The following is a 56720-nucleotide window of genomic DNA, read 5'->3' on the forward strand; positions in this document are numbered from 1 at the left end:
AAGGATGTTCAATATCTGCGTGATGATCAGCGGATCCACGACCTCTCCCCTAGAGCGTTTCCGTTTTCACAGAAACGCGGAAACACTCTAACTCTTTGTTTTTACGCAATTCCGGGCGGAAAACCGTTACACATTTTTCCTGGTATTGCGCTAGTCTATCCGCAGCTCACACCGGACAGGACTGGCCGCTGGCAATCTTCTCGAAGGTCTTGACCACCTCGAACTCGGTGGCCTTGCACAGCGCGAGATACATGTCCTTGTCGACATGGCGTCCTGTCATCGTCGCCGTGCCGCCGGCGGTGGCAAAGGAGAGCCCCTGCGAAGCTGCGGCGACAGCCGCCGCTTCCGTCGAGCCTGCCTTGTCGACCAGCGCCTTGGCGCAATGGACGCCGGCATAAGCGTCGGCGCCGAGCGTCGACAGCTGAGGCACCTTGTCGCCGAATTTCGCCTTCATCGCGGCCTTGAACTTCTGGTTGGCCTCCGAGCCGACATTGGCGAAGTAGGCCATGCAGGAATAAAGGTTGCCGCTGCTTTCGGCGCCGATGCCTTGCAGCGTGTTTTCCTCCAGTAGGAAGGCCAGGCGGGTGATGTCCTTGTCGAGGCCGAAGGAAGCGAAGGCACGATTGAAATTGACGTTGTCCGCCCCGATCACGGTGATCAGCACGACGTCGGGCTTGGCGCCCTTGATGCGCGTGACGATCTCCTCGAAGCGGTTCGGCGCGCCGAGCGGGACATATTCTTCCCCGGCAATCGTGCCGCCGCCGGCACTGATGTAAGATTTGGCGGCTTCGTTGGAATTGCGGGCCCAGACATAGTCGTTGCCGATCAGATAGAAGGACTTGGCGCCCTTCCCCTTCACCGTTGCCTCGACCGCCTGGCGCACGGCGCTGTCATGCGACCCGATCACGAGGTCGACTTTTTCTTCCAGCATCAGGCGCACGACCGATTTCGCCACCTCGGCGGGAGCGGCCCCGGCATCGGTCGGGATCAGCTTGATCTTGCGGCCAAGGACGCCGCCGGCGGCATTGACTTCGTCCGCCGCCAGTTCCGCGCAGCCCTGGTTCGACGGGCCGAACAATGCCGCAGGTCCGGACAACGGAATGAGCAATCCGATCTTGAATTCGCCGTCCGCCGCAACGGCACGGCGCAAAGCGCCCGGGACGATGCCGGCAGCCAGTGCACCAGCCGTGCCGGCCAGCATGGTGCGGCGATCGATGATCATGAATGGTGGCATGTTTTTCCCCTCTTCTTGTTGCTTGTCGTTAGGCGTGTTCGATGATTGCCGCCTTGAGCACCGGTGCAGGAAGCATTGGAAACAGCGCCTCCATCGACGCAGCGATCGACAGCAGCGCCCGGTCGGTTCCAGGCAGGCCGTCCAGAGCCAGCCCGATCGGCAGTCCTTGACCCGTCAGCCCGACAGGCAGGTTGATGCCCGGCAGGCCGGCGACGCTGCCCGGATCGGTGTTGCGGATGAAGGTTGAAAAGGTCGGCACCCGCCGACCGTTGAGTTCGACGTCAACATCCTCGCCGATCGGGCGAGCGGGCAGTGGCGTCGTCGGGAAGACCAGAGCGTCGATGCCATGGGCAGCGAAATGATCGCGATAGGCCCGGATCAGGCGCGGTCGATGAACATCCATCGCTTCTCGATAATGAGCTTCTGGAACCATGCTGGCCGGATCGCTGATCAGGCGCATGATTCCTTGCACATCCGGGCTGGCGGCTTTTTCGACGATGTCGGAGAAATGCGCCGAAGCGCCGCTTTCCCTCAGATAGGCTGCGATGTCCCGGCCAGGCTCGTAGAAGGCAATGATGCTGGCCGCCGCATTGAGCGCGGCAATATCGGGAACATCGCCTTCGATGATTGATACGCCGGCCGCCTTCAGCAAATCCAGCGCATCCTGGCAAATCCGTTCCGTTTCAGGGTCGAGATCTTCCCAGAAATAGCCGCGCGGCATGCCAAGCCTCAATCCAGCCAACGGTCGCTCGACAAATTCGCCTCTGCTGCCCGTGACCACGCGGTCCATCAGCTCGAGATCGGTGACGCAGCGTGCCATTGGTCCTGGCGTGTCGCGTGTCGATGAGATCGGTACGATGCGGCTTGCCGGCCAGCGACCGGCGGTGGGGCGCATCGAAGTAATACCACAGAGAGCCGCCGGCACGCGCACCGATCCACCGGTGTCGGTGCCGATGCCTCCTGGGGTTAGGCGTGCCGCACAGGAGGCACCGGCACCGCCCGATGACCCGCCAGGGATCATCAGGAGGTCATAGGGATTTCGGATCGCACCGGAGAAGGAGTTGTTGTTGGTGATACCGAAGGCCAGTTCATGCATGCCGGTTCGGCCGAGAAAAATAGCCCCGGCATGGCGCAGAGCCGCTGCCACCGGCGCATCCTTCTTTGGGCGATGGCCGGAAAGTCCGGGCGTGCCGGCGCTGCATTCCTGGCCGGCAACGTCGATATTGTCCTTCATGCCGAGCGGAACACCTGCAAGTGGACCCAGTGTCTGACCACCGGCACGCGCTTGGTCGATCGCGCGAGCGACACCCAGCGCAGCTTCCGCGTCGATCGACACGAAGGCGTTGAGGTACGTATAGGCTGTATTGCGATCGATGAACGTCTCGACGAGATGCTCGGCTGTCACCTCGCCCTCGCGAACGGCTTTTGCCGCAGCCGCAACGCCGAGCTCGTACAATTCGGCCATCCAGTCCTCCTCACCCTGATCGGGCGAAGTGGATGCTAGAGGCGCAAATCAGGCACGTGTATCAGCAGAAATGCGGATGTGCCCTGGAGCATGATCCCGAAAAGTTGCAGACTTTTCGGACAAAGGTCATGCGGCAAAACAAAAAGACAGAGCGGAATATCGACTCAGCTTGATCGCATTCCGCTCTGAATCAATTGTCGAAGCGGGAAACGGTGGCGGCCAGTTCCGCGCGGTTGGCGCAGCCGCGCTTTTCCATCGCGCGCGAGAGATGCGTGCGCACCGTGGCGAAACCGATGCCGAGCAGACGGGCAATGTCGCGGTCGGTACAGCCGCGCGCCACCAAAACGGCAACGTCGCGCTCGCGTGGCGTGAGATCATCGTCGATCAGCGTGGCGCGCAACAGTGCCCGCCGCAGGAACGGCTCGAGCATGTCGAGCAGCACGACATCGCGCTCTTCGAACTCCGGCCGTCCCTTGGCGCGCCAGATGCGCAGGTCGCCGAGATCCTTGCCGTTGTCGAAGACGAACAGGTTGATGCCGTGATGCATGCCGTCGCGGGAAAGGAAATCGTTGAAGAATTCGGTGTGTTCAAGCCTGCGGTGCGGGATGACGAGTTCGACCGGCGTTGCGCGTTTGCGCGCACGCAGCTGCTGCGTCATCGGATCGCGGAACTGGAACCAGTCGTCATAGGCCTTGAGATTGTTCTCACTCATGCGGTAGGCGCGCGAGCGCTCGAAAATCCCCTTGCTGTCGTTCCAGACATAGGAAGCGCCGAAATCCGAGCGCGCCAGCCGAATGATATCGGCCAGAACGTCGCCGCGCGCATCGGCACCTGGACCGACACGTTCGAGCCGCGCGACGATATCGCCATACAGGCGGATTTCGTCTGACGTGATGTCCCTCAGCACAACGCCCATGACCCGCTCCTCCCCAGCAACAGGCTCATGGAAGGCGACTATAATAAGCTATTGGATCCTGTCCACAGCACTGGGCTGACGAAAGCGCTTCTTCTGCGAGAAGCCATGACGCAGCCGCATCGAACCGGCAATCGCCACCAGCAAGTGGTCTTCACCCGGCATGTGGTAACGCGCGCTGCACGACATTCAGAAAATAACGCATGCCGATCGGCACGATGTCGTCGTCGAAGACGAAACGATCGCCGTGCAGACCCTCACCAGGGCCGACATCGCCTGCGCCGATCCATGCATAGGCACCGTCACCGACACCGCGCAGCAGGAAGGCGAAATCCTCGCAGCCCATGCTCGGCTGGAAGTCGGTGCTGACGCGCTCAGTTCCGACCGTATCCTGTCCGGCAAGGGCCGCCAGCGCAGCACCGGCGGCTGGATTGACCACCGGCGGATAACCACGCTTATAGCTGAGTTCGGCCGTCACGCCATGCATGGCCGCGACCGCTTGCGCAACCCGCTCGATCTCCGCGGCGCAGTGATCCGACAAGGCCGGATCGTAGAAACGGCAAGTGCCCTCTACCTTGGCTTCCGTCGGCACGAAATTGTTGAAACGCCCGCCATGGATCTGCGTGACCGAAAGCACGGCAGCCGCAAGCGGATCGATGCTGCGGCTGACCACCCGCTGCACCGCGGTGATGAAGCTGGCCGCTGCCAGCACCGGATCATCGCCCAGATGCGGCATCGCCGCATGGCAGCCGCTACCGTGGAAGCGGATCTCGAAATCGTCGACCGCTGCCATCTGCGGGCCGCTCAGCACGCCGATCTGGCCTTTGGGAAAGCCCGGCCAATTGTGGACGGCAAACACCTTGTCGACCGGGAATCGCTTCAGCAGCCCGTCCTCGATCATCTTCTTGCCGCCACCGACCACCTCTTCGGCCGGCTGGAAGATGAAGACGACCGTGCCATCGAAATCCCCGCTTTCGGCCAGAAGTTTCGCAGTGCCCAGCAGGATTGCAGTGTGGCCGTCATGGCCGCAGGCATGCATGACGCCTTTGTTCTTCGACGCATAGTCGATTTCGGCCATTTCCTCGATCGGCAACGCGTCGAGTTCGGCACGCAACGCAATGGCCCTTTTGCTGTTTCCCTTGGTGAGTGTAGCGACGACCGCGGTCTGGCTGACATCGGCGTGCACGGCGAGACCGAACTCGGATAGTTTTGCAGCGACGAACGCGGCGGTCTGATGTTCGGCAAAACCGAGTTCAGGGTTGGCATGGATGTGCTTGCGCCAGGCGATGACCTCGGGCGCGATTTCGGCGACTCTATCGTCGGTGGGCATGATGATCTCGCGGTTCGCTTTTCTCGGGATGGCAGCGACCCTAAATGGGGGCTCAGACCCCGTCTTGAACGGGATTGACCGCAGGGCCGGTTTCCGGAAGGCTGCCATTGATGGGCTATGCAAGCGAACAAACAGGGCTCGAGGAAGCGCGATTGACGCGGCATGCCGGGCTCGGCGATCTCGAATTGCTGACCGCACGCTACCGCGATCACGCTTATGCGCTGCACACGCATGACAGCTATGTATTCGGCGTCGTGGTCGCAGGCGCCGAGAAGCTGCGCATCAACCGCCAGGCCTATCTGGCCCCTGCCGGTTCGATCATCGTCGTCAATCCCGAGGACCCTCATGACGGCGAGAAAGGCTGCGATGCCGGCTGGGCTTACCGCACCTGCTATCCACGCGCCGAGCTGATGCGCGAGGTCGCGGAAGATCTCGAGCTTGGCCATCTGCCGATGTTCCGCCAAGGCATTCTCGATGCCCCAGACCTTGCCAGCGATTTCGTTCGCGCACATCGCCTTGCCGTTGCGGGCAGGACGATGGAGGCGGAAACCGCGATGCTGATGGCCTTGCGTGGATTGACCCGGCGCTTCGCAGACCTTGACGGCCGCAATCCTTCGGCCGACGATAGCGAAGCAGCCAGGCGCGTTGGACTTTACCGCGACCTCATCGAAGCTGACCTTGCTTCTGCCTTCGATCTCGGCGGTCTGGCCAACGCCGCGCATGTTACCCGCTTCCAGGTGATCCGCGACTTCAAGCGCGTGTCAGGCATGACGCCCGGCCAATATCTGCGCGACTGCCGTATCCATGCCGCCTCGGCCTTGATGCGCACCGACAAATCTCTGGCTGAAATCGCCTTCGAGACCGGCTTTGCCGACCAGAGCCATCTCACCCGGCTGTTCAAATCCATGCGCGGCCTCCCGCCCGGAGCGTTTCGCGAGGCGAAGTAGGATAGCCAGCATCCGCTGTCAGCTTGATTATGGCGGCATAACACCACCTGCGACGCGCATCTTCTCCACAAGTCAGCCGGGCAGTCATCCGCATCGATAGCCGCGCGGCGTCAGCCACACTCGGCTTCCCCGATTGAGACTATCTCAGCTTAGCTGCCTTGAATGGTTGCCGGCTCGGTCCAGCCTCGGAAAATCTGGCAGTGTCGCCCAATGATAACGAAATTGTCGACAAAATAGTTGACAATCATACCGGCATCCTGAATATCGGATGGCAGGACACAAACGACGGCAGCAAGATCGTCGCAGTGACACCGGGAGGATGCTTCATGATCGACCACCACACGTCGAGCAATCGGGGAAGAAGCCGATACTGCTGGGCAATGAGCCTCTGAAGCGCATCCCGTATCTCCCGCAAAGGTCGACCCGACGAGGTTCCCCATGCTGGTCTTCACGATAAGCCGTCTCGCCAACGCGATCATGGTCATGCTGGCCGTTGCCATGCTTGCCTTCCTGATCTTCCGTCTCGCCGGCGATCCGGTCGAGATGATGGCCGGCGAGACGATGACCCAGGAGGATCGCGACGCGCTCCGAGAGCGGCTCGGCCTCAACGACAGCACCGCCACGCAATTCGTACGCTTCGTCGCCAATGCCGCACGTGGCGATTTCGGCGTTTCCTACCGCAATGGCCAGGACGTGCTGACACTGATTGGGGAACGTTTCCCGGCAACGCTTGAACTCGTGCTGGTGGCGACGCTGATTTCCCTGCTCGTCGGCCTACCCCTGGGCGTCCTGACTGCCATCAAGCGAGGGCGATGGTACACGGAATCCCTGCAATTCCTGTCGATCATCGGCGTCTCATTGCCGAGCTTCGTGGTCGGCATCCTGCTCATCCTGGTCTTTTCGGTCATGCTCGGCTGGTCGCCGTCTTTCGGAAGGGGTGAAGTCGTGCAGATCGGCTGGTGGTCGACCGGCTTGCTGACGCCGTCAGGACGCGCGGCGCTCATTCTGCCGGCCATCGCGCTCTCGCTTTATCAGATCACGCTGATCATGCGGCTGGTGCGCGCCGAAATGCTGGAAGTGCTGCGCTCCGATTATGTGAAATTCGCCCGGGCCCGCGGCATCCCGCGCTGGCGCATCTATTTCCGCCACGCGCTGCGCAACTGTTTGATGCCGGTGGTGACGATGACCGCCATGAATGTGGGTTCGCTGATCGCCTTCGCGCTGATCACCGAAACCGTCTTCCAATGGCCGGGCATGGGCATGCTGTTCATCCAGGCCGTCACCTTCCTCGATATCCCGGTGATGGCGGCGTATCTGTGCATCATCTCCTTCATTTTCGTCGCGCTGAACACGCTGGTCGACATCACCTATGCCGTGATCGATCCGCGCCTGCGCGCCTCGCACTGAGGAGGCGGCCCGATGACGACCGACATCGCGAAAACAGCCCCGGCAAAACCTTCATCCGCGCTGCGACGTTGGCTTGACAGCGATATCTGGTGGTCGTTCACCCACTCGAAGGCCGCCATGCTGGCCGCAGCGATCTTCGCCATCCTGATCGTGACGGCGGTGTTCGCGCCATGGTTCGCACCGCAGAACCCGTATGATGCGGCGCAGCTCGACATGTGGAAGGCCGAGCTTCCGCCCGTATGGCAGGAAGGCGGCGAATGGCCCTATCTGCTCGGCACTGACACGCAAGGCCGCGACATGCTCTCGGCCATCCTTTACGGCACGCGCATCTCGATGATCATCGGTCTCGCTTCCGTCGCTCTCTCCCTGCTGATCGGCATGACCGCCGGCCTGGTTGCCGGCTTCTTCGGCGGTTTCATCGAGAACATCCTGATGCGCATCGGCGACATCACCCTGTCGATCCCGACGATCCTGATCGCCATCCTCGTCTCGACGGTGGTGCGCCAGCTCTTGCCCTCGGATCTGCGCGAAATCGGGGCATCCGCGGTTCTGGTGCTGGCGATCGCACTGTCATCCTGGGTGCAATATGCCCGCACGGTGCGCGCGCAGACCATCGTCGAACGCAGCAAGGAATATGTGCAGGCGGCCCGGTTGCTGAAGGTTCCGGCGCGCCGGATTCTGGCGCGTCACATCCTGCCCAACACGCTCACCCCGGTGCTGGTCGCCGCCACGCTGAATTTCGGCATGGCCATCCTGACCGAAGCCACGCTTTCGTTCCTGGGCATCGGCATGCCGCCCGGCCAGCCGTCGCTCGGCACGCTGATCCGTATCGGCAACCAGTTCCTGTTCTCCGGCTCTTGGTGGATCGTCCTGTTTCCGGTGATCCAGCTCTGCCTGCTCGTCGTCGTGGTCAATGTGCTGGGAGACTGGCTGCGCGACGTGCTCAATCCAAAACTGAGGTAAGTGCATGACCAATCTGCTGCTCCGCAACGTCCGGCCCCATGGAGGCACCGCCAGCGATCTGCTGATCCGCGACGGGCGCATTGCCGGGATCGGTCATTTCGAGCCGGATGCCGGCATGCCGGTCGAGGACGGCGGTGGCGCCATCGCCATCCCCGGCCTGATCGACGCGCACACCCATCTCGACAAGACGACCTGGGGCATGCCCTGGCACGAGAACAACCGGCGCGCCGTCCTGCGTGAACGTATCGACTTCGAACGCGAAAACCGTGTCGCCATCGGCATCGACCCGCATCGCCAGTCGATGCGCCACGCCATCGGTCTCGCCGCGCACGGCGCGACCCATATCCGCAGTCATGTCGACATCGATCCGACCCATCGGCTCTCGATCGTCGACGGCATCATGGAAACGCGAGAGAAGCTGAAAGGCATCATCGACATCGAGATCGTCGCCTTCCCGCAATCGGGCGTCATGGTGATGCCGGGCACCGTGGAACTGCTCGACGAAGCGCTGGCACAAGGCTGCGAAGTGCTGGGCGGCATCGATCCTTGCGGCATCGACCGTGACCCCAAGGGCCAGCTCGACGCTATCTTCGCACTGGCGGTGAAACATCAGAAACCGATCGACATCCATTTGCACGAGACCGGCGATCTCGGCGCCTTCACCATGGAGCTGATGTTCGAGCGCATCCGCGCCAACGGCATGCAGGGCAAGGTGGCGATCAGCCACGCCTTCGCGCTCGGCATGAACGACTACTTGCGCGTCGGCCAGCTCATCGACCAGATCGCCGAGCTCGACGTAGCCATCCTGACCACCGGCGCGCCCTCGGCGACCGTGCCTTCGATCATGCGGCTGAAGGAAGCCGGTATCCGGGTCGGCGCCGGCTGCGACGGCATCCGCGACACCTGGGGCCCGTGGGGTCAGCCCGACATGCTCGATCGCGCCAAGGTGGTCGGCATGAAGAACGGCCTGCGGTCCGACAACGACCTCGCGCATCTCCTGCACATCGTCTCGCAGGGCGGCGCCGACGTCATGCGCATCGAGGGCTACGGCCTGGCAGAGGGCTGCAATGCCGACCTGACGCTCCTGACCGGTGAGACGCTGGCGCACGCCGTGGTCGACGTGGCGCCGCGTCCCCTCGTCGTCAAGGGCGGACGCATCACCGCGCGCAACGGCCAGCCAGTGGTGGACATGCCATGACACGACAGGTTCTGGATATACTCGAACTCGGCAAGCGCCCCGAGGGCCGCACGCTGATCGCGGCAGCCTGGGTGCTTGGCCATCGTGATGGCGGCCACCGGCTGATCCCGAATGGCGAGGTCGTCATCGATGGCGGCGAAGTCGTGTTCGTCGGCACGAAGTTCCCGGGCGAAGTCGCAAGGCGGGTCGATTTCGGCAATGCGCTCGTCAGCCCGGGCTTCATCGACCTGGATGCACTCTCCGATCTCGATACCACCATCCTCGGCATCGACAACCAGCCGGGCTGGGCCAAGGGTCGCGTTTGGCCGCGCTCCTATGTCGAGGCCGGTCCCTATGAGATGTACAGCCAGGAAGAGCTGGCATTCCAGAAGCGCTTCGCCTTCGGGCAGCTGCTGCTCAACGGCATCACCACCGCGGCTCCCATCGCCTCGCTCTTCTACCGCGAATGGGGCGAAACGGTCGCCGAGTTCGATGCGGCCGCCGACGCCGCCGGCGACCTCGGCCTCAGGGTCTATCTCAGCCCCGCCTACCGCGCCGGCGGCATGGTGCTCGAGGGACCCGGCCAGATGGTGCCGGTCTTTGACGAACAGCGCGGCCTGGCCGGGCTTCGCGATGCCGTCGACTATATCGGCAGGCAGAACGGTCGCCACGGCGACCTGGTGCGCGGCCTGCTGGCACCGGACCGCGTCGAGACCTGCACCGAGGAACTGCTGCGCCAGACCCACGCGGCCGCTGCCGAACTCGACTGCAAGGTCCGTTTGCATATGGCGCAAGGGTCGATGGAGGTCGATACCGTCCGCAAACTGCACGGCACCACCGCTCCTGTCTGGCTGGCACGCGCCGGACTGCTGAACGATCGGCTGATCGCGCCGCATGCCACCAACGCCACCGAGGAAGATCTCGGCCTGTATGCAGAGCATGGCGTCTCGATCGTGCATTGCTCGCTCGTATCGGCGCGCAGCGGCAGCATCCTGAACTCGTTCTCCAAATGCCGCGAACGCGGCATCAACATCGCCATGGGAACCGACACAACCCCGGCCGATATGCTGATGAACCTGCTGATCAGCTTGATCACCTGCCGCATTGCCGACAAGGCATCGGACCGCGTGCGTTCCGCCGATCTGTTCGACGCAGCGACGCTAGGGGGCGCGAAGGCGCTCGGCCGCGACGACCTCGGCCGGCTTATGGCAGGGGGCCGCGCCGACATCGCCGTTTTCGGCCTCGACGATGCCGTGATGGCGCCGTCGGTGGACCCGATCACCACGCTGGTCACCGGCGGTTCGGGCAAGGTCACGCAGGCCGTGTTCGTCGACGGGCGGCTGTCCATGCGTTTCGGCGAAGTTGCCGGCATCGACATGAAGGCGGCACGCAAGCGTGCCCAACAACAGTATGAAGGTCTGATCGCCAAATATCCGGACCGCAGTTGGGGCCACCCACCGGTTTCGGACATTTTCCCGCCAAGCTATCCCATCGAGGTCGACGCCAATGGCTGAAGCCCAGCAGGCTGTGCTTGAGGTTCGTGGCCTCAAGGTCGAGTTCCCCGGTCGCCGTGGCGTCGCCACGGCTCTCTCGGATGTCAGCCTTTCAATCCGCCCCGGCGAAATCCTCGGCGTGGTCGGCGAATCCGGTGCTGGCAAGTCGATGACCGGCCTTGCCATCCAGGGGCTTCTGGAGCGTCCAGGGCACATTGCCGAAGGCGAGATCTGGCTGACGGATCGTCGCATCGACAATCTGGGCGACCGCGAGATGGAGAAGATCCGCGGCCGCGAGATCGGCGCGATCTTCCAGGATCCGCTGACCTCGCTCAACCCACTGTTCACGGTCGGCGCGCAACTGACCGAAACGATCCGGCAGCATCTCGGCATGGGCAAGGCCGAGGCCAAGGCGCGAGCGATTTCACTTCTGAAGGATGTCGGCATCCCCTCGCCTGAAGAACGTTTCAACCAGTACCCGCATCAGTTCTCCGGCGGCATGCGCCAGCGCGTCGTGATTGCACTGGCGCTCGCCGCTTCGCCGAAGCTGATCATCGCCGACGAGCCGACCACCGCGCTCGACGTTTCGATCCAGGCGCAGATCACCTCGCTCCTGCGTAAACTCTGCAAGGAGAAAGGAACGGCGGTGATGCTGGTGACCCACGATATGGGCGTCATTGCCGAAACGGCCGATCGTGTCGCTGTCCTCTATGCCGGCCGCCTCATAGAGATCGGCCCGGTCGACCAGGTGCTGCGCGCCCCGAAACACCCCTATACGCGCGGCTTGATGGCCTCGATCCCGGCACTCGGCGCACGCGTCGAACGGCTTAACCAGATCGACGGCTCGATGCCGCGTCTCGACGCCATCCCATCGGGTTGCGCCTTCAACCCGCGCTGCAAGGAAGCCGGCCCACGTTGCACGCGGGAGCGGCCAGGTCTGTTGCCGGCCGGCGCGGGCGCCAGTGCATGCTGGCTCAACGCAGGAGGAACCGCATGACCGCGATGACTTCACAAGAGACGTCGGCGCTCTCGGTCAGCCGGCTGGTCAAGACGTTCGACGTCTCGGCGCCTTGGCTCAACCGTGTTGTCGAGCGCAAGCCGCGACAGTTCCTGCAAGCCGTCAGCGATATCAGCTTTGACGTCCCGCTCGGCGGATGCCTGAGCCTTGTCGGCGAAAGCGGCTGCGGCAAGTCCACGGTCGCCCGCCTGGTGACAGGTCTCTACAGGCCGAACGGCGGCGAGATGCGTTTCGCACCGGGCCACGACGGCAAGCCATTGTCGGCACAGATGATCTTCCAGGACCCCTATGCTTCGCTCAATCCGCGCTGGCGCGTGAAGAACATCGTCGCCGAGCCGATCCGCGAATTGAAGCTGCGCAAGACAAGGGCCGAAATCGACGACCGCGTGGTGGAGCTGTTGAAGACTGTGGGTTTGTCTGCTTCCGACGGCGAGAAATTCCCGCATGAATTCTCGGGAGGCCAGCGCCAGCGCATCTCGATCGCGCGGGCACTTGCCGGCGAACCTGAATTCCTGGTCTGCGACGAACCGACCTCGGCGCTCGACGTTTCCGTGCAGGCGCAGGTGCTCAACCTGATGCGGCGCCTTCAGGATCAGTTCGGTCTGACCTACCTCTTCATCAGCCACGACATGAGTGTGGTGCGGCACATGTCGGACCGTATCGCGGTCATGTATCTCGGCCGCATCGTCGAGGAAGGCAAGACGGAAGCGCTGTTCGCCAGACCACGTCACCCCTACACGCAACTGCTGCTGCAGACGATCCCGAACATCGAGAAGCCGCATCGGGACCGCGTCGTCGCCGGCGGCGAAGTTCCAAGCCCGCTCAAGCCGCCGTCAGGCTGCCCGTTCCATCCAAGATGCCCGATCGCGACGGCGCGCTGTTCGGCGGAATTGCCCGAAGTGCGAACCCTTGCAAACGGCACGCGCGTTGCCTGCCATCTCGCGGAGGATGCGTAGAGGTCGTCAGTCTCGAGCATTTTGTAGCCAAGTGGAATCACTTGGCGTTACAAAAATGCGGCGAAACAAAACTTAGAGGGTTTCCGCGTTTCCGTGAAAAACGGAACGCTCTATGCCAGCGCGGCACGCAGATCATGGGACATATCCCGCACTTCCCTCAGGTCCAGCTCGGACTCCACATGCTCCAGATGATGTTCCATCAGTGCCGAAGCCTTTTTGAGATCGCCGGCGGCGATCGCATCGACGATCTCGGCGTGCTCGTCCGGTCCGCAGTTGAAACGTGCCGTGTTTCGGTAGACGGCCGTGATCAGCGAGGTGCGCGAGATCAAGTCGCGCATCATGCCGAACAGGAAATCGGAACCGGAAATCTCGGCAAGCAGAAGATGGAAACCGCCGGACAGTTTGATGATGTCGGTGGTTGCGTCGTTGGTGTTGGCGGTTCGCTCTTGGGCGACATGGCCGCGCAGGCGCGACAGATCCGCCTTCGTCACCGAAGCGCCGATGCGGGCGACGACACGGCTCTCCACGGAGCGGCGAATGGTAAAAACATCCCTCGCCTCGTCCACCGTTGGCTGGCACACGAACGCGCCGCGATTGGGGATGATCGTGACGAGGCCCTCGCGCTCGAGCGCCGCCAATGCCTGGCGGATGCGCGCGCGGCTGACGTCGAAAATCGCGGCCATCTGGCCTTCCTTGAGCTGCACGCCGGGGCGCAGCCGACGCTCAGCGATCGAGAGCCACACCTTTTCGACGATCTGCTGTATCGAAATGCCTGCCTGTTCGGTCATGACTCTCTTTCCCGCTGTCAGATCGACATCCGCCAAGGCTGACAAAAAGTCAATATTTGCATTGGTCCATGAGCTTTTTTTGTAGATAATACATTCAAAAATTGTCTACAATATTTTCGTATGCGGGAGACTCGAATGGAATTCGACTTCACACAGATCGAGGCGGACGGGCGCTATCGCCTGCTGACCAATTTTGTCGGCCCGCGGCCCATTGCGCTGGTGACCACGCGTTCGGCATCCGGGCGCAGCAATGCCGCGCCGATGAGTTTCTTCAACGTCTTCTCGCACGAGCCCCCCATCGTCGTTCTTGGCATACAGCCCCGCCTGTCCGGGGAAGACAAGGACACGGTCGCCAACATCCGCCGAACCGGCGAATTCGCGGTCAACATGGTCGATATGGCGTTATCGCAACAGATGCTGGTGTGCGGGCTGGCGTTCGAAACCGATGTCGATGAGCTGGAGATATCCGGGCTTCCCACAGCCCGCTGCAGGCAGATTGATGTCGATCTCGTCGCCAGCTCACCCTGCACCTTCGAATGCCGGGTGGAACGGCTGATCGAATATCCGCGCCGTATGCTGGTTCTGGGCCAGGTCGTCCATATGCATGTGCAGCGCGAGTGTCTCGACAAAGCAGGCCGCTACGTGAATCCGGAGACATATCAGCCGATCGCCCGGCTGCATGCCGACAACTACATCACTTCCGACCGTCAGTTCGTGCTCAAGGCGCCGGCGATCTCGGAGGTCCTCAACACAGCCAAACGTGCGGGCCAGTAAAGTGCATATTCGTCTCATTAATCCCAATTCGACAGCCTCCATGACCGGACAGGCGCTGGACAGTGCGCTGAAGGTCGCCAGCGCAGGGACACGCGTGACCGCGGTCAATCCTGCGGGAACCCCTGTGAGCATCGAAGGCTCCGTGGACGAGGCCCTGTCGGTGCCGGCCATGCTCTCCGAAATCCGCAAAGGCGAGGCGCAAGGCGTCGACGCCTATGTGATTGCCTGCTTCGACGATCCGGGCCTGCATGCAGCCAGAGAAATCGCGAGAGGCCCCGTGATCGGCATCTGCCAGGCTGCCGTGCAGGTTGCCATGACCATCAGCCGACGCTTTTCCGTCGTCACCACCCTGCCCCGCTCGGTTCCGATCATCGAGGACATCGTTCAGGCCTACGGCGCGGGCCATCATTGCCGTGCCGTCCACGCCATCGACCTGCCGGTGCTGGGGCTGGAGGAAGACCCTGAAACCGCTGAACGACTGTTGAGGGAGACGATCGAGCGCGCCAAGGCCGAGGACCGCGCGGAAGCGATCATCCTTGGCTGCGCGGGCATGTCGAGCCTGTGCGAGCGTCTGACGGCAGCAACCGGCGTGCCCGTGATCGATGGCGTCACCGCCGCTCTGAAGATCGCCGAGGCCCTGGTCGGTGCCGGTTATGCGACCTCGAAGGTCAGTGCCTATGACTATCCGCGCCCGAAGGGCCAGTTCGCCGAGCACATGGAAGGCATGGCGATACGGGCCAGCGTCTAAAGCGCTTCCAACGGAATTACCTCACGGCGTTGCATTTTGGAATTACGCAAAAACAAAGCGTTATGACACCTTCCCGATTCTGCTTCTGAAGTTCCCCATAATTGATCGGATCGCCACCCGGCGACCTTTATCGGCAAGCAGGGGCAAGTTAGGCACGAGCGAAGGCCGTGTTTAGGCGCCGGGATCGGGCAACGCGATGGGCTCGCAGAACGTCCGGCTGATCTGTCCCCAGCCCGGATCGTGCATATGCGCCTTGAGGCCTGCGCGATCCGCCATGGCCTGGGCTTCGCGTTCGCCGAAATCGATGGCTTGTTCGACATCTACGGTCAGGACACGCCCCTCTTCCATCAGGACCTTGCCGTCGACGATCACCGTGTCGACATCGCTTCCGACAACCTGATGGATCAGCCGGTGAACCACCATCCAATTGGGAGCGAGGTGCGGCTGTCGCATGTTGATGATGGCAACATCCGCCTTCTTGCCGACCTCCAGCGAGCCGATCTGGTGCTCCTTGCCCAACGCCTTCGCAGCATCGATGGTGATCATCTCGAAGATCTTGCCCGGCGGCAGCAGGTAGCGGTCGTTGTTGTTGAGCAGATGCTGCGTGAATTGTGCCAGGCGCGCGATCTGGAACATGTCGAAATGCCGGCTCGGCGAAACGCCATCCGAAGTGATCGCCACCGGCACGCCTTTCGACATCATGTCCAGGAGCGGCACGGCGCGGCCGGGCGGCGCATGCGTCACATGCGTTCCGGTCGCGGCCAGGATATCGACCTCTTCGTGCGAAATACCCCAGCAGTGCTGCAGATGCACATCCGGACCGAGAAGCGCGTTTTCCTTGTCCTGGAAGGCCATGCGGATCTGGCCTGCGAACGCGTCTGAATGGATGCGGACGCCCCATTTGCGTGCAGTTTCGCGCACGCGCCTCGCCTGCATACGATCGTTGTCGGTCAACTTGACCGCAAGATCCGGCGTCGTCGGGTTCGATGGATCGAGCGACGGTACGATCGTAAAGGGCGTGACGAACACGTCGATGCGCCCGTCGTCGCTGCCATTGAGCGCCTCGATGGTCGCTTCGGTTCCTTCGATCATCTCTTCGAAAGAAACGCGCCGTCCCTCGGGCTTGCCGTTTTCCCAGCGAGTAACCGGATGCGGCCAAGGCAATCCAGCCGGGCCAACGCAGATGACCTCCCTCAAGCCAATCTCGGCATAGGCCCTGGCGTGATTGATCGCGAAGACCGGATCGTCGCTTCGCGGCATCGACGAAATGATGCTGACCCCGGTTGTGACGCCGGCTCGCAAGCGCTCCAGGCCGCCGACCAGCCCGTCTGCGTACCAATAGTCACGGGTCGCGTAGTGGTAGTAGGTCGGCGTGACGATCCGCATCCACAAGGAATAGGTATCGGCGGCTACGGAACGGATCAGCGCGTGGCCGGCATGGCCATGCGCGTCGACAATACCCGGAATGATCAGCTTGCCTCGGCAGTCGACAATCTTCTTGTCCTGGTGCCGCGGCTTGAGTTCCTCGGCGGTTCCGATGTCGACAATCCTGTCGCCCAAGATAGCAACAGCACCATCGTCGATCACACGCCGATCGGCATCAACGGTGACAATGGTTCCGTGAAGCAACAGCAATCCGTTCACGTCTTCTCCTCCGAGGCGCTCCCAGCACCAGGTATTTTGCTATCCATTCACGCAATTTACGTCAACAATATTGTTGACAATCTTGTCGAGCGTGGTGATTGTGAAATTCGAGTGAGGAACCTGGGAGGTGAATATGTCCTGCTTGAAAAGCTTGCTGGTTGGTGCGGTGGCTGTGGTGGCGCTGACAGCATCGGCCAATGCGGAAACGCTGCGCTGGGGTAGCCGCGCCGATATCTATTCGCTGGATCCGGATTCTGTACCTTCGACCGCCAACCTGGCCTTCCTGAACCATATCTATGAAGGGCTGGTCCGCTACGACGCGGACTTCAAGATCGAGCCGGCGCTCGCGACGGAATGGAAACTGATCGACAACAAGAAATGGCGCTTCACCTTGCGCAAGGGCGTGAAGTTCCATGACGGTGCCGACTTCACCGCGGACGACGTCATCGCCTCGCTCAAGCGCGTCAGCGACCCGACGTCACCGCTGCGCGGCAACATCCCGCTTTATGTGAACAGCACCAAGGTCGACGATTACACGGTCGATGTCGAGGTTTCAGCGCCGACGTCCCTGTTCCTCAACGACATGACCAACATCTTCATGTTCAGCGCGAAGTGGTTGAAAGACAACAACACCGAAAAGCCGACCGACGTCGCAACCAAGACGGAAGGGTATGCCACCCACAACACCAACGGCACCGGCCCCTTCAAGCTGGAAAGCCGCACGCCGGACAGCAAGACCGTGATGGTCGTCAACGACAAGTGGTGGGACCAGAAAAAGCACAATATCGACCGCATCGAGTTCCTGCCGATCGCTTCGCCCGCGACCCGCGTGGCGGCACTGCTCTCCGGTGAAGTCGATCTGGTCGACTCCGCTCCAATCCAGGATCTTCCCCGGCTCGAGACCTCGCCGGGTATCACTGTGAAGAAGCGCACCGAACTGCGCACGGTCTTCATCGGCTTCAACCGCAAGGAAAAGCTGGAAGATGGCCGCGAGAACCCCTTCAACGACCTGCGGGTGCGACAAGCTGTTGAAGCCGCCATCGATCGCGACCTGATCAACAAGAAGGTGATGCGTGGCCTCGCCCGCCCGTCTGGCTCTTTGATCGCTCCAGAAATCTCCGGCTACGCCAAGTCGCTCGACACTTACAGCCCTGCCGATCCGGCCCGCGCCAAGAAACTTCTCGCAGAAGCCGGCAAGGAAGGCCTGAAATTCACCTACATGTGCACGAATGACGAGAGCATCAACGAGGAGGATTTCTGCGCCGGCGTCACCAACATGCTGAAGCGCGCCGGCTTCGATCCGACGATCGACATCGCGCCGCGCGCCGTCCAGTCGCCGAAGCGTTCGAACGGCAAGGCCGACGTCTTCAACCTGAGCTGGGCAAACGAGCCGACGCTTGACGCTTATTCCTTGCTCGCCCAGGTCCTGGAGACCAAAACCGGTAAGGTTGGCGTCTCCAACTATGGCGGCTGGTCCTATCCCGAACTCGACAAGCTGGTCGAACAGGCGGTTCAGGAGCCGGACAATGCCAAGCGGCTGCAGCTCGAGGAGGCCGCCCTCAAGATCGCCAAGGACGACACGATCCTGATCCCGCTGCATCAGCAGCCGATCGCCTGGGCAATGCAGGGCAAAGTCAAGAGCATCGACTTCCGGGCCGACAACAAGCCGCGCCACTGGCTGACGCAGATGGGCGAGTGATCCGGTCCGACAAGAGACCGTACCTCTCAACTCCTGGCGCTTCACCACCCGGTGAGGCGCCATTTCTTTTGAGTGCAGTAGGTCGCGTTCGATATCTCTGATGGCTCGACAGCATGCCGAACATTGACCGCAGTCCAATCTGGAGAGAACGCCAGATCAGCCCTGGATCACAGGCAGGGATTTGGGCGCCAGTTCGGCGATGGTGCGGCCGCGCGGATCGAAAAGTCCTGCCCGCGAACAGGCCCAATCCTGCAACGCCTGCATTTCGCGCAGTGCGCCATCATAGTCGATGCCGGTCGGCCGACCCTTGTCCACCGTCAATCGCCCGTCGACATAGACATGCTCCACCGCACGTTCGGCCGCGCAATGGAGCAGGCTGCGCAACGGGTCGTAGACCGGTCGCATCGTCGGCGCATCGAGATCGACCACGACCAGATCCGCCTTGGAGCCGACGCTCAACCTGCCGATATCGGAGCGGCCGAGCGCACGGGCGCCGGCCAGCGTCGCCGCCTCGAAGATATCACCGGTCGAGAGATCGAAAACACTCCTGCCGCCGAGCCGCGAACAGATCAGCGCCTGCCGCATCTCCTCCAGCATGTTGAACGGATAGCTGTCGGTGCCGATAGCGACATTGACGCCGGCGCGGCGGTAGGCCCCCAGCGTCTCCAGTGCCATGCCGCTGCGCGCGAAGGTGACCGGGCAATGCGCCACGCTGACGCGACGCTCTGCCAGGGTGACAAGGTCGTCGTGCGTGCGCTGGCGTGTCCAGGAATGATGGTCGGTGAAGATGCAGTGGCCGATAATGACGTCCGCTCCGAGCACGCCGAGCTGGTCGAGATATTGCACAGCAGTCAGGCCCGTGCGGCGCAGCAGCTCCTCGTGCTCGGCCATGGTCTGCGCGGCATGGACGGTGAGTCGCATACCACGCTTGCGCGCTTCGTCGGCGGCATCGGCCAGCAGATCCGGCCGGCAGGTCTCGACCTGCGACGGCGAAACGACGCCATCCAGCCGGACGCTTGGATGCGCCCTCGCCCGATCCACGAAATCCAGGGCTCGTGCAAACGCGTCGCGGCCGGCCTGGTCATCCCATTCGAAATCGAGGCGGTGGCTGTCATGGACCACCCAGTTCGCCTGGCGGAAGCCCGGAGCAAGATAGCCTCGCACGCCGCTTTGCGCCGCGATGTCGAGCCAGGCGTCATGGATGCCGGCGATGTCGAGCACCGTGGTCGCACCGGAACGCATCAGGTCGCCGAGCATGACGGTCAGGCAGGCGGCGCGGGCATCCGTGCCACCGTCGATCACCGAGGAGTATTCGTACATGGCCTGGCCCCAAAGGGCAGCGGTGCCGACATCCTCGAAAATGCCTTTGGCCATGGGCTCGTCATGCGAATGGCAATGAATATCGATCAGCCCCGGCATGACCATGCGTGCCTTGCCGGAGAGTTCGGTGGTCGCCTGTCCTTCAAAGCGGCCGCCGACGCAAAGCAGCCCGGTTTCGTCGAAGGCGACGTCGCCACCGTGGCGGTAGACCTGCCGGTCATTGTCCGCGTCATAGGCAATGATGGTATCGACGTCGCGGATGACCGTGATCTCAGTCATGACCTACCCTGAAACGTTTTTCGAGAAAGCGGCTGTAAGCGCCCATCAGGGCACTGAAGACGAAATAGACGACGGCGGCGAAGAGATAGCCTTCCAGCACCGCGATGCCCTGCCAGTTGGGATCGCGCAGCGCGGTGCGCACGGTGTTCAGGAAATCCAGCAGTCCGACGATGGTGACCAGCGTCGTGTCCTGAAAGAAGCCGATGAACAGCGAGACCAGCGGCGGAATGACGGTTTTCAGCGCCTGGGGAATGATCACCAGGAACGTGTATTGCCAGTAATGCAGTCCGAGCGCCTGGGCCGCCTCGGTCTGGCCGCGTGGCAGGGCCTGAAGCCCGGCGCGCACGATCTCGGCGATATAGGCTGCGGCAAACAGGATGATCGCGACCTGGGCCCGCAGCAGTTTGTCGATCGTCACGCCTTCCGGCATGAACAGAGGCAGCATCACCGACGCCATGAACAGGATGCTGATCAGCGGCACGCCGCGCACCAGTTCGATGAAGGTAATGGCGAGAATGCGGATGGCCGGCAGATTGGAGAGCCGCGCCAGCGCAAGCAGGATGCCGAGCGGCAGGGCCAGCACGAGCCCGACGAAGGTCAGCATGAAGGAGAGCGGCAGGCCACCCCATTGCGATGTCGGCACGGAGGTCAGGCCGAATACACCACCCGCCATCAGCACGAACAGCAGCGGCAAAAGTACGATCCAGCCGGCGATCAGCGCGCGGCCCCATAGCCGTGGGATGCCCGAGACCGCCATGGCAGCGATGAACAGCAGCGTCGCGGTCAGCGGCCGCCACTGCTCGTCGAACGGATAGATCCCGAAAAGCATGTAGCGCAGCTTATCGGCGAGATAAGGCCAGCAGGCGCCTGAAGCGACCTTGCAGTCTTCCGGCGTACCGGTGAACACCGCATTGACCAGCAACCAGGAGATCGCGGCCTTGGCGGCCAATGCAAAAACGGCCAGGCAGATCAAGGTCACCGCCGAGTTGCCTGCCGTGCCGAAATAGGCTTTCAGGCTACCACTCTGCCGGCGCGGAGAAGCCATATCGCTTGCCATTGCGGATTGTTCGCTCATGGCTGGCGTTCCCTGAGCGCGACATGCCCGTTGTACCAGTTCATCAAGGCGGAAGTGGCGAGCGAGAGGATCAGATAGGTCAGCATGAAAAGCGCAATCGGCTCGATCGCTTGCCCGGTCTGGTTCATGATGGTGTTGGACACCATCACCAGGTCGGGATAACCGATCGCGATCGCCAGCGAACTGTTCTTGAATGTCGTCACATAGACATTGGTCAGCGGCGGCACGATCACCCTGAGCGCCTGCGGCAGGATGACCAGCCGCATCGCCTGCCCGTCCGAGAGACCGAGCGACTTCGCCGCCTCGCGCTGCCCCTTGCGGATCGCAAGGATGCCACTGCGCACGATCTCGGCGACGCTGGCAGAGGCACTGAGCGTCAAGCCGACCAGCAACGCGACAAATTCGGGCTTCAGATGCGCCCCGCCGGTCAGGCGAAACTTGCCGAGTATCGGCCAGTCGACTTCGCCGCTGATATCGAAAAGCAGTGCAGCCACGACGACAGGCAGCACCAGCAGTGCAAGGGCCACCGGCCAGCCCGGCAGTGCTTTGCCCGTGGTGATGCGCCTGTGGCGCACGACCTTGAACCAGATCACGGCGGCGGCAATGCCGATGGCGACTGCGGCAACGGCCACCCAGAAGCCGGAATTCCAGATGATGGCCGGCACGACCAGGCCGCTGTTCGAGACATAGACGCCGGGCAGCAGCGTGATGGCCTGCCTCACCGGCGGCAGCGTGAAGATGATGACCGAGTACCAGAGGAAGAGGTAAAGCAGCAGCGGCACGTTGCGCAGCGCTTCGACGTAGAAAAGCATGAGCCGCGACAGAAGCGGATTGCTGGACAGGCGCGCGATGCCGACAAGCGTGCCTATGACGGTGCTGAACACGATGGCCAGCAGCGCCACCTTGATTGTGTTGAGCAGGCCGACTAGCAGCGCCCGCGCGTAGCTGTCCGAGGGCTCGTAGGCGATCGGCGTCTCGCTGATGACAAAACCGGCTTCCCGGCCGAGATAGCCGAAGCCGGTCGCTATGTCCTGCTTGGCGAGGTTGGCGAGCGCATTGCTGAGCAGATACCAGCCGACGGCGACGACCGCCGCAACGCAGATGACCTGATACGCCAGTTCACGGACGCGCCGGTTTCGCAGCAGAACAATGGGCGACACGCCGTGTCCCTTTTAGAAAGTCGGATTGAGAAGTATGGCGCATGTCGGCGGACATGCGCCATATCAGGCGATCGGCTTAGCGGAAGGGCGGCGGATAAAGCAGGCCGCCATTGTTCCACAGCGTGTTCGGGCCGCGGCTCAAGCCGAGTGCGGTCTTTTCACCGAGATTGCGGTCGAAGACTTCGGCATAATTGCCGACCTGCTTGACGATGTTGTAGCCCCACTTCTTGTCGAGGCCGAGCATCGGGCCGAGATCATCCGCCCCACCCAGCATACGCTGGATTTCCGGATCCGTACTTTTTGCCTGTTCGTCGACATTGGCTTGCGTGACGCCCTTTTCCTCCGCAGCCATCATCATCCAGACCGACCAGGAGACGATATCGCGCCAGTTGGAATCATTCTGGCGCACAGCCGGTGCAAGTGGCTCCTTCGAGATGGTCTCCGGCAGGATCACATAGTCGCCCGGGCTCTTCGAACCGGCACGAATGGAGGCAAGGTCAGAGCGGTCCGACGAGACCGCATCGCAGCGGCCCGAGAAGAAGGCGTTGTTGTTTTCGTCCGGGTTCTCGAACACCACCAGCTCGAACTTCTTGCCGGTCGTGCGGAAGAAGTCGGCGAGGTTCTGGGCCGTCGTGGTGCCGGGCAAGGTGCAGATCGCAGCGCCATCGAGTTCCTTGGCGCTGTTGATGCCGAGGCTCTTTGCCACCATCAGGCCCTGTCCGTCGTAAAACACCGCCGGGCCGAAATCGATACCGAGCGAGGCCTCGCGCGAATAGGTCAACGTCGTCTGGCGCGATAGAATGTCGATCTCACCCGACTGCAGGACCTGGAAGCGCGTGTTGATGTTGGTCATCACGAAGTCGACCTTGTTCGGATCCCCGAACACGGCACTCGCGACCGCGCGACACACATCGACGTCGAAACCCGCAAACTTGCCCTGCGCATCGGCGAGCGCAAAGCCTGTCGTCCCCATCGAAACGCCGCAGATCAGTTTGCCGCGTGCCTTCACCGTCTCCAGCGTCGACGCGGCTTCCGCCGCAACAACGGATGTGCCCAGAAGCAGCGCGGCAGCCGCGATGCGGCGTGCCGTCCGAAATAGTGCCATTTGTCCTCCCAAGCGGTTCTGACGGAATCTCCGCCGACCGTCACTTTTTTCAACACGGCAATCCAATCAAATTGCCGACAATTCTTCAACAAAATAATCGACAATAATTGTAATCAATCGCAGCAACCGTGATCCGAGCTTTTCGGGTTTGCGGCACCCGTTGTTCCCTTTAGCTAAAGCACGCAAACTGCCACAATGGTCCGATGACACGCAGTCGAAGCCCGATCCTGGCAAGGCCAGCCACCCTGATTGTCATCTGGTGCCTTCTGCTGCTGGTTTCGGTCAGCGCATTGGCGGCCTGGCAATACCGGGTGCTCAGCAACGAACTTGCCCAGGAGAGTTTTGTTCTGCACCGGCTGGCCTCGCAGCGGGCCGACCAGCACGATGCCCATATGACGGCGCTTTCGGCCATCGCGGTGGCTTCCGACGGCCGCAGTTTTGATCTGTTCCTTGACGTGGCGTCGACCATTGCCCGCTTCTATCCCCGCATCGACGAGATTCAGCTTGTTCCGCTGGACCCACAGGCGAAAATCGTCGGCACGACGTCACTCGATCCAGCTGCGGCGGGACTCGTACGCAAGGCGGCCCTGGCGTCTGATGGTCACATCGCGCTGCTGCCCCATCCTGGCCGTCCCGATCACTACATCATGGTCAAGCGCAGCCCCAACAGCGACGCCGCGCGATACGGGCTCATGCTGGGCATCGACGCTGGCAAGCTGATCAGCGACGAGACGCCGTTCTGGTCGCGGCCCGGCGTCACCACACGACTGTCCTTGCCCGATGGACAGCGTGTGGTCGGGCCGCCCGCCATGCCGACCGCAATCGGCTTTTCGAGGCCGCTCGGCAGTGCCTCCCAGCCTCTCATTCTCGAAACCGGCGTGGAAATTGGAATCACGGACGTCCTCCCTCCCCTCCAGACGCTTCTGACGCTGTTTGCCGTCAGCCTTGCCTACCTCGCCGCCGTGAGCGCATTACGCCAGCGGGCTCGCGCGCGCGCCGCCGTTCAACAGGCGCGGCTCAGCGCCCTGGAATCACGCCTTGCACATGCTTCCCGCGTCAATGCGCTCGGCGAAATGGCGAGCGGCATGGCACACGAGTTGACGCAACCGCTCACGGCCATCCTGGCGCAGGCACAAGCCGGACGCCGACTGGCCAGCAGAGGCGACGCGACCGCGCTTGCTCCGGTTCTCGACGATACCGTCACCCAGGCTAAACGAGCCTCCGCAATCCTGGAGCGCTTCCGCAACTGGTCGCGACCGCAACACGAGCCGGCATCCGCTTTCGACTTGCGCAGCGCCTTGATCAACGTACAGACGCTGCTTGGACCGGAAGCGGCAAGGCGCGGCATCCAATTGGATGTTCATCTTCCCGAGCGGCCAGTCGTGGTCGTCGCAGACCCGGTCGAAATGGAACAAGTCGCATTCAATCTGGTGCGCAACGCAATGGAGGCTCTGGATGGCAAACTGGACGGTCCTGGACGCGTGACAATGGGATTGATGGATGACGGCTCTCAAGCCATTTTCGAAGTCAGCGACAACGGTTCCGGCGTGTCGGAAAGCATACGACCGCAGCTGTTCACGCCCTTCGCCACAACCCGCGCAGACGGTACCGGATTGGGCCTCTCGCTCAGCCAACGCTTGGTGGAACGTGCTGGCGGCGAAATCGTGCTGGTCGACAATGGTCCCGGCGCGACCTTCCAGGTGATACTGCCGCGTGGACGGGAAAAATCGGAGGCAGCGCAATGAGCAGTCCTGTCTATCTCGTTGATGACGACGAGGCCGTGCGCAGCGCGCTCAGTCTCCTGCTTTCGACTGTCGATATGAAAGTCACCGGCTTCGCCGACCCGCAGGCCTTTCTGGCACAGGTCGCCCGGCTCGAGCCCGGTTGCCTCATCCTCGACATCCGCATGCCGGTCATTTCAGGGCTGAAGCTTCAGGAAAGACTGGCGGAACAGGGTGTGGACTGGCCCACCATCGTCATCTCCGGCCATGGTGACATCGAGGCCTGCCGGCGCGCCTTCCGCAACGGCGCCGTCGATTTCCTGTCAAAGCCCATCGACGAGCAGGATCTCATCGACGCGATCCAGAAAGGCCAGCAGGTTCTGGAACGCACCTTGCGCCAGCGAGCCGAAAAAGCGGAAACGGTCACGTTGCTGGCCGCGTTGACCGCGCGAGAGAGCGAAGTGCTCGACCGTATCGCCTCGGGCTTCACCACCCGACAGATCGCCGAAGGGCTGGGCCTGTCGCCACGCACAGTGGAGAGCCATCGTGCTGCGATCGGCGCCAAGCTCGGCACGACATCGCAGGCCGAGATGACGCGGCTCTGGCTGGAAGGGCGTGAAACTCCGTAGAACTACGGAGCAGGCCGCAAGCCCTACGAATACCGGCTGCACCGATCGAACGGTATCTTTTCCACATCAACTGGACAGGAGACCATGATGATCCGCACTCTCGTAATTGCAGCCACTGTCGTCGCCCCGCTTGCCGCAACCGCGCAGGAACTGCCGACGGCACCTTATCTTCCGCTCGACCTGGCGACCAAGGCCGCTGACGCCGCGCTCAAGGCCTGCGTCGCCGAAGGCCACAACGTCAGCGTCGCCATCGTGGCACGCGACGGCGCAACCAAGGTCCTTCTCAAGGGCGACAATTCCGGCCCACACACCGGCGCAAGCGCAGAGGGCAAGGCCTTCACTTCGGCAGCACTCGGCCGTGACACGGCAGGGCTTGCCGAATTCATCGCCGGCAAGCCGGCCAATGAGGGCATGCGCGATATGGACAGCCGCATGGTGATCCAGGCTGGTGGCCTGCCGGTCAAGCTCGGCAAGGCACTGGTCGGCGGCATCGGTGTGGGTGGCGCTCCTTCGGGCGATATCGACGCCAACTGCGCGGCTGCCGGATTGAAGGCCATCGGCACCGCCGAATAAGCTTTCCCTACCTTGTAAACATCGTGTGGCCGCCATTGGCGGCCATACCCCATTCCAAGACTTCAGATGGGCAAACTTCTCAGGACGCGCCCCACCAATTTCTCCAGGGATAGCCCACCAGCGCCGGCGATCGCGAGTGTGAACATGCCGCCTGCAATCGCGAGATCCTTTTCGAAATGCAGCAATTCGTTGTGGTTGGCGAAATTCGTGTGAAACAGCGCTGCCGTGGCGACGCAGAACAGGCCGAGTGCGACGGCACCGAGCCGCGTCAGAAGGCCCAACGCCACCGACAGGCCCGCTGCGATCTGCAGCGCGATGGTCGCGACGACAAGTGGGGCACCGATCCCGAGCTGCGCCATCGCGTTCACCGTACCTGCGAAATTCAAGGCCAGGGCGAAACCTTCATGCACGAAGATCAAGGCGAGCAGCACACGGCCGGTCAGCAGCACGAAATCCGACAGATAAACCTTCCAGGTAATTGGTACCATCGACGTCGCTAGCTCCGTCCAGAACAAGAAGGGCGGGCACCTTCGTGTCCGCCCGCCACTCTTTTATTTGGTCACCTTGGTCTGGATCGCCTGTTGCAGGTCTTCCAGCTCTTCGCAGCCGCTGGGGCAGAGCTTTTGCAGCGAGGCCAATTGCTCCCTGGCCTTTGTCATGTCGCCCGTTTCGACATAAAGTTCGCCGAGATATTCACGCGCCGCCTTGTGGTCTGGCTTCAGTTCGAGCGCTTTGTTGTAATAGGTGAGCGCGGTGCTGTAATCGCCTGTCTTGCGCAGCGTGAAGCCAAGCAGATTGTAGACATCGGGCTGTTGCACGTCCTGCGCCAGATCGCGCAGTTCCGCGAGTGCCCCCTGATAGTCCTTCGCGTCGATCTTCGCCCTCACCGCGGTCAAGTCCGGGGCGTCCGTCGATTCTATATCGTCGACCGCATAGGCCGGCGGAAACATGAGCCCGCTCGCGGCTGCCATCAGGCAGATGCCAGCCAGCATTCCAAAAAACCTTGTCATTGTCTTTCTTCCTTCTGCTTGCCGTCAGCTCTGGACGGTCGGCGTGAAGCCATAGGCGTTGCCGTCCTTGACGAAGGAACCGGTTCCCGGGAACGGAAAATGGGAGCCGCTGATCCTGATCTTGTCGGCTATGACCCGGTCAATAAGCTTGTGACGGGTGGCGATCGCGGTCGGGCCGTCCTGGTCGTAGCTGCCTTGCCATTCCGGATGCGGGGCAAGCAGCGCCGGCACATACATCGTGTCGGCGGAGACAAGGAACTGCTCGTTGCCCGATGCCACAAGGAAAACCGAGTGGCCGGGCGTATGCCCGGGTGCCGCAATCAGCTGTATCCCCGGAGCGACTTCAGCACCGTCCTCGACCAGTTTCCAGTTCTTCCACTTCGGAAAATTCTCGGCGATGCGCTTTCCGGCGGGCTTACGACCCGCGGGCAGTTGTTCGACGCGACCGGGATCCGTCCACCACTTGTATTCCTTGGCGTTGACGGTCAGCTCGGCGTTGGGGAATACCGGAGCGTTGCTGCCCTTTTCCATCAGCCCCCAGACATGGTCCGGGTGGAAATGCGAAATCATGATGGTATCGATCGCCTTGTAGTCGATGCCGGCGGCGGCCATGTTGGCCGGCAGATGGGTGGCATTGGCCTGCCACTGGCCGACGCCCGATCCCGCATCCATCATGATCAGCTTGTCGCCGATCTTGAGCACGACGACGGTGAGTGGGATGGGCATGAAATCGGTCGGCAGGCCCGCTTTTGCCAGCGCAGCCTTGGTGTCGTCGACCGAGGCGTTGGCGATGAAGGTCGGATCGTGCGGCTTGCGCCAGATGCCGTCATAGATGGCCGTGACTTCGACCGAGCCGACCTTGTAGCGATAGAATCCAACTGTCGGCTCTATCGGAGCGGCCGCCGATGCGGGGGCAATGAATTCAAGCTTTCCTGCAATCCCGAAAGCCGCAGCGGCAGCTGCGGATCCGAGCACCATGCGACGTGTCATGTTGAACATCGTGATCTCTCTTGTCTGATGCAACGATTTGAAAGCGGCCGGATGATCATTCACCCTGATGACAAGACCTGCCGCCTTCCGGATTTATTCCCAACCGTGAGATCTTTCTTTCGGCTGGTTCGCGAAGGCGTGATCGCGTTCGGATGTTCGAGGAGCGGGATTTCCAGCCGCTCCTCGAACAGGTGACGGTCAATCAATTGCCCCAGAGATCGTGATCGAAATCCATTGTGTCGATCTTGGCCTTGCCCGAAGCACCGGTCTTGATGCTGGTGTCGACATCCTTGCGCGGCTTGGGGACGGAAGCCGTCGTCGAGTGATCGACCGCAGCCATCGGCATGGCGCCGGGGTCGTAGTGATCGCTTCCCGCAAAGGCGGTGCCGGTGGCGATGACGATGCTGAGCGTGGTGAGAGCAACCTTGATCATGTCTCAATTCCTTGCCTTTGGTTGACGCGTGCCGTCTTGGCGCCGCTACAGACAAGACCTTGATTGCTCTGATTTTATTCCCGCCCCACGGTCTGTTTGTTTGGATTGTCGACCGATATCTGGAGCTATGTGCCGGGGCTCGCGCAATCATGCAAAATGAAGCGCGCGAGCTCTGCTTCGCACAGCAATCCCATGCGATCTTTGTCTCTCATTGTTCAGCTTTGCCGCCTCGGGCGAACGTCGGATCAGATCGCAGCCGCAGCCCGGAAACGGGTGACGAATTCATCGAGCCCCGACCGCTCCATGTCCGTGATCGCCCAGTAGGCGAAGGCTCGGTCGCTCCAGCTCACCATCGAAAACCCATCCGCCGAACGGTCGACGGGGCTGCTCGCCTCGCCACCATTCCGGGGCTGGGCGACAAGCGTGATCAGATGTTCGTTGTGGCGGTAGACCAACGCGGGAATGGGTTGTCCGTCAACGACCTCCACCCGGCCTCCAACGAGCGCAAATCCGTCCTTGGCGAGGTCGGGAGCCGGTGGCGACATGCCAAGCCGGCCATCGAGCCAGGGTTTGACCGTATGCCGGTCCGACGAGACGACGTCGACAGGGTTGGCGGCAAGCAGGCTGCGGCGATGGCCACTTGCAACGGCGGCAGCAAAATCATCCGAGCCGCCAGTCATTGCCCATTGTGTTGCGCCACTCGCCACCACCGCGGTAATGGCGATCGATGCGGCCAGGGCACGCCAATCGAACGTTGCGGATCGTGCGGACCAGCTCCGAAGGGAACGTTCGGTACGGGAGTGTGATGACGACGTGCGGAAGGGCAGAACGGATGGTTGCAGCGCCTGATGGGCATCGGCACCTCCGATAGCCTGGATGCGGTCCAGAAATGCCTTGCTCGGCTGCGGTTTCGGCAGCCTGTTCACGGCAACGCGCAAAGCCGCGATGCGCGCATGTTCGGCGGCAAGTTCAGGGTCGGCAGCGATGCGCCGCTCAACCGCCAAGGCGGTGGCTGCGTCGAGCTCGCCGTCGACCAGGGCATGGAGCATCATCGTCATTTCCGCCTTGTCCTTTGGCAAACCGTCTTTGTGCGCAGTCATCGCGCTCTCCCAAGGTCAGACATCAATTGGCCGCGCGCACGCGCCAGCCGCGACATCACGGTACCGATCGGCACATCGAGCATGGCGGCAATCTCACGATAACTCAGGCCATTTATGTCACGCAGCACGAGCGTCTCGCGAAACGGCTCCGGCAGCGCCGCTATCGCATCCTCCAAAGCGGCCAGATCGGCTTTGGCAATCAGATTGGCTTCCGGACCGTCATCGTCAGGAGAGTGATCCCGATGCCCGGCGCTCATATCGTCGAGATCGTTCAGATCACCAACGGCGACCACTTCGCGAGAACGGTTGCGGGCAAGCCACGTGTAAGAAGCGTTGCGCACGATGGTTAGAAGCCATGCCCGCGCGTTTCCGCCGGCATAGCCGCCGATCCCCGCATAGGCCTTCATGCAGGCCTCCTGCACGACGTCTTCGGCATCGGCTGCGCTGCCGGTGAGCCAGCGCGCCAAGGCAAGGGCATCGCCGAGATGGGGCATGACCACCTGGCTGAATCGAGCCTGCGCCTCGCCGTTCAACATGGCGATATCACACGCATTCCTCGCGGCCTTCCAGCGTTCGCGCAGAAACCATGCAGTGGATCGACGATACCCCTATTCGGCCGGAAAAGCCCTCGGCATTCGCAAAGTCGAAAACGCGGACGCAAATCGGGTCAAGACTGCTGCGGCGCATGATAATCTTCCTGTCTCGCGGATCATCCATGCAGAAGACCGCGCGACAGGGCAGATTATTCCCGACACGGGGCTATTTTTGTCCTTGGCAGCAAGACCGAGCCATAGCTCAACTGCTTTGCCGTCTGAGCCATCGGCTTCGAGCCTCGTGCTCAGAGGCAAGCTCAGCTTCATCCCAGTAGCCGATCAGGATACCCGGCACGATGGCGGGATCGAAATGGCGCAGCTTGTCGTCATCGCCCGTGAGCCATCGGTCTTCAACGGTGATGCGGTTTTTCGGCGTGGCCAGCCAGTGGAACAAGGCTCCCCGCAGATTGGCGACTATGTCCGCGAATTCGGGTTTTTGTCCCAGGTCGCTGAGTTCATGAGGATCGTTGGCCCGATCGAACAGCATCGGCGGCACGCCTTCGCCATGGATCAGCTTGTAGCGCCCGTCCGTAATCATCAAGAGGCGGCAGTCGCTGAGAGGAAGATCGAGCTTCAGCCTCGCAAGGTCGGCGCCATAGTCATACTCGCTGATCGCGTAGCGGCGCCAGTTATCCGGCTTTGGCCCATGCAGCAGCGGCGCCAGGGACCTTCCCTCCAGCACATGGGATTTCGGTTTGCCGCCGAAATGATCGAGGAAGGTTGGAGCCAGATCGATCATCTCGACCAGTGCATCCGACGTCGTGCCCCGGATTCTGTCGGCCTCCCTGGACGGGTCGTAGACGATCATGGGAACTTTGACCGAAACGTCGTGGAACATGTACTTCTCGCCGAGCCAATGATCGCCGAGATAATCGCCATGATCCGACGTGAAGACGATCATCGTGTTCTCGAACAGGCCACGTTCCTCCATGAAGGCAAACAGCTGGCCGAGCTGATCGTCGATCTGCTTGATCAGTCCCATGTAGCAGGGGATCACCTTTTCCCTGACCTCGTCGCGGGAGAAATTCCGCGAATAGCGCTCCTGTTGAAACGCCTCGTAGACCGGGTTCGCCGCGATACGCTCGGCTTCACTGCGAATTGCGGGTTGCACGTCGTCCTTGTCGTACATGGCGTGATAGGGTGCCGGCACGATGTAAGGCCAATGCGGCTTGATGTAGGAAAGATGCGCGCACCACGATTGGCCCGCGGCTTCCGCCTCTTCGATGAAACGCATCGCGCGACGCGTCATGTAAGGCGTCTCGGAGTGTTCCTCGGGGACGCGTGCGGCCTTGTCCGCATGGACCAGCAGCCAGCCGTTGAAGTTCTCGCCATCCTCGCCGGAACCTGAATTGGCCCAGTGTTCCCATGGGTTCTCGGCATCGAACCCCTGCTCCCGCAGATAGCTGTCGTAGGCCGGGTCGGGATCGTAGCTGCTTGACGGATGAAGCCCGTCATCGCGCTCATAGGGCTCGAATCCGCATTCAGAAAGATGGACCCCGATGATGGAATCGGCGCTGATGCCGAGACGCTCCATCCCTTCATGGTCTGCCGTCATATGTGTCTTGCCGATCAGCGCGCAACGGACACCGATCTCACGCAAATGATCGCCAAGCGTAGGCTCCCCCACGCGCAGCGGAACACCGTTCTGGGTCGAACCGTGCGAACGCATGTAGCGGCCTGTATAGGCACTCATGCGCGAGGGGCCACAGACCGTCGACTGCACATAGGCGTTGGTGAAACGCACGCCGCGGCTGGCGAGATGGTCGATGTTTGGCGTGGCCAGTGTTTTGTGCCCGGCGCAGCTCAGATAGTCGAAGCGCAGCTGGTCGCACATGATGAAAAGAACATTGCGGCGCATCGGTCACCTGTCGTTCTGTGTTTCTGTGGAGCGGTAGTGCCAAAAGAGCAGACGTCGCTCCAGTCGCTGGACCAGGTCGTTGACGATCAGGCCGACCATGGAAATAAAGGCTATTGCCGCCAGCCCATTGGCGATTTGAAAATTCTCCTGCTGACGCTGCAGGAAGACGCCGATGCCGTTGGTGGCAAGCAGCATTTCGGCCGTGACACTGACCAACAACGCCGAGGCGACGGCCAGCCGGACGCCCGTCGCGATCATCGGCAAGGACGCCGGCAGGTCGATGAACACCATCGTTTCGAGACGACGCAGGCGCAGGGAACGCGCCACGAGCGTAGCCATCGGATGCAGGGTCTTGGACGCCTCATACGTGTTCATGATCAGCGGAATGCCGGCGGCATAGGCGATGACCGCGATTTTTGCGGCATCGCCGGTTCCGGCAAAGAGCATCACGATCGGGACGACGGCCGGCGGAGGCAATGTCGCAAGCATGTCCAGGATCGGTTCCAGCACCGATCCAACCGCCTTCAAGCGGCCGAGCAGAATGCCCAGAGGAACCATCACGATCGCGGCAACGAAGAAACCCGCGGCAGCCCGCATCAAGGTGTACCCTATCTGCCCCACGATCTGCGGATAGAGCCGCCAGATGGAAACAGCCACCTGCCAGGGACCAGGGAACAACGGCGTGGACGCACGCCACGCCAGCACCTGCCAGGCGAGCAGAAGAACGACAGGCAGGACGAGAGCACTGTAGCCTTGGCGACTGCGTAGAATGCTCATGCCGCCTGCCCCGTCATGCGCGATTGCCAACCCGCGAATTTCCAGCGCAATCCGTTGACGATCGTGTTCATGATCAGGCCGTTCACGGCACAGACGAACATCAGTGCGTAGACTTCAGGGATACGAATGGCGAAGGCTTTGCGGATGAGCAGGAAACCCAGGCCGTCGTGACCGGCAAGCATCTCGGCAACGACAACCGCGATCAGGCTGATGCTGGAGGCGTAGCGGATTCCCGCAAAGATCTCGGGCATGGCTGCGGGAAGTTTGATTTGCCGCAGGATCTGCCACCGGCTCAGCCCAAGCATCTGGCCGGTACGGATCTGGACGTCCGACACGCTTGCGAGCGCTGCCACGCCATTGAAATAGGGAGGCCAGACCGTGACCAGAATGACGATGAAGGCATAGAGTTTGGGACCCAGTCCGAGCATGAACACGGCCATGGGCACCAGAGCTGCGGGTGGAATGGGCTGAACGAGTGCGGCGATGGGCGCGAAGCCGCGGCGGAAGGATGGGAAGAGATCGCCCAGCACGGCAAGGCCGATCCCCAGCATTGAAGCGGATGCCACCCCTATCAGGGCGCGGGAAATCGTACGCAATTCGGCCGAAACAAGTTCGCCGGACATCATCATGTCGCGAAAGCCAGCGGCGATTGCGAGGATGCTGGGAAAGTACTTTTCCGGAACCAGGCCGAGCGAGGCGATGGACTGCCAGGTCACGATGATGATCAGGAACGAGATGATAGCGCGGAATCCGGCCAAAATCTCCAGAAGCCGAAAGGATCCCATATTCAGGCTGCCGTGGCCGGTGCAGCGGTGCGCGACGACCGTATGCTCATCATGACGTCATGGCGCGCGGCAAGGAACCTGGGATCCTCGCGTGTGGTGATCTGATCGCGTCGTTTGCCGAGGTTGATAGGGACCTCGTGGTCCACGACGGTCGGGCGCCGCGTCAGCACCACGACGCGGTCGGCCATATAGACGGCTTCCTCGACATCATGCGTCACCAGTAAGCAGGTTTGCTGGAAACGCACTGCGAGATCGAGCAGGAGGTCCTGCATGTCGGCACGTGTCTGCGCGTCGACCGCGGCCAGGGGCTCATCCAGCAGCAGCAGTTCGCTTTGCGATGCCAGCCCGCGCGCAATGGCGACCCGCTGCTGCATGCCTCCCGACAACTGCCAGGGATATTTGTCTTCAAAGCCTTGAAGACCGACAGCTTCCAGCATTTCCTGGGCCTTGTCGCGCTTTTGCGCCGAAGACAGCCCTTCCACCCGCACCATGCCGAAGGCCACATTGTCGCGATTGCTCTTCCAGGGGAAAAGCGAACGTGAATAGTCCTGGAAGACCACGGCCACGCCGCGTGGCGGCGCGGTCACGGACCGTCCATTGAAGGTCACCGTGCCGGTGCTTGCCTTCTGCAACCCGGCAAGCGCAAACAGCAAGGTTGTCTTGCCGCATCCGGATGGGCCGACGATCGAGACGAACTCACCTCTGCTCACGGCGAACGAGATGCCGCCCAGCACCTGAAGCGCGTCCGTGCCCACGCCATAGGCTTTCGCCAGTTGCCGAGCTTCCAACACCACGTCCACAGTTCCCTCCCTCGGCAGCCGCTCCCGCTCCTCTCAGGGAGCCATGTTGGAGACCATGTCCTTGACTGGAACTTCCTGGGTGAGCATGCCAGCGCGCTTCATGGCATCGAGCAGGACCTGGACCTCAGCTTCGGAGATGGTCAGTTCGGGCTTCACCACAGGCAGTTTGAAATCCTTGGCGGCCTCGGACGTCAAACCGAGGAATTCGGTTGCCGCGGCTTCCATCGCCCCCCTGTCCGCCAGCAGCTTCTGGCGGGTTTCGAAGATCACCTTGCCGAACGTCTTCAACGTATCCGGATTCTTGGCAATGAAGTCGTCGGTCGCGAAAATGACATCGTTCAGCACCGGTTCGCGCTCGTCGGCGAGCACGCCCTCCGCCAGGATCTTGACGCCGACGGCCTGGTTCTTGGCGATCGATGAAAAGAACGGATTGACGGTGCATGTCGCGTCGATCGCGCCCTGTTCGAGAGCAGCTTCCTGCTGTGGAAACGGCAACACGACGAGCTCGACGTCTTCCATCTTGAGGCCCGCCTTGGCCATATGATCGCTCAACGTCAGCACACAAAGCGAACCGTTCGCGTTGACGGCCACCTTCTTGCCTTTCAGGCCGGCGAGGTCCGCAATGCCCGAAGCCTGTGATGCGATCAGCCAGGAGAATTTCTTGTCCGGATCGACCTCGTGGCCCAAGGCCATGACCATCTTGACGTTGATGCCGTTGATGCGAGCGTTGATCGGCGGCACCGGCGAAGCATAGCCGACATCGGCCGAACCGGATGCGATTGCGGCAACCACCGCAGGTCCGCCCTGGACTTCCGTCAGTTCGACATCCAGCCCGGCTTTGGCGAAGTCCCCATTCTTCTGCGCGACAAGGATGGGCAGGTCGGAATCGGCGAGCAGATAGGCAAATCTGAGCTTGGCGTTTTCCGCACCAGCCGCGCCGACACCAGCTACCAGAGCAGCTCCGGCAATAAGAGCAGCGGCGATCTTGCAGGCGATCCGTCTTCCGAAAAATATCGGCATGATGTTCTCCTCCGTGGTCCCTTCTTGCGGGGAGCCAGTTTTCGTGGCACGTTTTTATTTGATAATATCAAGGATAATTACCTGACAATGTCAACCAATAATGTAGAGCGATACGACGATGAAATGGAGGCCACGCCGCCGCCATGGGTCTATCCCCGCGACATCCGCGACATGTTCTCGTACCGGCTGGCTTTGCTGACCAAGGTCAACGATCGGCAGGCTCACGCGATGCTCATGAGCGACTACGGGCTTACGCTGGGCGAATGGCGAACGCTGGCCGCAATTCACTATCTCGAAAAGCCGTCCGTCCGCGCCGTGGCGCACGCGACGCAACAGGACGAGGCTCAGGTAAGCCGCTATGTGACTGGATTGATCAAGCGGGAATTGTTGACAAAAACAACAAGCACCGAGGACCGTCGTTCGATCCTTCTGGCGCTTACAACCACGGCAGAGAAACTCTACACGGAGGTGATGGATTTCGCCTGGAGACTGAACCGTGACATGTTTGTCGACCTCTCCAAGCGAGAACAGCAAACGCTGGTGAAACTCCTCGACAAACTGTTCCAATCGATCAATCGCTGAAGGACGCCAACCGGATTTTCGTTCGTCCGGCGGCGTCCCGACAGCGATGCAGAGATCAGTCTCGGTTAAATCCCATGCGAGCGAAACGCGCCGGATCGGTGCGCTGCAGACGCAGGGCAAGCATGTACCCCACGACTGCGGCAGCAGGGATCAACGACGGCAGGATGATGCCGAGCGCGCCGCCCGTCGTCCCGGTCAGATCGCCGAAATGCAGGAAGATGTAGACAAACAGCGCCGCCATCACCAGGCCGGATACCAGCGGCAGAATGAAGGTCGTCAGAGCCGAGCCCGTGTGACCTGAGCGGCGGAAGAAGGCGATCACCGCGACCGAAGTGACGGTCATCATCGCCAATACACCCAGCGTGCCCACCTGGCTGATCCAGGTGAACATGTTGAGCACCGGATCCAGCCCCAGCCCGGCAAACAGCGCCAGCACGATCAGCGCCCCGGCAGTCTGCACCACGGAGCCGACATGCGGGCTCTGGTGCGTGTCATGTGTCTGGCCGAACACCTCCGGCAACAGGCCTTCGCGACCCGCGACATAACTGTAGCGCGCAATGTAGTTGTGGAAGGCCGAAAGTGCCGCGAACAGACTGGACACCAGGAGGATGCCGGCAATGGTGGCCACCGGGCCGCCGGCATACTGGCCGGCCAGATCGAAGAAGAAGATCGAAGGATCGGGCAGCGCCTGGATCGTCGGAACCAGCTTGTCGGCACCGATGCCGACAATCAACAGCCAGGTCGTGAAGATGAAGAAGATGCCGATCATCAGCACCGACAGGTAGGTTGCCCGCGGTATCGTCTTTTCCGGATCGCGCGCCTCTTCGGCATAGATCGTCGTTGCCTCGAAACCGATGAAGCAACCCATGCAGAACAGGATCGCTGCCGTCAGCGAACCCGAGAAGATCGCGTTCTGGTCGAAGAAGTTCATGGAGAGCCCGTTCGCCCCACCCTTGCCGAGAATGGCGAAGTCGACGATCAGCACCACCAGATATTCCAGCGCCACCACGAAGACGAGGACCTTGGCCGACAGGTCCACCTGCCGGTAGCCGAGAAAGCCGACCAGCAGAAGGGCAAGAAGGCTCCACCCCCACCACGGCAGCATTAGGCCGAACTGGCCGAAGATGCCGCTGGCGATGCCGCCGAACAGGCCGATCAGGCCGAACTGCATCGCATTGTAGGCAACGAGCGCGGTGACCGCGACAGCGCCGGCGGCGCGGCCGCCCAGGCCACGTGCCGCATAGGCATAGAAGGCGCCGGCGTTGGTTACGTGACGCGACATGGCGACATAGCCGGCAGCGAAAGCCAGCATGACCAGGGTCACGAAGACGAACGTCGCCGGGACGCCGGTGCCGTTCCCCAGCATGAACGCCAGCGGCATCGCTCCAGCGACGCCGGTCAGCGGCGCTGCCGCCGAAATCACCATGAAGGTGACCGCAATCAGTCCCAGCGAATTCTTTCGGAGCTGATTGCTCCCTCCACTATTGATGTCGATAGCCTCTTCCTGAGCCATATTCCCTCTCCCATTTGTCACCGTTTTGCGGTGCTTATTGTGATGTTTGTCGAAATGACTTCCTGCACTTCGAAATGAAATCCATCGCCAGCCTGCTTCGGCAGTCCACACGCTTTGCAATCGCGATGACCGCGCCCTCCGGGAAGTCATCGTCGAGCGGTATCGCGCGGATCTCGGTGCCGTCAGGTCCGGTTTTGTTTTGCGGCTCCTGCGGAACGATCGAGTAACCCAGGCCTTGCGCCACCAATCCACGCACCATCGCCAATGACGGCGACTGCAGCCGGATCTGCGGCTTCAACTGGTTGCGTTCGAAAAAGGCGCCGACCGCGTTTCGAACAGAGGGATAATCCAGCAGGATCATCGGCAGGTCGGCGACATCGGCCAGCCTCAAGCTGGACTTCGCAGCCAGCGGATGGTCAGCGCTCAGCAGCACATGAGGCGCCGGCGGACATAGCACTTCGGTGTCGAGCTCAGGCTCGTCCACTGTCCCGAAAGTGATCGCCGCTTCGATCTTGCCGGCACGCATCTGTTCCAGCAGGTCATCGTGATCTGCCTCCAACAGGCTGAGATCGACGGCCGGTGATTGATTGGCAAAGTCCGCGACGAGGGAAGGCACGAACTCCGGCCCAAGCGTGATGAAGAAGCCGACACGCAGCTGGTTTTCCGGGCGCCGCGACTGGTGATCGTCCGGCGCGATCGGAATGGCGCGGCGATAGCCCCGATTGGCGTAGACAAGCGGTGAGCGTTGCCTGGACAGCTCGATCTGCTCGACCTCGCCGATGAGGATGAAATGTGTGCCCCAGAGCAAGGCGGTCTTGAGTTCGCAATCCAGCGAGACGATGGCGTCGTCGATGATCGGTGCCCCGGTCACGCCAGCATGCCAGGGGATCGCGCTGAACCTGTCATCGTTCAGATGTTTAAGACGGCCCGAAAACAAGTCCGAAACAAAACTCTGGTTACCGCTCAGCACGTTGGCGCAGAATCGCCGGTTCTTCCTGATCGCTTCGCCGGCAGGGCTGAGGTGATGGATGCTGACCAGCAGCGATGGCCGGGTCGTGTCCGCCGAGACCGACGTCATCGATGAAACGGTGACACCGAGCCGCCCTGCATCTCCATCCGTCGTCACCACGGTGACGGCGGAGGCGACGCGGCTCATGCCTTCCAGGAAATGGGCACGCAGGTCCGTATCCATGGCGTTCACCCCAGATCGAAGAAACGTTCCAGCTCCACATCGGGAATCTTGCGCCGGAACTCGTTGTGCTGGCTTTCACGCGTTGAGGAAAACGCCTCGACGAAGCGCGCTCCGAACCAGTCCTTGGCAAAGGCGGAGCCTCGCAGCCTTTCGATCGCCTCGGGCATGGAGCGTGCGAAATCGCGCGCCGGCTCCTGGCTATAGCCATTGCCGATGGTCTCGGCCTCGGGTTCGATCTTTTCCAGGATTCCCGCCACGCCCGCGGCAACGGTTGCGGCAACCGTGAGATATGGATTGGTGTCGGCGCCCGGCAGACGGTTCTCGACGCGGAGCGACCCCGCGTCGTGCCCCACGATGCGGAAGCAGGTGGTGCGGTTTTCATAGCCCCAGCTGAGACCGGGTGGAGCGAATGTGCCCGGTGCAAACCGGCGATAGGAGTTGACCGTCGGCTGGAAGAGAAGGGTCAGGTCGCCGATATAGGTCTGCAGGCCGCCCAGGAAATGACGGAAGGTCTGCGACACAGCGTTCTTCTGGGACGGGTCGTGGAAAACCGACTTGCCGTCGCGGTCCTTCAGCGAGACGTGAACATGGATCGACTGGCTGTCGGCCGCTTCGGTCCAGCGTGGCATGTAGGTGACGCATTTGCCTTGCCGCTGCGCGAGCGCACGCAGGAAGTTCTTCAGGAGTACCAGCTGGTCTGCCGGCTCCAGCCCCTCGCCCGCCGCGATGCAGGCCTCGAGGAACCCGCCGCCGATTTCCTCGTGCATCTTGGCGAGATCGATGCGCAGCGGCTCGCACATCGCGGCGACCGCTTCGTACCATTCCGTCTGTTCCACCTGGTAGAGCACGAGATCGTGGCTGTTGTGATGCGTCGCGGTCTTGAGATTGCGATAACCCTTGGCGCGCGCACTCTCCGTCGTCTCGTCGAACAGCGTGTATTCGAGCTCCATGCCGTAGCGAGGCACATATCCTGCATCACCGACACGACCCAGAACCCGCTTCAGGATCGAACGCGGGCACAGTTGGGCCGTTTCGCCCGAATAGTTGGACAATACCAACAGATCGTGCCCGGGCTTGGACCAGGGCAAGCGGCGCGTCGTCGTCGTGTCGAGAATGAGCGGATCGTCATGGAAATCCGACGTTCCATCGGTGACGCCGGGAACGACCTGGATCACGTCGGTCGGATCGAGCGCCAACGTGACGGGCGACATGCCCATGCCGCTTTTGGCAATGCCTTTCAGGCTGCCGGCAGAAACCATCTGCCCGCGCAGGAGCCCGTTTGTGTCGACCATCGCAACCGTAGCGAACCGGCTGGTCGGATCGGCCAGATATTCATCAACTGTCATGTTCCACCTGCTGCAGGGAATTGGCGCTTATGAGCGCTTCTAATGTGGCAACGTCCTCTGCCGGCCGGGTCGAATAGGCCTTCAGGAAAACGCGCAAGCCGTTGTTCACATAGCGTTCGATTTCGGCCCGGCTCGGCCGATGGTCCGGCATATAGAGGGCCTGGTTTCTGGGCGCCGACAGGATCAGGCCCCAGAGATCCTGGGCCGCAAGTTCCGCGTCGTCGAAAACCAGCTGGCCGTCCGCACGACGGCCCTCGAGATATTCCATGATGCCGCGCAACAGCCGGTCGGGACCCGACTCCTGGTAGGCATGACCGATCTCGGGGAAGCGATGCACCTCGCCGATGATGAGGCGGGCAAGCGACAGCAGATCGGGGCGCAGGACCGTATCGGCATAATCCCATGCGAATCCCAGAAGATCGGCGACCATGCCGTCGCCGGATGGGTGCTGGAAGAACTCCAGCATCAGGTCGCGCTCGCCCAGCAGCATGGCTGAGAACAGCGCCTCCTTGGATTCGAAATACTGGTAGAGCGTCGGCTTCGACAGGCCGGCCTGGAGGGCGACAGCATCCATGGTTGCGCCCGAGTAACCGGTTTCGGAAAACACCTTCAAGGCAGCATCGAGGATACGCCGTTCGCGAATGATCCGGTTCTGTTGACGGCGCGGAAGAATGGTCATTTCGGCAGCTTCCCAAGGAATTCCAGCAGGACGCGGTTATACACCTCTGGCTGCTCCACATTGCAGACGTGCCCGGCATCCATGATGGTTTCGTAGCGCACGTCAGGCATCGGGGCCTGATCCAGGATGCGGCGCGCAACCCCACGGATCTCGGTCGGGGAAGCCAGCCTGTCATGTTCGCCCGTCATCATGAGAACCGGCATGTCCAGGCGCGAAAAATCGAACCGCTCCGGCGGGTTCGTGAAGCACATAAGCGCATCGCGATAGGTCGTGGCCGGTATCGCCGCCATGGACTGCAACAACTGCGCCTTGGTCACATCCGACGCGTTCGGACCGGCCAGCACCTTCACGACCGATGGCGCGAAATCAGCAGGAGTTTGGCCGGCGTCGATCGGCACCAGCCGGCTGACGCGAAAGGCTTCCCGCTCCTCAACACCCGCTTCCGACATGCCAGTGCAGCCGCCGGACAGCACCAGACCCGCCAGTAGGTCCGGATGACGCATGGCAAAGGATGTGGCGATCCAGGAACCATAGGAAAGACCGACCAGCACCAACCTGTCCGCACCCAGTGCCTCTCGAACGTGCAGGATGTCGGCACAATAGTCATCGATGGTGGATTGGTCCGGGCCGAGCGTGCTGTCGCCATATCCGCGCAGATCAAGCGCAGCCGCCGACATGATGCTTCCGGCAGCAGTCAGTTGCGGCAGCCAATTGGCGCGTCCGCCACCGATGCCATGCAGGAACAGGCAAAGCGGTCCCTGTTTCCTGGGCGTGACCGTCAACGCCAGGCGCGGTGCCTCTCCAAAGCTCAAATCCTCGACTTCGACCGACGGAAACACTGTACCGACCTGAGTTTCGGCCTGACATTCAGCCTGCTTGGAAAGCGCATCGATCCCGGCTTCGAAAATCGGCCTGGTCCCTAGGCAGACTGAAGCGGCGCGCGCTGCATCCGGCGCCTCCACATCGGCGGCCCATTCGATGCTGCTGCCGCCGTCCTTGGCCGGTGAGACCGTGAAGCGGGCATCATAACGGTCGATGCCGGCAATCCCCTCCAGATGGGTATAGGCAAGCGAGCGATCGCTATCGCTGAGAAAGGTCAGGCGCTCGCGATAGAGCGTGTCCTCGCCACGTGCCTTGAACGCGCGAACCAGTGATCCTCGCGCGTCCCGTTCGGCACGAATGGTTGCTATCCCTGGATGCCAATGCCCGCAGAAGTCGCGAGCTACAGCCCATGCCGCCTCTGGCGAGGCGGAGCTGCGGCCGATGACCTGGACCCGATCCCGCGCCATGGTGGTTAGCGGACCGCCCGGGCGCCGCTGCCACTGTCGCCTCGCCACAGCGAGGTACGGGCGCCGCCCTCGTCACCCGGGGCATGGTCGAGCTCATCCATTTCGTAGAGGGAGAGCACGCCGAGATAGTCCTCCATGATCTCGGAGGTGAACGGCAGCATCAGCGCGCCGCAGCGGCTGTCGCGATACATGCGCTCCAGCGGTAGCGACTTCAGCATCGACTGCCCCCCGCATGTGCGGATCGCCATCGAGGTCATCTCGGCAGCACCTTCCATCACATTGTACTGGGCGGCATACATGCGCTGCACTTCGGCCTTGTTGGGGAACCCCTTGGATTCGCTGAAAGCCTGCCACCACAGCGCGCGCATGTTGGCGAGCCGCGCGTACATCTTGCCGACGGCGATGCGCTTGGTGGCATACATGCGGCGGTCGACCGGAGGCTGGCCGGGTATCCTGCCCTTGAGGTAGTCCACCATGAAATCATAGGCGCCCTGCGCGATGCCCATATAGGTGGGCGAGAGTGTGATCATCATGTGCGGCCAGTTGGGGAGCGTCTTGTTGAAGATGCCGCGCGGCATCAACAGGTCGTCGGAGCGAACAAAGACATCCTTCAGGATCAGGTCGCGGCTGTTGGTGCCACGCATGCCGAGCGGGTCCCAGTCGCCTTTCACCGACAGGCCCGGTGTGTCCTTGTGGACGACGAACAGCATGGTGTCCTCGTGCCGCGGCTCCTGGCCTTCGAACACCTCGGTGCAGACGATGGTGTAGTAGTCGCAATAGCCGGCCAGCGAAGCGAATTTCTTGAAGCCGTTGATCATCCAGCCGCCATCCACCTTGCGGCACTGCGTCTGGTTGGGCTTCGAGGTCCAGTTCTGTCCGCCTTCGGAGATCGGCTGGGAGAAGATCGCCTTCTCGGCGATGGCGCGACGAAACTGACGCTCGCGCAAAGGCGCGAAGGTCGCTTTCTCCTCAGGCGTCAGGTTCGGCATCTCGAACATGAAACGCGACCATGCCATCGACGAATTGTGCATGTTGAAGGTCAGCGCGGTGGCACCGCAATATTTGCCGATTTCGGCGCCGACCATGGCGTATTCGAACATCGAAAAGCCCCAGCCGCCGAATTCCTGCGGGATGCAAAGGCCGAGAAAGCCTTCTTCGGCGAGATCCCTGTAGTTCTCGACCGGGAAGGAAGCATCGTCGTCCACGCCTTTGGCACGGCCGGCGAAACGCTCGCGACCGAGTTCGTTGACGCGGTTGAGGACTTTCTGGACCTCCGGCCGGATGCGCGACAGGTCGTAATAGTCGGTAATTTCGCTCATTCTTGGTCTTTCCTAAGAGGCGTCAAAGCGCCAGTTCGCCCTGCAGGACGCCGTCCTTGACGACGACCGTTCCGTCGAGCGTGATCGTGCAATTGCGCATCGGCAGATCGAAGTGGCCGAGCGTGTAGCGGCCGGCATATTGGTTGGCCCCTGTAGACCAGAGGAACGAGCCTGCCAGCGCGCGAAACTCGACGGCCTGCATATCGCGCTTGTCGTACATCGCAGCCGACACCCAGCGTGCGTGCGGATGCATGCCCCAGCCGACATGGCTCATGCCGTAGGCGTTGCGGTCTTCCCAGGCTTCCATGTATTCGCGGAAATGAATGGCATCGATGCCGTCGCCCTTGATCGCAGTGACGAAGTCGTTCTCGACCGTGAAGTCGATGCGGCTGGTCAGCGTGCTCTTGAACGTCAGGTTCATGTCGCCAACGTCCATGACGATCCGGCCGTTGACGCTGTTCTGGCCCGGAAAGGCCAGGCACAGGCCGCCCGGCCAGTGTGCGACGTCACCTGGCTTGGTGCCGAAGCCCGGTGTACCGCCACAAGGCGCACCGCGCAGATCGATGACAAGATCCGTACCGGCGGCGGAGGTGACGCGCATCTCTTTTGCATCGCGCAGCATCTGCACACCCAGTGCCACCTTCGGGCCAAGCTCGGCCATCGGCTCCGTGCGTTCGAGAATCTCCGGATGTTCGTTGCAGACCACCAACAGGCGTGTGTTGCCGGCTTCCTCGATCTCCGGCCATTCCGGAGCGTGGATCAGCCCCTCCACCGTGCAGTCGACGATGACGTCGACGCGCTTCAGCGCTTCGATGACGGCGCGGTTCTGCTGGATGGCCCAGGACGTGCCGGTCGACTTCACCGGCACCGGCGCCGTCTGACGCGGCGTCGGCATCTGGATCATGCAGTATTCCGCACCGAGATCGTGCAGCGCCAGATCCGAAAGATGAATGAGAACCGGCCGCGACTGTGTCTCCGACAGCACGGCCACCTTGGTGCCTGCACCGATGGCGTTGAGCGCGAAAACTCGGCGGAAGCTGGCAAGCCACTTCCCTTCGATGCGTTCTTGCAGCATCGCTTCCTTCCCATTGATGTATCGCTGTTTTTGCGATTTTCTTTACTTGTCAGTTAAGTTTTATCGCCGCGCGCAATTTGTCAATAGGATTTTCGAAAATTATGGCTTGTCCGACAGAATCTCCGCGAAGGCGGCCTGATGTTCACGCCAGGTCGGGCGGACCAGGCTGAAGGTATCGCGGCTACGGACGTAATCGCTGCCGTAGGAACGGGCGACGAGGTCGAGTTTCGGGGTGTCGATATGCGCCCGCTCAGGGTCGAGCACGAACTGATCGGCTATGTGTACCGTTCGCACGTGGCCAATGACGACAAGCTGCGTCGGCCCTGTTTCGACCGTCGACAGGGAAACGCACTCGAAGGCGACAGGACTTTCGGCAATACGGGGCGGGCGCACCCTGTCGGAAGCCAGGGTTTCCAGTTCCGCCAGCCTCAGTTCCTCGATCCCGGGCGGCGCATCGATCGAGGTGATGTTCATGGCCCGCACAAGCCGCTCGGGCACGAGGTTGACCACGAACTCGCCGGTATCGAGGATGTTGCGGGCCGTATCCTTGAAGCCCCGGCCGGGGCTGGCAAGGATGCCGAGCGCTATGGTTGGCGGCGCCGACCCCATCACATTGAAGAAGCTGTAGGGCGCGGCATTGACACGCCCCTCGGCATCTTGCGTCACCACCCAGGCGATCGGCCTCGGCATGACGGTGGCGGCAAGGAGCTTATAGGCGTTCTGCGTGCCGACATCCTCGAGGTCGAAACGCATCAGGCCTCGCGCACCGCCGGCTTTGCCCGCGTATCCACGACGAGGCTGAAGACATCCGGTCTCGCATAATGGCCCGTGACATCGAAGTCGAACTTCGCACGCATGACTTCGCCCGGATCGATATCGGCATACAGGATCGTCTCGCCGGTGAAATCGGGACCTGCGAGAACCTTGCCGAGCGGGCTGACGATGGCAGACCCGCCACGCATCATCACCAGATCCGGATCGTCGCCCAATGCGCTTTCGTGGTCGGAGCCATACGCCCCCCGCGTTATGTATTGGCAGGCGGTGAGCACAAAGGTCCGCCCTTCAAGCGCGATATGCTGCATGCTCGGCAGCCAGGTGTCGCGATCGTCCGCCGTAGGCGCGCAGTAGAGCGTCACGCCCTGGTGATACATGTGCATGCGCAAGGCAGGCATGTAGTTTTCCCAGCAGATCACGGCGCCGATGGTGCCGATATCGGTACGAAACACCGGCATGGTGGAGCCGTCGCCGAAACCCCAGATCAATCGCTCTCCAGCTGTCGGCATCAGCTTGCGATGCTTGCCGACCAGTCCCCTTTCGCCATCGAAATAGAGCACGGTGCAATAGAGCGTGGCTCCATCGCGCTCGATGACACCGATGACGGCAAAAGCCCCGGTTTCCGCAGCGGCTTCAGCCAGTAGCGCCACTTCCTCTCCATCGAGGTCGATCGCGCCGGCGTGGTAATGGGCAAAGGCCGCACGCCCCTCGGGCTTCCTCATGCCGATGGGAGCGCCGAAGCTTGCCCCTTTGGGATAGCCGCCGACCAGGGCCTCCGGGAAGACGACAAGCCTGGCTCCGTTCGCCGCCGCTTCACGCAAGCGCCCAGCCGCGGCCTCGGCGGTGGCGCGCGCATTGTCCGGCACGGAAGCCATCTGAACGACAGCCGCTTTGAATGTCTGGGTCATGGCGTTACTCCGGTGTTGCGTCGACGACGGGATGCCGCAGCGAACCAATGCCTTCCACACAGGCGACGATGGTGTCGCCCGGCCACATCCATTCCTGCGGACTGCGCCCCGCACCGACACCTTCAGGCGTGCCTGAGGCAATGATATCTCCCGGCTCCAGGGTGATGCCCGAGGATATGTCCGCAATCAGGTCGTCGACCTTGAACAGCATATGACGCGTGTTCGAGCGCTGCTTCTCCACGCCGTTCACTGTAAGCCAGAGATCGAGTGTCTGGGGATCCGGCATCTCGTCCGCGGTGACGATACACGGACCGAAGGGAGCATAGCTGTCCTGTCCCTTGGAAAAGATCCACTGTCCCGCCCGCCTGTTATCGCGAGCCGAAACGTCGATCATCACGGAATAGCCGAAGACATGATGCAGCGCATCCTGCCTGGCGACGCGCCTGGCCGTGGTGCCGATGATCACTGCCAATTCCACCTCCCAGTCGAGTTGCTGGGTGATCTTGCCGTTATGCTCTATCCCCTCCCCGGGCCCAATGACCGACGTCGGCGGTTTCGAGAAGATCACGGGCTGCTTGGGCAGGTCCTTCGCGGTATCGAGCGACTTTGCGCTTTCAGCGACATGCTCGACATAGTTCAGCCCGATGCCGAAGATGTTCTTGCGTGGCCTGGGGATCGGAGCCAGCAGCTTCACATTGGCCAGCGCCACTGCCGTTCCCGTCGGGAACCGGCCATTGGCCGCAGCCAGACAATCACGCAGCGTCTCCAGGCCAGGCCGACCGGCATCGATCAGATCCAGCATGCTTGCAGGCAAGGCCTTGCCCTGCGACGCGGCCAGGGCCGCAACGTCGACCACCAGATCGTCGACGATCACGCCAAGCCTTGCCGCAGCCTCGACCGAGGCGCGATAGGTCACAAGTTTCATTATGTTTTTCCTTAGAGAAGCGGCTGGAAGCCGCCATTGTCACCGAAGGCCTGCTCGCGATAGAGGCCGAGCGCCCGCATCACCGGAAGATCCGACAGGCAGAACAGGCAGGCATCGTCACCTTCCGAGCCGTTGACATGCTCGTGCCACGCCCAGGACGGCACACAGAAGATGTCGTGTTCCTGCCAGTCGTAACGCTTGCCGTTAATGATGGAATGGCCCTTGCCCTTGGCGACATGATAGAGGCCGCTGCCGGTATGGCGGTGGGCCTTTGTGTGCTCGCCCGGGCGCAGCATCTGCATGCTTGCCCCCATGGTCTGCATGACAGGCCCCTGCGTCACCGGATTCATGTACTCCATCATCACACCGTCGAAGGGCGAACCCTCCGTGCAGGCCGAATATTTTGTCAGCGCTTCGTAGGTCGGAGCCCATTCGTACTTGAACATCGGGCTGTAGCCCTTGTCCCAGCCCTGCCCCGTCGGCTTCAGCCCGGGGTTGCCCCAGGTCCTGGTCATGTCGTCGACCGCGAATCCGACCGCCTGGCGCAGGTCCGGATGCACTTCGTAGAAGTTCGCTTCCATCGCGTTGACAAACGGGATGTCCAGCCCGTCCTGCCAGATGCAGGGTGAGCCGGTGGCCTCGACGCCATGTTCGTGCCAGGTGCCGTTGGGAGTGAGCACGAAGTCATTCGCGCCCAGTGTCATCTTGTGGCCGTCGACGACCGTATAGGCGCCGGAACCTTCCATGATGAAACGGATCGCGGAAGCCGAATGGCGATGCGCGCTGGCGACTTCGCCCGGGTTCATCACCTGCAGCCCGGCATAGAGCCACCCGACGGCTGCCGCAAATTCGGTTCGGCCGGGATTGTTCAGATAGATCACCCGACGGCCCGCCTTTTCCGGCGTCACCAGTTGCACCGAACGCAGGACATGCTCGCGCAGATCCCGGTAACGCCAGACGACCGGCACTGATTGCGACTTCGGCTCCCACGGCTCGATCTTGTTTGCGACGGTCCAAAGCGCGCCGGCTTTGAAACGCTCGAGGTCCTCGTAGTACGCCAGCAGCTCAGGCGTATCCTCGACATTTGCCCGCCCGGCGACATCCTCCCGATGGTTCTCGCGCGATTTCATCATCGAACCCTCCTGTTCGCAATCCGGTTGACTACCAGCATGGGTCATCACTTTTTCGAAAGCAATAATTATTTTCGAAAATCTTTGGAATTGCCGACAAACAGAGCCATAGGCTAGTGTCCCAGACAAAGGAATCTTGTCATGACCCTTGCCGAGAAAGCTTACGACGCCCTGCGTCACGATATCATTCGCGGCGAACTGGCCCCAGGGCGGCCGCTGCGCCTCTCCGATCTCAGCGAGCGCTACGACATGGGGTTTTCGCCCCTTCGGGAAGCCCTGAATCGTCTGCACGCGGAGCGCCTGGTTACGGCGGAATCCCTGCGCGGCTTCCGCGTGGCACCGCTGTCGCTCGATGAGCTGCACGATGCGGTGAACGTTCGCATCAAGATCGAATGCGACGCGCTTCGCGCTTCAATTGAGCTCGGCGACGACAATTGGGCGGCAGGGATCGTATCTGCCCTTTACGCCCTCAACCTGCAGGTCGGCCGAACTGGTCCGGACGCCGATATCTGGACGCTTGAGGCACGGCACTATGCTTTCCATCGCGCCTTGCTGGCCGCCTGCAATTCACCTTGGACGCTGGAGTTCTTCGAGCGTCTTTATGCAGCGACGGAGCGCTATCGAATTCCGACGCTGCTGGCTGCGACGCAGCCTTCCGGACGGGACGTGCAGGCAGAGCATGGCGCACTCGCTCAGGCGACGCTTGATCGCGACGCGGAAACGGCAACGGCGCTGTTGGAAGCGCATTATCGAAAGACCGCCAGCTATTTGACCAACGTCTTTGGCGCGAATGAACCTGACGGTCTTGCCGCGACCGGGTAAGCAACCGAAAACCTGTGCCTCGTCGAACCTAATACCCCGCACAGATTGGGTTTTTCCGCCTGCCGTCTGGCCGAGAGGGTTCCTTTTGCCGAGCGTGGCTGGATACCCCACCCAAGTTGGTGGAACTTAGCTCGGCCATTCGGGGTTATTGGATATCCTTTATTGCGATGGTGTGTGGTGGGGATCGCAGATGACAGGCAGCGAGGCTGCCAGACTGGTCAGCGATGAGCAGAATACACCCGGCCCGAGAAGGGCGTCGTTTCGCAACCGCGGACAATTTGCCATACCGCGGGCACAGTATAGCTGTCGGCTGCGCACTCCTGGCGCTGATCGGTTCAGCGTCTCTGGGCACCCCGGCGAGCGCGCACAACGCGCCCTCTGGCTGGAGTTACGATATCGAGTGCTGTTCAGGGATTGATTGCTATCAGGCCCCTTCCTCCGATGTGAAAGAGACCAAGGAAGGGTATCTGCTGTCGACGGGAGAACTCATCCCTTACAGCGATCGCCGGATCAGACGGTCCCGCGACGAGTTCTTTCACGAGTGCAAGCCGGGCGGCGAAACCGGCTCGCGACGCTCGCTTTGCCTCTATGTGCCGGAGCGCGGCATGTAGCCGAACTGGCGGCCGAACATTGCGAAAGCATCTCCGCAAGCGGAGTATCGCCAACTCTGCTGTCGTCTATTCCCGAGCGCCGATGAGGCCAAAGGAAAGCAGCTCGCGCGTATAGTCATGCCTGGGCTCGCGGACGACCTGCTCCGTCGCACCGAACTCAACGATATCGCCGCGCCGCATGACCAGAAGGCTGTCGGACAGATGCGCAACGACCTTCAAATTGTGGGTCACGAAGAGCATCGACAGACCGCGGCTTTCTTTCAGGTCCGCCAACAGGTTCAGTATCTGCGCCTGCACGGAAACATCCAGCGCCGAGGTCGGCTCGTCAAGGATCATGAGCTTCGGCTCCAATGCCAGGGCGCGCGCGATCGCGACACGCTGTGCCTGGCCTCCGGAAAGCTCCCGCGCGCGGCGCTCCATAAAATCAGCGGGCAAACCACAGTCCGACAGCAAGGCCGCGATCTTTTTGCGCATGGCGGGCCCTCCCCTCTCGCCTTGCGCGAGCAAGGGTTCGGAAAGTATTTCGGCGATGGTCAGCCGCGGACTAAGCGACAGGTAAGGGTTCTGTGCCACGACCCCGATGCGCTGCCGTGTCAGACGCAGCGTATCGCCCTTGAGCGCGAGCCAATCTTGGCCTTCCAGTCGAACCGAACCGCTTTCAACAGGTATCAACCTCAGGATCGCTCGCAGCAGGCTGGTTTTTCCTGAACCGCTTTCCCCGACAATGCCAAGGGTTTCGCGTTCGGCCAGCGTGAAGCTCGCGCCGTTGACTGCTGGTCGTGAGCGCGGCGCGAAGAGACCACGCGCCCGATAGCGGATGACCAGATCGCGCACCTCGAGGATCGCGGTGGAGTTCATGGCGCGCTCGCCGGCAAATGGCAAAGCCATCGATGTGCTTCTGCCAACCGCTTCGGCGGCACCTGCCTGGCACAGACGGGCATGGCTTTCGGACAACGTGGCGCGAACGCACAACCTTCAATGCCGGAACGCGGTGGCGGAATGGAGCCTTCGATCGCGGCGAGCCGCGCCCCGTGTGGCGCAGCATCGGGCAAGGCGGCCAGCAATGCTTGAGTGTATGGATGACCGGGTTGCTGCAGGATTTCGCCAACAGGCCCCACCTCCACGGAAAGCCCGGCATAGAGGACAGTGACGCGGTCGCATGCCTCGGCGATCACATCCATGTCGTGCGTGATCATCAAAACGGTGAGACCGCGATCCGACACCAGTTTCCGCAACAGCGCCAAAACCTGAGCCCCAACCGAGACGTCCAATGCCGTCGTCGGCTCGTCGGCGATCAGAAAATCCGCGCCAGTCGCCAATGCCTGGGCGATAACCACACGCTGCTGCATTCCGCCGGAAAGCTGATGAGGATAGCTTTTCAGCACCCTTTGCGGATCCGGCAAACCGGTCGCGGCCAGCAGGCTGCTCGCTTCGGCCCGACGCGCCTGGCGCGACATATTGCGATGCGCCCGCAGCACATCGTCCATCTGCCGCGCGATGCTGAGCACCGGATTGAGAGCAGCGGCTGGATCTTGCGAGATCAGGCCGATCCTGCGGCCGCGCAAACGCTCTGCATTCTTGCTCAGATCCTCACCGTCGAAATGCAGGCTGTCTGCAACGATCCGGGCCCCCTTCGGAGCAAGCCCAAGCAAGGTCATTCCAGTCATGGTTTTGCCGCAACCGGATTCCCCGATCACGCCGTGAATTTCGCCCTTTTCGATCTCGAGATTTATGGCGCGCACGGCGTGAACGTCGCCTTCCGGCGTCGGAATGGTCACGGAGAGATTGCGGACTTCAAGCAGAGGCACGGTTCGCCCCTCCCTTGCGGTCACGCAGGGCATCGCCGAGAATACTGAAGGCGAGAGCGACGATGAAGATCGTCAGGCCGGGCATCGCCGAATACCACCAGCGCGCAGGAAAAAACTTCCGGCCCGCGTCGACCATCTGCCCCCAATCGGCCGTGGGAGGCAAGATGCCGAGCCCAAGGAAAGACAAGGCCGCGGCCGTCAGCAGTGCAGGCCCCACATCCAGCGCCGCCTGCACGGTCAGAGGCCGCCCGGTGGCAGGCAGGATGTGCCGGATGATGATGCGTGGATGCGAAACACCCGCAAGCCGTGCCGCCTCGACATAGGGTTGTCCACGCAGCACGAGAACTTCCGCGCGGGCAAGCCTGGCGTACCAGGGCCACCAGGTGACTGCGACCGCAATGATGCTGTTGAGAAATCCCGGTCCGAGAGCGGCCGCCATCAGCACCGCAAGCAGCAATGCCGGAAAGGCGAGAAAGACATCGGTGCCGCGCATCAAGGCTTCATCGATCCAGCCGCCGAAATAGCCGGCCGCCAAACCGATCGGCAGTCCGATGAGCAACGCAAACAGGACGATCAGGATGCCGTTCGTCATCGACACCCGCGCACCATAGATGACACGGCTGAGGACATCGCGCCCCAGATGATCGGTTCCCAGCCAATAGTCCGCCGAGGGCGGCAGGAGTTTCGCCGCCACATTCGGCGCTCCGGCGCCCTGCCCCGGATATGGTGCTATCCAAGGCGCAAGCACTGCCAGGAGGACGAAAACAAGCACAACCCCAAAGGCTATCGTGCCCGGCCAGCCGAGACGGTGCACAAGCCGGGTCATGACAGTGCGACCCTAGGATCGACCAAGGCCTGGGCAACATCGATGAGCAGGTTCATCACGACATAGCAGATCGTCACCACCATCGTGACGGCGGCAATGACGGGGAAGTCCTTCGCAAGGATCGCCTCGGAAACATATCGACCGAGGCCCGGCCACGCAAAAATGATCTCGACCAGAACCGCGCCGGTGAGCGCGTAGGCGAAGGACAGGCCGATCACCGTCAGCGCCGGTCCCATGGCGTTGGGCAGGGCATGGCCGAACAGGATGCGCGGTTCGGAAAGGCCAAGGGCCCGTGCGGCGGTGACATGACGGCGTTCGAGGATTTCGATCATTGCCGAGCGCGTCAGCCGCATTGCCACGCCAGCCGGATAGGATGCCAGCGTGAGCGCCGGTAGGATCAGATGTTTCAGGGCATCTCCGACGACCTCGATCCGCCCAGCCAGCACGGCATCGATCAGGTTGAAACCGGTTATCATCGGCAGAGGCGCCGCAATCGAGATCTCGCGCGAAAGCCGTCCGGACAACGGCAGGATGCCGAGCCACTGGGCGAAGATGAGCTGGAGGATCATGGCAAGGAAAAATGTCGGCATCGCCACCGCAGCAATGGAACCCAGGCTGCTCAGCCTGTCTGGCCAGTTGCCCTGCCGTGCCGCAGCAAGAACGCCGAGCGGAATGCCGATCAGCAACGCAAGTCCCGTCGAAAAGATCGCCAGTTCCAGCGTGGCCGGCAGATAAGCCCTCAAATCATCGGCGATCAGGCGACGCGATTTATAGGAAACACCGAAATCGCCGGCCGCCATCGCTTTGGCAAACGTGACAAAACGCTCGGCGAGTGGCGCGTCGAGGTTGAGTTCCTGACGCGCCTTTTCGATCTGTTCGGCTGTCGGACGCGGCCCGGCATAGAGCGCAGCCGGGTCCGAGGGAACCACCTGCGCCACGATGAAGACCAGAAAGGTCACTCCCACCACGACAAAGGTGGAGAGAATTGTCCGACGCAGGATGTACCGTACGAGCTCCATCCGACCGCAGGCAGCTCTACCGGCTCATTTCGTTGACGAAGGTCACGTGTCCGTAGGCGGGATTGTCCACGTAGCCCTTGATGTCCGAGCGAATGATGTGGACGTTGGGGCGATCCAGCATGAACACCGCAGCAGCGTCCTCGATCACCTTGCGCTGTGCTTCTATGAACAGCTTCTCGGCGCGTGGACGGTCGGTACCCGACAGTTTTGCCGCCTCGTCGATCTTCGCGTCGAATTCCGGATTGGAATAATAGCCAAGGTTGAAGTTCGGCTTCTCTTCGCTGTGGAACAGATTGAAGAGATAGTCATAGGGCGTGACGAATGTCGGCCACCAGAACATCACGAAGATATCCTGTGCCGCGGCGGGGTTCGACTTGCCAAGCTGCCACTGCGCTTCCCATGCCATCGGCTGCAGCGTCAGCGTGATGCCGAGCGTTTCCAGGTTTGCTTTCCAGAGTTCTCCGGCAACCGCCGAGAGGTTCTGGCTGGTGGAATAGGTCATGACCAATTCCAGCCCTGGCTGGATTCCCTCCTCCGCGAGAAGCGCGGCGGCAGCCTTCAGGTCGGTCTGAGGGATAGGCGCATCCGGATCGTGGCCCCAGATACCAGCGGGGACGACGCCTTTGGCGCGTGTGCCGAGCCCCATGGTCCCAGCGGAAATGACGTCGTCATACGGAAACGCCAGAGACAGGGCCTGGCGAACCTTGGCGCGGTCGAGCGGCGCGCGTTTGACATTGTAGAGGCCAAACAGCGTTTCGAAGGAAGGGTTGACCACAACCCGCAGATCGGGATTAGCTTGCATGGCCTTGAGATTTTCAAAGGGAATGGTCTCAGTCCAGTCCGCCTGACCGCTTTCGATCATGTTCTGGGCCAATGTCGTATCCTCGATGATCTCGAAGGAGATCGTCTGGAACGCACCTTCAGGCACTTTGCCCCAATAGCCTTCGGCCCGCTCAAGCACTGCTCTTTGACCCGGCTCATAGCGGGAAATCCGGAACGGTCCGGTACCCGCATCATTGCCCTTGTTGAACCAGGCATTGTCCTTGTCGTGTGAGGACGGGGCATAGATCCAGGCCGCAAAACCGGCAGACGCGATCAGATCCAGCGGCTGCGTATCGGAAAGCACGAAAACCACAGTTAGCGGATCGGGCGCCTGGATCGAGGTGACCGATCCCCAGATGAAGGACGCGCCGCCACCGATCTTCTTGGTGCGTTCGATCGAGCCCTTGACCGCTTCCGAGGTGAGCGGGCTGCCATCGTGGAATTTCACCCCTTCACGCAAATGGAAGGTCCAGGTCTTGCCATCTCCACTCACATTCCACGATGTCGCCAGCAGAGGTTCGATCTTGGCTTCAGCACCTTCCGTCGCCGGGATGTAGCGCGTCAGTCCCTCATAGACGTTGGCCAGCACCGCCCCATCGTTCGAAAAGGAAGTTGCCGGATCGAGATCCGGGAAACTGGTCGGATAGGCCAGCGTGAAAATGCTGCCCTTGCCCTGTGCCATACTCAGATTCCAGTGCGAGCTGGCGGCGGTGGCGAGTGCAACAAGTGCGGCAGTCTTGAGAAGGTGGCGGCGGTTCATTCATTCCTCCCGTTGATTGGCGGCTGACACGGACGATCAAGCGTCTTCTTTGTAGTGCGGCACCGCAGGTGCATCGGCCGACACGCCCATCGGCACGAAGTCGAAATCATAGCCAAAGGCGCGCGGGCCGACCGACTCCAGCGCGATCTCGCTGCGCAACAGCACAGGCGCCGGGATCGACAGAACATCGATGCGCAGGCCGTAACGCAATTCCTCGGTGCCAATCGCGCGCCCGGTTTCGGAATCGACGATGCAGATCAGGTCCGGCACCATCGTGATGATCTTCTCGCCTTCGCGCGCGATCAGATATTCGTTCTGGATCTCGACGGTGAGGCTGCGTCCGGCATCGGCATCCAGCCCGGCCACGGTCAGCTTGCCCCGGGTGAAGCCCGCCATCACACGGCGGCTGATATCGGTGACCTTGCCGCGCATCAGCCGTACGCCCCCGGATTGCTTCAAAATGGCTTCGAGCGGATCTGCCTTGGCCGCCCGCGCAGCGAGAACGGCATCGCCCAGGCTCCAGGCCTGACTGGTGGTGTGCGGCACGCCAAAGCGGCGCACGAAATCGCCAGACATCGGCGCCGTTGTCATCAGAGCCGTGCAGCCCATGGCAATGGTGCCGGCGCGCAGCAGTTTTTCCAGCATCTTCGGCGTGGTTGCTTCGGTCACGATCAGTACATTGCCATCCGCATCCGCAAGGCCCGCTGGTTGGACTGCCTGGCCATGGATGAAGAACGTCGTCATCTGCACTTCCGGGAACGCCCGCCCCATGCCGTCGGCATCGACCACGGGCAGATCAACCATCGCGGCTGTCAGCATGGGCGCGATGCCGTTGCCGCCACCGACTTCATCGCCCAGCAGCGCATCGACCTTGCGTCCGAGATGCCGCTCGAGCGCATGCAGCAACCGCACGCCTTCACCGCCTTCGGCGATTTTCTCGACACCCACGGTCGGAGCGCCGATACCGCCAAGACCGAGAATCTGGGCATCCGGTGTCATGTCTTCGGGCCGCACCATGCGGATGCGTTTTCCCTCACGCAGCAACGCCTTGGCACGCAGCGAACCGTGATACGTGCTCCCGCCTCCACCCGTGCCCAGAATGCCGCAGCCGATGGCGATGCGATCGATATCGGCTTCGGTGAGCGTCCAGTATTTCATGCCCGCAATTCCCCGATCACTTTCGCGGCGACGCGAATGGCGTTGCCGGGCAGATAGGCCAGCGGCGTCTCTTCGATCTCAGCCAATGTCACGGTATCGGCATCGGCTCCCGCCTCGACGGCGCGCATCCGCGCCTCGCTCACGACAGCCTCAAGGGCGATCTCGCGGCTGGTGCCTTCGAGGGAGACCACGCTGTCAACTTCGCCCGAGACCTGCGCGATCGCCGCGCCAATCGCGTTGGCCGAGCCGAAGTGATCCGGTTTCAGCGAAACCGATGTGCCCTCGAGAAGCCCTTCGACCAACACCGAGCCGCCGCCGACCAGAATAGCGGGAATGGGGTCGGCGCTGGGTTTCATGCGATCGAGCACCGTCTCGATA

The 56720-nt window shown here is 61.8% G+C and carries 56 protein-coding genes (2 of these 56 running past the window's edge); 16 read left to right on the forward strand and 40 right to left on the reverse strand.

Translation table 11 applies throughout. The features are described from left to right. The 5 genes from AO692_RS02130 to AO692_RS02150 all read right to left on the reverse strand — a co-directional run. Positions 1-39 carry the start of a branched-chain amino acid ABC transporter permease gene (locus AO692_RS02130; RefSeq protein ID WP_054308361.1) on the reverse strand. 816 nt of this gene lie to the left of the window's left edge, so 39 of the gene's 855 nt are visible here — the first part of the coding sequence; the start codon lies at positions 37-39; the stop codon falls past the left edge of the window. Positions 40-166: 127 nt separating this feature from the next. Beyond that, positions 167-1234, reverse strand: coding sequence for a substrate-binding domain-containing protein (locus AO692_RS02135; RefSeq protein ID WP_152979669.1), 1068 nt, complete (start codon positions 1232-1234; stop codon positions 167-169). A gap of 28 nt (positions 1235-1262) precedes the next feature. Further along, positions 1263-2699 (reverse strand): indoleacetamide hydrolase, encoded by a 1437-nt coding sequence (gene iaaH, locus AO692_RS02140; RefSeq protein WP_054308363.1) that lies wholly within the window; start codon positions 2697-2699, stop codon positions 1263-1265. Between the two features lie 190 nt (positions 2700-2889). Further along, complete coding sequence (locus tag AO692_RS02145; protein ID WP_054308364.1) at positions 2890-3615, reverse strand: LuxR C-terminal-related transcriptional regulator; 726 nt, start codon at positions 3613-3615, stop codon at positions 2890-2892. Between the two features lie 151 nt (positions 3616-3766). After that, entirely contained in the window at positions 3767-4942 is a 1176-nt protein-coding gene (locus tag AO692_RS02150; protein WP_054308365.1) for an amidohydrolase, read from the reverse strand. A 152-nt stretch (positions 4943-5094) separates the two neighbouring features. Here AO692_RS02150 and AO692_RS02155 point away from each other — a divergent pair, with 152 nt between their 5' ends. The 7 genes from AO692_RS02155 to AO692_RS02185 all read left to right on the forward strand — a co-directional run bounded on the left by AO692_RS02155 (position 5095) and on the right by AO692_RS02185 (position 12903). Next, on the forward strand, positions 5095-5889 hold the full coding sequence (locus AO692_RS02155; RefSeq protein WP_161808027.1) for an AraC family transcriptional regulator: 795 nt from the start codon (positions 5095-5097) through the stop codon (positions 5887-5889). A gap of 438 nt (positions 5890-6327) precedes the next feature. Continuing rightward, complete coding sequence (locus AO692_RS02160) at positions 6328-7296, forward strand: ABC transporter permease (protein WP_054308367.1); 969 nt, start codon at positions 6328-6330, stop codon at positions 7294-7296. Positions 7297-7308: 12 nt separating this feature from the next. Beyond that, complete coding sequence (locus tag AO692_RS02165; RefSeq protein WP_054308368.1) at positions 7309-8259, forward strand: ABC transporter permease; 951 nt, start codon at positions 7309-7311, stop codon at positions 8257-8259. A 4-nt stretch (positions 8260-8263) separates the two neighbouring features. Next, a complete protein-coding gene (locus AO692_RS02170) occupies positions 8264-9457 on the forward strand; it encodes an amidohydrolase family protein (protein WP_054308369.1) in 1194 nt (397 codons plus the stop codon). Next, positions 9454-10950, forward strand: a complete 1497-nt coding sequence (locus AO692_RS02175; RefSeq protein WP_054308370.1) for an amidohydrolase family protein — start codon at positions 9454-9456, stop codon at positions 10948-10950. The genes AO692_RS02170 and AO692_RS02175 overlap by 4 nt, the downstream gene beginning before the upstream one ends. Beyond that, positions 10943-11926 carry an ABC transporter ATP-binding protein gene (locus tag AO692_RS02180; protein WP_054308371.1) on the forward strand — a complete coding sequence of 328 codons (984 nt, stop codon included), beginning with the start codon at positions 10943-10945 and terminating at the stop codon, positions 11924-11926. Before AO692_RS02175 ends, AO692_RS02180 begins: the two co-directional genes overlap by 8 nt. A 5-nt stretch (positions 11927-11931) precedes the next feature. Next, positions 11932-12903: an ABC transporter ATP-binding protein gene (locus AO692_RS02185; RefSeq protein ID WP_054308459.1), complete on the forward strand. Its 972-nt coding sequence runs from the start codon at positions 11932-11934 to the stop codon at positions 12901-12903. A 110-nt stretch (positions 12904-13013) separates the two neighbouring features. Here AO692_RS02185 and AO692_RS02190 read toward each other — a convergent pair whose 3' ends face one another. Continuing rightward, a complete protein-coding gene (locus AO692_RS02190; RefSeq protein WP_054308372.1) occupies positions 13014-13691 on the reverse strand; it encodes a GntR family transcriptional regulator in 678 nt (225 codons plus the stop codon). Between the two features lie 135 nt (positions 13692-13826). Between AO692_RS02190 and AO692_RS02195 the strand changes: the two genes are divergently transcribed. Together AO692_RS02195 and AO692_RS02200 are read left to right on the forward strand one after the other, a co-directional pair. Then, positions 13827-14465 carry a flavin reductase family protein gene (locus AO692_RS02195; RefSeq protein WP_054308373.1) on the forward strand — a complete coding sequence of 213 codons (639 nt, stop codon included), beginning with the start codon at positions 13827-13829 and terminating at the stop codon, positions 14463-14465. A 1-nt stretch (position 14466) separates the two neighbouring features. Beyond that, a complete protein-coding gene (locus AO692_RS02200; protein WP_054308374.1) occupies positions 14467-15213 on the forward strand; it encodes an aspartate/glutamate racemase family protein in 747 nt (248 codons plus the stop codon). A gap of 171 nt (positions 15214-15384) precedes the next feature. On the opposite strand, the gene AO692_RS02205 is transcribed toward AO692_RS02200, so the two are convergent. Continuing rightward, a complete protein-coding gene (locus AO692_RS02205; RefSeq protein WP_054308375.1) occupies positions 15385-16857 on the reverse strand; it encodes an amidohydrolase family protein in 1473 nt (490 codons plus the stop codon). A gap of 133 nt (positions 16858-16990) precedes the next feature. On the opposite strand from AO692_RS02205, the gene AO692_RS02210 reads away from it, so the two are divergent. Then, on the forward strand, positions 16991-18556 hold the full coding sequence (locus AO692_RS02210) for an ABC transporter substrate-binding protein (protein ID WP_054308376.1): 1566 nt from the start codon (positions 16991-16993) through the stop codon (positions 18554-18556). A gap of 156 nt (positions 18557-18712) precedes the next feature. On the opposite strand, the gene AO692_RS02215 is transcribed toward AO692_RS02210, so the two are convergent. The 4 genes from AO692_RS02215 to AO692_RS02230 all read right to left on the reverse strand — a co-directional run bounded on the left by AO692_RS02215 (position 18713) and on the right by AO692_RS02230 (position 23495). Next, the gene (locus tag AO692_RS02215) at positions 18713-20155 is read right to left on the reverse strand and encodes an amidohydrolase family protein (RefSeq protein WP_054308377.1); all 1443 of its coding nucleotides are present in this window, start codon (positions 20153-20155) and stop codon (positions 18713-18715) included. Continuing rightward, the gene (locus AO692_RS02220) at positions 20148-21230 is read right to left on the reverse strand and encodes an amino acid ABC transporter permease (RefSeq protein ID WP_054308378.1); all 1083 of its coding nucleotides are present in this window, start codon (positions 21228-21230) and stop codon (positions 20148-20150) included. Before AO692_RS02220 ends, AO692_RS02215 begins: the two co-directional genes overlap by 8 nt. Then, positions 21227-22390: an ABC transporter permease subunit gene (locus tag AO692_RS02225; protein WP_054308379.1), complete on the reverse strand. Its 1164-nt coding sequence runs from the start codon at positions 22388-22390 to the stop codon at positions 21227-21229. Before AO692_RS02225 ends, AO692_RS02220 begins: the two co-directional genes overlap by 4 nt. A gap of 76 nt (positions 22391-22466) precedes the next feature. Continuing rightward, positions 22467-23495: an amino acid ABC transporter substrate-binding protein gene (locus AO692_RS02230; RefSeq protein ID WP_054308380.1), complete on the reverse strand. Its 1029-nt coding sequence runs from the start codon at positions 23493-23495 to the stop codon at positions 22467-22469. 203 nt (positions 23496-23698) lie between these two features. On the opposite strand from AO692_RS02230, the gene AO692_RS02235 reads away from it, so the two are divergent. From AO692_RS02235 to AO692_RS02245, 3 genes are all read left to right on the forward strand, one after another. Continuing rightward, the gene (locus AO692_RS02235) at positions 23699-25240 is read left to right on the forward strand and encodes an ATP-binding protein (protein WP_054308381.1); all 1542 of its coding nucleotides are present in this window, start codon (positions 23699-23701) and stop codon (positions 25238-25240) included. Then, positions 25237-25845, forward strand: coding sequence for a response regulator (locus AO692_RS02240; protein WP_054308382.1), 609 nt, complete (start codon positions 25237-25239; stop codon positions 25843-25845). Before AO692_RS02235 ends, AO692_RS02240 begins: the two co-directional genes overlap by 4 nt. 87 nt (positions 25846-25932) lie before the next feature. Continuing rightward, on the forward strand, positions 25933-26418 hold the full coding sequence (locus AO692_RS02245) for a heme-binding protein (RefSeq protein WP_054308383.1): 486 nt from the start codon (positions 25933-25935) through the stop codon (positions 26416-26418). Positions 26419-26480: 62 nt separating this feature from the next. Here the strand turns inward: AO692_RS02245 and AO692_RS02250 are convergent, their stop codons facing one another. From AO692_RS02250 to AO692_RS02300, 11 genes are all read right to left on the reverse strand, one after another. Continuing rightward, complete coding sequence (locus AO692_RS02250; protein WP_054308384.1) at positions 26481-26906, reverse strand: DoxX family protein; 426 nt, start codon at positions 26904-26906, stop codon at positions 26481-26483. Between the two features lie 63 nt (positions 26907-26969). Next, positions 26970-27410, reverse strand: a complete 441-nt coding sequence (locus AO692_RS02255) for a tetratricopeptide repeat protein (protein ID WP_054308385.1) — start codon at positions 27408-27410, stop codon at positions 26970-26972. 42 nt (positions 27411-27452) lie between these two features. Beyond that, complete coding sequence (locus AO692_RS02260) at positions 27453-28427, reverse strand: MBL fold metallo-hydrolase (RefSeq protein WP_054308460.1); 975 nt, start codon at positions 28425-28427, stop codon at positions 27453-27455. Positions 28428-28620: 193 nt separating this feature from the next. Continuing rightward, positions 28621-28851 carry a DUF680 domain-containing protein gene (locus AO692_RS02265; protein ID WP_054308386.1) on the reverse strand — a complete coding sequence of 77 codons (231 nt, stop codon included), beginning with the start codon at positions 28849-28851 and terminating at the stop codon, positions 28621-28623. Positions 28852-29096: 245 nt separating this feature from the next. Further along, on the reverse strand, positions 29097-29951 hold the full coding sequence (locus tag AO692_RS02270) for an anti-sigma factor (protein WP_054308387.1): 855 nt from the start codon (positions 29949-29951) through the stop codon (positions 29097-29099). Then, on the reverse strand, positions 29948-30487 hold the full coding sequence (locus tag AO692_RS02275; RefSeq protein WP_054308388.1) for a sigma-70 family RNA polymerase sigma factor: 540 nt from the start codon (positions 30485-30487) through the stop codon (positions 29948-29950). Before AO692_RS02275 ends, AO692_RS02270 begins: the two co-directional genes overlap by 4 nt. 259 nt (positions 30488-30746) lie before the next feature. Continuing rightward, positions 30747-32402 carry an alkaline phosphatase family protein gene (locus tag AO692_RS02280; RefSeq protein ID WP_054308389.1) on the reverse strand — a complete coding sequence of 552 codons (1656 nt, stop codon included), beginning with the start codon at positions 32400-32402 and terminating at the stop codon, positions 30747-30749. Positions 32403-32405: 3 nt separating this feature from the next. Beyond that, positions 32406-33179, reverse strand: a complete 774-nt coding sequence (locus AO692_RS02285; RefSeq protein WP_152979671.1) for an ABC transporter permease — start codon at positions 33177-33179, stop codon at positions 32406-32408. Continuing rightward, a complete protein-coding gene (locus AO692_RS02290) occupies positions 33176-33937 on the reverse strand; it encodes an ABC transporter permease (protein WP_161808028.1) in 762 nt (253 codons plus the stop codon). Before AO692_RS02290 ends, AO692_RS02285 begins: the two co-directional genes overlap by 4 nt. Positions 33938-33966: 29 nt before the next feature. Next, a complete protein-coding gene (locus AO692_RS02295; protein ID WP_162839652.1) occupies positions 33967-34764 on the reverse strand; it encodes an ABC transporter ATP-binding protein in 798 nt (265 codons plus the stop codon). A gap of 33 nt (positions 34765-34797) precedes the next feature. Next, positions 34798-35784: an ABC transporter substrate-binding protein gene (locus AO692_RS02300; protein WP_054308392.1), complete on the reverse strand. Its 987-nt coding sequence runs from the start codon at positions 35782-35784 to the stop codon at positions 34798-34800. Positions 35785-35808: 24 nt separating this feature from the next. On the opposite strand from AO692_RS02300, the gene AO692_RS02305 reads away from it, so the two are divergent. Beyond that, a complete protein-coding gene (locus AO692_RS02305; protein WP_152979673.1) occupies positions 35809-36366 on the forward strand; it encodes a MarR family winged helix-turn-helix transcriptional regulator in 558 nt (185 codons plus the stop codon). Positions 36367-36421: 55 nt separating this feature from the next. Here the strand turns inward: AO692_RS02305 and AO692_RS02310 are convergent, their stop codons facing one another. From AO692_RS02310 to AO692_RS02360, 11 genes are all read right to left on the reverse strand, one after another. Next, the gene (locus tag AO692_RS02310; protein ID WP_054308394.1) at positions 36422-37879 is read right to left on the reverse strand and encodes an APC family permease; all 1458 of its coding nucleotides are present in this window, start codon (positions 37877-37879) and stop codon (positions 36422-36424) included. 34 nt (positions 37880-37913) lie between these two features. After that, positions 37914-39071, reverse strand: coding sequence for a LysR substrate-binding domain-containing protein (locus tag AO692_RS02315; RefSeq protein ID WP_054308395.1), 1158 nt, complete (start codon positions 39069-39071; stop codon positions 37914-37916). Positions 39072-39076: 5 nt separating this feature from the next. Then, a complete protein-coding gene (locus AO692_RS02320) occupies positions 39077-40417 on the reverse strand; it encodes a glutamine synthetase family protein (protein WP_054308396.1) in 1341 nt (446 codons plus the stop codon). Continuing rightward, complete coding sequence (locus tag AO692_RS02325) at positions 40407-41096, reverse strand: TetR/AcrR family transcriptional regulator (RefSeq protein WP_054308397.1); 690 nt, start codon at positions 41094-41096, stop codon at positions 40407-40409. Before AO692_RS02325 ends, AO692_RS02320 begins: the two co-directional genes overlap by 11 nt. Beyond that, positions 41093-42385, reverse strand: coding sequence for an alpha/beta fold hydrolase (locus AO692_RS02330; RefSeq protein ID WP_054308398.1), 1293 nt, complete (start codon positions 42383-42385; stop codon positions 41093-41095). The genes AO692_RS02325 and AO692_RS02330 overlap by 4 nt, the downstream gene beginning before the upstream one ends. Before the next feature lie 5 nt (positions 42386-42390). Then, positions 42391-43704, reverse strand: coding sequence for an acyl-CoA dehydrogenase family protein (locus tag AO692_RS02335; RefSeq protein WP_054308399.1), 1314 nt, complete (start codon positions 43702-43704; stop codon positions 42391-42393). A 22-nt stretch (positions 43705-43726) separates the two neighbouring features. Further along, positions 43727-44779, reverse strand: a complete 1053-nt coding sequence (locus tag AO692_RS02340; RefSeq protein ID WP_054308400.1) for a hypothetical protein — start codon at positions 44777-44779, stop codon at positions 43727-43729. Positions 44780-44878: 99 nt separating this feature from the next. Further along, positions 44879-45532 carry a flavin reductase family protein gene (locus tag AO692_RS02345; RefSeq protein WP_054308401.1) on the reverse strand — a complete coding sequence of 218 codons (654 nt, stop codon included), beginning with the start codon at positions 45530-45532 and terminating at the stop codon, positions 44879-44881. Next, a complete protein-coding gene (locus AO692_RS02350) occupies positions 45532-46461 on the reverse strand; it encodes a carbon-nitrogen hydrolase family protein (protein WP_054308402.1) in 930 nt (309 codons plus the stop codon). Before AO692_RS02350 ends, AO692_RS02345 begins: the two co-directional genes overlap by 1 nt. A 4-nt stretch (positions 46462-46465) precedes the next feature. Then, entirely contained in the window at positions 46466-47386 is a 921-nt protein-coding gene (locus AO692_RS02355; protein ID WP_054308403.1) for a fumarylacetoacetate hydrolase family protein, read from the reverse strand. 11 nt (positions 47387-47397) lie between these two features. Continuing rightward, a complete protein-coding gene (locus AO692_RS02360; RefSeq protein ID WP_054308404.1) occupies positions 47398-48519 on the reverse strand; it encodes a cupin domain-containing protein in 1122 nt (373 codons plus the stop codon). A 138-nt stretch (positions 48520-48657) separates the two neighbouring features. Between AO692_RS02360 and AO692_RS02365 the strand changes: the two genes are divergently transcribed. Both AO692_RS02365 and AO692_RS33065 read left to right on the forward strand, forming a co-directional pair. After that, positions 48658-49338, forward strand: coding sequence for an FCD domain-containing protein (locus AO692_RS02365; RefSeq protein ID WP_082407172.1), 681 nt, complete (start codon positions 48658-48660; stop codon positions 49336-49338). Between the two features lie 443 nt (positions 49339-49781). Continuing rightward, positions 49782-49949, forward strand: a complete 168-nt coding sequence (locus tag AO692_RS33065; protein WP_161808029.1) for a hypothetical protein — start codon at positions 49782-49784, stop codon at positions 49947-49949. 66 nt (positions 49950-50015) lie between these two features. On the opposite strand, the gene AO692_RS02370 is transcribed toward AO692_RS33065, so the two are convergent. The 7 genes from AO692_RS02370 to AO692_RS02400 form a co-directional block, all read right to left on the reverse strand. Then, positions 50016-50837 (reverse strand): ABC transporter ATP-binding protein, encoded by an 822-nt coding sequence (locus AO692_RS02370; RefSeq protein WP_152979674.1) that lies wholly within the window; start codon positions 50835-50837, stop codon positions 50016-50018. Beyond that, positions 50804-51757: an ABC transporter ATP-binding protein gene (locus AO692_RS02375; protein ID WP_054308405.1), complete on the reverse strand. Its 954-nt coding sequence runs from the start codon at positions 51755-51757 to the stop codon at positions 50804-50806. Before AO692_RS02375 ends, AO692_RS02370 begins: the two co-directional genes overlap by 34 nt. Further along, a complete protein-coding gene (locus AO692_RS02380; RefSeq protein ID WP_200911692.1) occupies positions 51744-52451 on the reverse strand; it encodes an ABC transporter permease in 708 nt (235 codons plus the stop codon). Before AO692_RS02380 ends, AO692_RS02375 begins: the two co-directional genes overlap by 14 nt. 128 nt (positions 52452-52579) lie before the next feature. Then, a complete protein-coding gene (locus AO692_RS02385; protein ID WP_054308407.1) occupies positions 52580-53602 on the reverse strand; it encodes an ABC transporter permease in 1023 nt (340 codons plus the stop codon). Between the two features lie 16 nt (positions 53603-53618). Continuing rightward, positions 53619-55184, reverse strand: a complete 1566-nt coding sequence (locus AO692_RS02390; RefSeq protein ID WP_054308408.1) for an ABC transporter substrate-binding protein — start codon at positions 55182-55184, stop codon at positions 53619-53621. A 36-nt stretch (positions 55185-55220) separates the two neighbouring features. Further along, the gene (locus tag AO692_RS02395; protein WP_054308409.1) at positions 55221-56342 is read right to left on the reverse strand and encodes a DUF917 domain-containing protein; all 1122 of its coding nucleotides are present in this window, start codon (positions 56340-56342) and stop codon (positions 55221-55223) included. Then, positions 56339-56720, reverse strand: the final stretch of a protein-coding gene (locus AO692_RS02400; RefSeq protein ID WP_200911693.1) for a hydantoinase/oxoprolinase family protein. It continues 1163 nt past the right edge of the window; the window shows 382 of its 1545 coding nt (coding positions 1164-1545); the start codon falls outside the window, past its right edge — the gene reads right to left on this strand; it ends in the stop codon at positions 56339-56341. Before AO692_RS02400 ends, AO692_RS02395 begins: the two co-directional genes overlap by 4 nt.

This window comes from Mesorhizobium sp. 1M-11 (genome assembly GCF_001303895.1).
Classification (GTDB): Bacteria; Pseudomonadota; Alphaproteobacteria; order Rhizobiales; family Rhizobiaceae; genus Mesorhizobium.

What these genes read in the sequence shown, in the direction of transcription:
- AO692_RS02300 (WP_054308392.1), bottom strand. Translation starts at nt 35,784, where the DNA reads ATGCCGATATTTTTCGGAAGACGGATCGCCTGCAAGATCGCCGCTGCT.
- AO692_RS02145 (WP_054308364.1), bottom strand. Translation starts at nt 3,615, where the DNA reads ATGGGCGTTGTGCTGAGGGACATCACGTCAGACGAAATCCGCCTGTAT.
- AO692_RS02135 (WP_152979669.1), bottom strand. Translation starts at nt 1,234, where the DNA reads ATGCCACCATTCATGATCATCGATCGCCGCACCATGCTGGCCGGCACG.
- AO692_RS02365 (WP_082407172.1), top strand. Translation starts at nt 48,658, where the DNA reads ATGACCCTTGCCGAGAAAGCTTACGACGCCCTGCGTCACGATATCATT.
- AO692_RS02210 (WP_054308376.1), top strand. Translation starts at nt 16,991, where the DNA reads ATGTCCTGCTTGAAAAGCTTGCTGGTTGGTGCGGTGGCTGTGGTGGCG.
- AO692_RS02165 (WP_054308368.1), top strand. Translation starts at nt 7,309, where the DNA reads ATGACGACCGACATCGCGAAAACAGCCCCGGCAAAACCTTCATCCGCG.
- AO692_RS02245 (WP_054308383.1), top strand. Translation starts at nt 25,933, where the DNA reads ATGATCCGCACTCTCGTAATTGCAGCCACTGTCGTCGCCCCGCTTGCC.
- AO692_RS02350 (WP_054308402.1), bottom strand. Translation starts at nt 46,461, where the DNA reads ATGACCCAGACATTCAAAGCGGCTGTCGTTCAGATGGCTTCCGTGCCG.
- iaaH (WP_054308363.1), bottom strand. Translation starts at nt 2,699, where the DNA reads ATGGCCGAATTGTACGAGCTCGGCGTTGCGGCTGCGGCAAAAGCCGTT.
- AO692_RS02250 (WP_054308384.1), bottom strand. Translation starts at nt 26,906, where the DNA reads ATGGTACCAATTACCTGGAAGGTTTATCTGTCGGATTTCGTGCTGCTG.
- AO692_RS02150 (WP_054308365.1), bottom strand. Translation starts at nt 4,942, where the DNA reads ATGCCCACCGACGATAGAGTCGCCGAAATCGCGCCCGAGGTCATCGCC.
- AO692_RS02215 (WP_054308377.1), bottom strand. Translation starts at nt 20,155, where the DNA reads ATGACTGAGATCACGGTCATCCGCGACGTCGATACCATCATTGCCTAT.
- AO692_RS02310 (WP_054308394.1), bottom strand. Translation starts at nt 37,879, where the DNA reads ATGGCTCAGGAAGAGGCTATCGACATCAATAGTGGAGGGAGCAATCAG.
- AO692_RS02230 (WP_054308380.1), bottom strand. Translation starts at nt 23,495, where the DNA reads ATGGCACTATTTCGGACGGCACGCCGCATCGCGGCTGCCGCGCTGCTT.
- AO692_RS02270 (WP_054308387.1), bottom strand. Translation starts at nt 29,951, where the DNA reads ATGACTGCGCACAAAGACGGTTTGCCAAAGGACAAGGCGGAAATGACG.
- AO692_RS02265 (WP_054308386.1), bottom strand. Translation starts at nt 28,851, where the DNA reads ATGATCAAGGTTGCTCTCACCACGCTCAGCATCGTCATCGCCACCGGC.
- AO692_RS02330 (WP_054308398.1), bottom strand. Translation starts at nt 42,385, where the DNA reads ATGGCGCGGGATCGGGTCCAGGTCATCGGCCGCAGCTCCGCCTCGCCA.
- AO692_RS02175 (WP_054308370.1), top strand. Translation starts at nt 9,454, where the DNA reads ATGACACGACAGGTTCTGGATATACTCGAACTCGGCAAGCGCCCCGAG.
- AO692_RS02160 (WP_054308367.1), top strand. Translation starts at nt 6,328, where the DNA reads ATGCTGGTCTTCACGATAAGCCGTCTCGCCAACGCGATCATGGTCATG.
- AO692_RS02180 (WP_054308371.1), top strand. Translation starts at nt 10,943, where the DNA reads ATGGCTGAAGCCCAGCAGGCTGTGCTTGAGGTTCGTGGCCTCAAGGTC.
- AO692_RS02385 (WP_054308407.1), bottom strand. Translation starts at nt 53,602, where the DNA reads ATGGAGCTCGTACGGTACATCCTGCGTCGGACAATTCTCTCCACCTTT.
- AO692_RS02335 (WP_054308399.1), bottom strand. Translation starts at nt 43,704, where the DNA reads ATGAGCGAAATTACCGACTATTACGACCTGTCGCGCATCCGGCCGGAG.
- AO692_RS02325 (WP_054308397.1), bottom strand. Translation starts at nt 41,096, where the DNA reads ATGACCATTCTTCCGCGCCGTCAACAGAACCGGATCATTCGCGAACGG.
- AO692_RS02340 (WP_054308400.1), bottom strand. Translation starts at nt 44,779, where the DNA reads ATGCTGCAAGAACGCATCGAAGGGAAGTGGCTTGCCAGCTTCCGCCGA.
- AO692_RS02220 (WP_054308378.1), bottom strand. Translation starts at nt 21,230, where the DNA reads ATGAGCGAACAATCCGCAATGGCAAGCGATATGGCTTCTCCGCGCCGG.
- AO692_RS02275 (WP_054308388.1), bottom strand. Translation starts at nt 30,487, where the DNA reads ATGTTGAACGGCGAGGCGCAGGCTCGATTCAGCCAGGTGGTCATGCCC.
- AO692_RS02195 (WP_054308373.1), top strand. Translation starts at nt 13,827, where the DNA reads ATGGAATTCGACTTCACACAGATCGAGGCGGACGGGCGCTATCGCCTG.
- AO692_RS02260 (WP_054308460.1), bottom strand. Translation starts at nt 28,427, where the DNA reads ATGTTCAACATGACACGTCGCATGGTGCTCGGATCCGCAGCTGCCGCT.
- AO692_RS02170 (WP_054308369.1), top strand. Translation starts at nt 8,264, where the DNA reads ATGACCAATCTGCTGCTCCGCAACGTCCGGCCCCATGGAGGCACCGCC.
- AO692_RS02370 (WP_152979674.1), bottom strand. Translation starts at nt 50,837, where the DNA reads ATGGCTTTGCCATTTGCCGGCGAGCGCGCCATGAACTCCACCGCGATC.
- AO692_RS02390 (WP_054308408.1), bottom strand. Translation starts at nt 55,184, where the DNA reads ATGAACCGCCGCCACCTTCTCAAGACTGCCGCACTTGTTGCACTCGCC.
- AO692_RS02395 (WP_054308409.1), bottom strand. Translation starts at nt 56,342, where the DNA reads ATGAAATACTGGACGCTCACCGAAGCCGATATCGATCGCATCGCCATC.
- AO692_RS02285 (WP_152979671.1), bottom strand. Translation starts at nt 33,179, where the DNA reads ATGAGCATTCTACGCAGTCGCCAAGGCTACAGTGCTCTCGTCCTGCCT.
- AO692_RS02320 (WP_054308396.1), bottom strand. Translation starts at nt 40,417, where the DNA reads ATGACAGTTGATGAATATCTGGCCGATCCGACCAGCCGGTTCGCTACG.
- AO692_RS02235 (WP_054308381.1), top strand. Translation starts at nt 23,699, where the DNA reads ATGACACGCAGTCGAAGCCCGATCCTGGCAAGGCCAGCCACCCTGATT.
- AO692_RS02360 (WP_054308404.1), bottom strand. Translation starts at nt 48,519, where the DNA reads ATGATGAAATCGCGCGAGAACCATCGGGAGGATGTCGCCGGGCGGGCA.
- AO692_RS02255 (WP_054308385.1), bottom strand. Translation starts at nt 27,410, where the DNA reads ATGCTGGCTGGCATCTGCCTGATGGCAGCCGCGAGCGGGCTCATGTTT.
- AO692_RS02355 (WP_054308403.1), bottom strand. Translation starts at nt 47,386, where the DNA reads ATGAAACTTGTGACCTATCGCGCCTCGGTCGAGGCTGCGGCAAGGCTT.
- AO692_RS02190 (WP_054308372.1), bottom strand. Translation starts at nt 13,691, where the DNA reads ATGACCGAACAGGCAGGCATTTCGATACAGCAGATCGTCGAAAAGGTG.
- AO692_RS02345 (WP_054308401.1), bottom strand. Translation starts at nt 45,532, where the DNA reads ATGCGTTTCGACCTCGAGGATGTCGGCACGCAGAACGCCTATAAGCTC.
- AO692_RS02280 (WP_054308389.1), bottom strand. Translation starts at nt 32,402, where the DNA reads ATGCGCCGCAATGTTCTTTTCATCATGTGCGACCAGCTGCGCTTCGAC.
- AO692_RS02185 (WP_054308459.1), top strand. Translation starts at nt 11,932, where the DNA reads ATGACTTCACAAGAGACGTCGGCGCTCTCGGTCAGCCGGCTGGTCAAG.
- AO692_RS02315 (WP_054308395.1), bottom strand. Translation starts at nt 39,071, where the DNA reads ATGGATACGGACCTGCGTGCCCATTTCCTGGAAGGCATGAGCCGCGTC.
- AO692_RS02240 (WP_054308382.1), top strand. Translation starts at nt 25,237, where the DNA reads ATGAGCAGTCCTGTCTATCTCGTTGATGACGACGAGGCCGTGCGCAGC.